The sequence below is a fragment of the Nostoc sp. genome, from assembly GCF_036917135.1.
GTDB lineage: Bacteria > Cyanobacteriota > Cyanobacteriia > Cyanobacteriales > Nostocaceae > Nostoc.
Window position 1 is genome coordinate 57,672 of the sequence record NZ_JBALEA010000086.1, and the last position, 41,290, is coordinate 98,961.

Annotated in this window: 48 protein-coding genes and 1 pseudogene (1 of these 49 running past the window's edge); 16 read left to right on the plus strand and 33 right to left on the minus strand. The window is 41.9% G+C overall.

Annotation, left to right across the window (positions count from 1 at the left end; translation table 11 throughout):
* Positions 1-802, minus strand: partial view of a cyanoexosortase B gene (gene crtB, locus V7K50_RS26750; RefSeq protein ID WP_334965509.1) — the 5' portion only. Its footprint begins 92 nt before the window's first position; only the first 802 of its 894 coding nucleotides appear in the window; it begins with the start codon at positions 800-802; the stop codon falls past the left edge of the window.
* Positions 803-931: 129 nt separating this feature from the next.
* Positions 932-2,125: a DegT/DnrJ/EryC1/StrS family aminotransferase gene (locus V7K50_RS26755; RefSeq protein WP_334965426.1), complete on the minus strand. Its 1,194-nt coding sequence runs from the start codon at positions 2,123-2,125 to the stop codon at positions 932-934.
* 603 nt (positions 2,126-2,728) lie between these two features.
* Between V7K50_RS26755 and V7K50_RS26760 the strand changes: the two genes are divergently transcribed.
* Both V7K50_RS26760 and V7K50_RS26765 read left to right on the plus strand, forming a co-directional pair.
* Positions 2,729-4,291, plus strand: a complete 1,563-nt coding sequence (locus V7K50_RS26760; protein WP_334965428.1) for a GAF domain-containing sensor histidine kinase — start codon at positions 2,729-2,731, stop codon at positions 4,289-4,291.
* Positions 4,292-4,774: 483 nt separating this feature from the next.
* Complete coding sequence (locus V7K50_RS26765; protein ID WP_334965430.1) at positions 4,775-6,193, plus strand: IctB family putative bicarbonate transporter; 1,419 nt, start codon at positions 4,775-4,777, stop codon at positions 6,191-6,193.
* A 49-nt stretch (positions 6,194-6,242) separates the two neighbouring features.
* Here the strand turns inward: V7K50_RS26765 and V7K50_RS26770 are convergent, their stop codons facing one another.
* On the minus strand, positions 6,243-6,527 hold the full coding sequence (locus tag V7K50_RS26770) for a WGxxGxxG family protein (protein ID WP_334965432.1): 285 nt from the start codon (positions 6,525-6,527) through the stop codon (positions 6,243-6,245).
* A 5-nt stretch (positions 6,528-6,532) separates the two neighbouring features.
* Here V7K50_RS26770 and V7K50_RS26775 point away from each other — a divergent pair, with 5 nt between their 5' ends.
* Entirely contained in the window at positions 6,533-6,691 is a 159-nt protein-coding gene (locus V7K50_RS26775; RefSeq protein ID WP_334965434.1) for a hypothetical protein, read from the plus strand.
* 17 nt (positions 6,692-6,708) lie between these two features.
* On the opposite strand, the gene smpB is transcribed toward V7K50_RS26775, so the two are convergent.
* On the minus strand, positions 6,709-7,176 hold the full coding sequence (gene smpB, locus V7K50_RS26780) for an SsrA-binding protein SmpB (RefSeq protein WP_094349892.1): 468 nt from the start codon (positions 7,174-7,176) through the stop codon (positions 6,709-6,711).
* A 585-nt stretch (positions 7,177-7,761) separates the two neighbouring features.
* Here smpB and V7K50_RS26785 point away from each other — a divergent pair.
* The gene (locus V7K50_RS26785; RefSeq protein WP_334965436.1) at positions 7,762-8,445 is read left to right on the plus strand and encodes a response regulator transcription factor; all 684 of its coding nucleotides are present in this window, start codon (positions 7,762-7,764) and stop codon (positions 8,443-8,445) included.
* A 171-nt stretch (positions 8,446-8,616) separates the two neighbouring features.
* Here the strand turns inward: V7K50_RS26785 and V7K50_RS26790 are convergent, their stop codons facing one another.
* From V7K50_RS26790 to murC, 4 genes are all read right to left on the minus strand, one after another.
* Entirely contained in the window at positions 8,617-9,096 is a 480-nt protein-coding gene (locus tag V7K50_RS26790) for a low molecular weight protein-tyrosine-phosphatase (protein WP_334965512.1), read from the minus strand.
* Positions 9,097-9,241: 145 nt separating this feature from the next.
* Complete coding sequence (locus V7K50_RS26795; protein ID WP_292762183.1) at positions 9,242-9,589, minus strand: YbaB/EbfC family nucleoid-associated protein; 348 nt, start codon at positions 9,587-9,589, stop codon at positions 9,242-9,244.
* 186 nt (positions 9,590-9,775) lie between these two features.
* Positions 9,776-10,774, minus strand: coding sequence for a UDP-N-acetylmuramate dehydrogenase (gene murB, locus V7K50_RS26800; RefSeq protein ID WP_334965438.1), 999 nt, complete (start codon positions 10,772-10,774; stop codon positions 9,776-9,778).
* A 96-nt stretch (positions 10,775-10,870) separates the two neighbouring features.
* A complete protein-coding gene (gene murC, locus V7K50_RS26805; protein ID WP_334965440.1) occupies positions 10,871-12,334 on the minus strand; it encodes a UDP-N-acetylmuramate--L-alanine ligase in 1,464 nt (487 codons plus the stop codon).
* Positions 12,335-12,737: 403 nt separating this feature from the next.
* Here murC and nadD point away from each other — a divergent pair, with 403 nt between their 5' ends.
* A complete protein-coding gene (nadD, locus tag V7K50_RS26810) occupies positions 12,738-13,364 on the plus strand; it encodes a nicotinate (nicotinamide) nucleotide adenylyltransferase (protein ID WP_334965442.1) in 627 nt (208 codons plus the stop codon).
* A 116-nt stretch (positions 13,365-13,480) separates the two neighbouring features.
* Positions 13,481-14,494: a type I glyceraldehyde-3-phosphate dehydrogenase gene (locus tag V7K50_RS26815; RefSeq protein ID WP_334965444.1), complete on the plus strand. Its 1,014-nt coding sequence runs from the start codon at positions 13,481-13,483 to the stop codon at positions 14,492-14,494.
* A gap of 54 nt (positions 14,495-14,548) precedes the next feature.
* Here the strand turns inward: V7K50_RS26815 and thiL are convergent, their stop codons facing one another.
* Positions 14,549-15,592, minus strand: a complete 1,044-nt coding sequence (gene thiL / locus V7K50_RS26820) for a thiamine-phosphate kinase (RefSeq protein WP_334965446.1) — start codon at positions 15,590-15,592, stop codon at positions 14,549-14,551.
* Between the two features lie 141 nt (positions 15,593-15,733).
* A complete protein-coding gene (locus V7K50_RS26825) occupies positions 15,734-16,840 on the minus strand; it encodes a peptidylprolyl isomerase (protein ID WP_334965448.1) in 1,107 nt (368 codons plus the stop codon).
* Positions 16,841-17,072: 232 nt separating this feature from the next.
* On the opposite strand from V7K50_RS26825, the gene efp reads away from it, so the two are divergent.
* From efp to V7K50_RS26840, 3 genes are all read left to right on the plus strand, one after another.
* Positions 17,073-17,630: an elongation factor P gene (efp, locus tag V7K50_RS26830; RefSeq protein ID WP_334804241.1), complete on the plus strand. Its 558-nt coding sequence runs from the start codon at positions 17,073-17,075 to the stop codon at positions 17,628-17,630.
* A gap of 107 nt (positions 17,631-17,737) precedes the next feature.
* Complete coding sequence (gene accB / locus V7K50_RS26835; protein ID WP_334965450.1) at positions 17,738-18,295, plus strand: acetyl-CoA carboxylase biotin carboxyl carrier protein; 558 nt, start codon at positions 17,738-17,740, stop codon at positions 18,293-18,295.
* A 59-nt stretch (positions 18,296-18,354) separates the two neighbouring features.
* On the plus strand, positions 18,355-18,702 hold the full coding sequence (locus tag V7K50_RS26840; RefSeq protein ID WP_104909018.1) for an ArsR/SmtB family transcription factor: 348 nt from the start codon (positions 18,355-18,357) through the stop codon (positions 18,700-18,702).
* A gap of 80 nt (positions 18,703-18,782) precedes the next feature.
* Here the strand turns inward: V7K50_RS26840 and V7K50_RS26845 are convergent, their stop codons facing one another.
* Both V7K50_RS26845 and V7K50_RS26850 read right to left on the minus strand, forming a co-directional pair.
* Positions 18,783-19,394 carry a GerMN domain-containing protein gene (locus V7K50_RS26845; protein ID WP_334965452.1) on the minus strand — a complete coding sequence of 204 codons (612 nt, stop codon included), beginning with the start codon at positions 19,392-19,394 and terminating at the stop codon, positions 18,783-18,785.
* Positions 19,395-19,779: 385 nt separating this feature from the next.
* Positions 19,780-21,597 carry a proline--tRNA ligase gene (locus V7K50_RS26850; RefSeq protein ID WP_334965454.1) on the minus strand — a complete coding sequence of 606 codons (1,818 nt, stop codon included), beginning with the start codon at positions 21,595-21,597 and terminating at the stop codon, positions 19,780-19,782.
* A 228-nt stretch (positions 21,598-21,825) separates the two neighbouring features.
* Between V7K50_RS26850 and V7K50_RS26855 the strand changes: the two genes are divergently transcribed.
* The 5 genes and pseudogenes from V7K50_RS26855 (at position 21,826) to V7K50_RS26875 (ending at position 25,831) form a co-directional block, all read left to right on the plus strand.
* Positions 21,826-22,395 carry a Uma2 family endonuclease gene (locus tag V7K50_RS26855; protein WP_334965456.1) on the plus strand — a complete coding sequence of 190 codons (570 nt, stop codon included), beginning with the start codon at positions 21,826-21,828 and terminating at the stop codon, positions 22,393-22,395.
* 404 nt (positions 22,396-22,799) lie between these two features.
* Positions 22,800-24,185, plus strand: a complete 1,386-nt coding sequence (locus tag V7K50_RS26860; RefSeq protein ID WP_334965458.1) for a 1-acyl-sn-glycerol-3-phosphate acyltransferase — start codon at positions 22,800-22,802, stop codon at positions 24,183-24,185.
* A gap of 161 nt (positions 24,186-24,346) precedes the next feature.
* Positions 24,347-25,252 carry a beta-1,6-N-acetylglucosaminyltransferase gene (locus V7K50_RS26865; RefSeq protein ID WP_334965460.1) on the plus strand — a complete coding sequence of 302 codons (906 nt, stop codon included), beginning with the start codon at positions 24,347-24,349 and terminating at the stop codon, positions 25,250-25,252.
* Positions 25,253-25,367: 115 nt separating this feature from the next.
* Positions 25,368-25,571: a hypothetical protein gene (locus V7K50_RS26870; RefSeq protein WP_334965462.1), complete on the plus strand. Its 204-nt coding sequence runs from the start codon at positions 25,368-25,370 to the stop codon at positions 25,569-25,571.
* Positions 25,568-25,831, plus strand: a pseudogene (locus V7K50_RS26875) (type II toxin-antitoxin system RelE family toxin). The gene V7K50_RS26870 and the pseudogene V7K50_RS26875 overlap by 4 nt, the downstream one beginning before the upstream one ends.
* A 116-nt stretch (positions 25,832-25,947) precedes the next feature.
* Here V7K50_RS26875 and V7K50_RS26880 read toward each other — a convergent pair.
* The 9 genes from V7K50_RS26880 to cysE all read right to left on the minus strand — a co-directional run bounded on the left by V7K50_RS26880 (position 25,948) and on the right by cysE (position 32,353).
* Positions 25,948-26,523 (minus strand): Uma2 family endonuclease, encoded by a 576-nt coding sequence (locus V7K50_RS26880; protein WP_334965464.1) that lies wholly within the window; start codon positions 26,521-26,523, stop codon positions 25,948-25,950.
* A 51-nt stretch (positions 26,524-26,574) separates the two neighbouring features.
* Positions 26,575-27,738 (minus strand): PD-(D/E)XK nuclease family protein, encoded by a 1,164-nt coding sequence (locus V7K50_RS26885; protein WP_334965466.1) that lies wholly within the window; start codon positions 27,736-27,738, stop codon positions 26,575-26,577.
* 329 nt (positions 27,739-28,067) lie between these two features.
* The gene (locus V7K50_RS26890) at positions 28,068-28,610 is read right to left on the minus strand and encodes a (2Fe-2S) ferredoxin domain-containing protein (protein WP_334965468.1); all 543 of its coding nucleotides are present in this window, start codon (positions 28,608-28,610) and stop codon (positions 28,068-28,070) included.
* A 110-nt stretch (positions 28,611-28,720) separates the two neighbouring features.
* Positions 28,721-28,924, minus strand: a complete 204-nt coding sequence (gene nifT / locus V7K50_RS26895; RefSeq protein WP_265270074.1) for a putative nitrogen fixation protein NifT — start codon at positions 28,922-28,924, stop codon at positions 28,721-28,723.
* Positions 28,899-29,186, minus strand: a complete 288-nt coding sequence (locus V7K50_RS26900; protein ID WP_094349913.1) for a nitrogen fixation protein NifZ — start codon at positions 29,184-29,186, stop codon at positions 28,899-28,901. The genes nifT and V7K50_RS26900 overlap by 26 nt, the downstream gene beginning before the upstream one ends.
* Positions 29,173-30,306 (minus strand): homocitrate synthase, encoded by a 1,134-nt coding sequence (nifV, locus tag V7K50_RS26905; protein ID WP_334965471.1) that lies wholly within the window; start codon positions 30,304-30,306, stop codon positions 29,173-29,175. Before nifV ends, V7K50_RS26900 begins: the two co-directional genes overlap by 14 nt.
* Positions 30,307-30,788: 482 nt before the next feature.
* Entirely contained in the window at positions 30,789-30,986 is a 198-nt protein-coding gene (locus V7K50_RS26910; protein WP_196528215.1) for a DUF2949 domain-containing protein, read from the minus strand.
* A 310-nt stretch (positions 30,987-31,296) separates the two neighbouring features.
* Entirely contained in the window at positions 31,297-31,539 is a 243-nt protein-coding gene (locus tag V7K50_RS26915; protein ID WP_334965474.1) for an Asr1405/Asl0597 family protein, read from the minus strand.
* A gap of 73 nt (positions 31,540-31,612) precedes the next feature.
* Positions 31,613-32,353, minus strand: coding sequence for a serine O-acetyltransferase (gene cysE, locus V7K50_RS26920; protein ID WP_334965476.1), 741 nt, complete (start codon positions 32,351-32,353; stop codon positions 31,613-31,615).
* 682 nt (positions 32,354-33,035) lie between these two features.
* On the opposite strand from cysE, the gene V7K50_RS26925 reads away from it, so the two are divergent.
* Positions 33,036-34,382 carry an NAD(P)/FAD-dependent oxidoreductase gene (locus V7K50_RS26925; protein ID WP_334965479.1) on the plus strand — a complete coding sequence of 449 codons (1,347 nt, stop codon included), beginning with the start codon at positions 33,036-33,038 and terminating at the stop codon, positions 34,380-34,382.
* Positions 34,383-34,977: 595 nt separating this feature from the next.
* On the opposite strand, the gene V7K50_RS26930 is transcribed toward V7K50_RS26925, so the two are convergent.
* From V7K50_RS26930 to V7K50_RS26980, 12 genes are all read right to left on the minus strand, one after another.
* The gene (locus V7K50_RS26930) at positions 34,978-35,454 is read right to left on the minus strand and encodes a hypothetical protein (RefSeq protein ID WP_334965481.1); all 477 of its coding nucleotides are present in this window, start codon (positions 35,452-35,454) and stop codon (positions 34,978-34,980) included.
* 304 nt (positions 35,455-35,758) lie between these two features.
* On the minus strand, positions 35,759-36,031 hold the full coding sequence (locus tag V7K50_RS26935; RefSeq protein ID WP_334965483.1) for an HNH endonuclease: 273 nt from the start codon (positions 36,029-36,031) through the stop codon (positions 35,759-35,761).
* A 9-nt stretch (positions 36,032-36,040) separates the two neighbouring features.
* Positions 36,041-36,295, minus strand: a complete 255-nt coding sequence (locus V7K50_RS26940; protein ID WP_334965485.1) for a hypothetical protein — start codon at positions 36,293-36,295, stop codon at positions 36,041-36,043.
* 32 nt (positions 36,296-36,327) lie between these two features.
* Complete coding sequence (locus V7K50_RS26945; RefSeq protein WP_334965487.1) at positions 36,328-36,555, minus strand: type II toxin-antitoxin system HicB family antitoxin; 228 nt, start codon at positions 36,553-36,555, stop codon at positions 36,328-36,330.
* Positions 36,552-36,779: a type II toxin-antitoxin system HicA family toxin gene (locus V7K50_RS26950; RefSeq protein ID WP_334965489.1), complete on the minus strand. Its 228-nt coding sequence runs from the start codon at positions 36,777-36,779 to the stop codon at positions 36,552-36,554. Before V7K50_RS26950 ends, V7K50_RS26945 begins: the two co-directional genes overlap by 4 nt.
* A 122-nt stretch (positions 36,780-36,901) precedes the next feature.
* Complete coding sequence (locus tag V7K50_RS26955; RefSeq protein WP_334965491.1) at positions 36,902-37,141, minus strand: DUF6887 family protein; 240 nt, start codon at positions 37,139-37,141, stop codon at positions 36,902-36,904.
* Positions 37,125-37,346 carry a DUF6888 family protein gene (locus V7K50_RS30845; protein ID WP_442944672.1) on the minus strand — a complete coding sequence of 74 codons (222 nt, stop codon included), beginning with the start codon at positions 37,344-37,346 and terminating at the stop codon, positions 37,125-37,127. Before V7K50_RS30845 ends, V7K50_RS26955 begins: the two co-directional genes overlap by 17 nt.
* Positions 37,347-37,397: 51 nt before the next feature.
* Positions 37,398-38,921 (minus strand): HEAT repeat domain-containing protein, encoded by a 1,524-nt coding sequence (locus tag V7K50_RS26960; protein ID WP_334965493.1) that lies wholly within the window; start codon positions 38,919-38,921, stop codon positions 37,398-37,400.
* A gap of 20 nt (positions 38,922-38,941) precedes the next feature.
* A complete protein-coding gene (locus tag V7K50_RS26965) occupies positions 38,942-39,151 on the minus strand; it encodes a hypothetical protein (RefSeq protein ID WP_334965495.1) in 210 nt (69 codons plus the stop codon).
* A gap of 246 nt (positions 39,152-39,397) precedes the next feature.
* Positions 39,398-39,610 (minus strand): DUF6887 family protein, encoded by a 213-nt coding sequence (locus V7K50_RS26970; RefSeq protein ID WP_334965497.1) that lies wholly within the window; start codon positions 39,608-39,610, stop codon positions 39,398-39,400.
* Positions 39,600-39,734: a DUF6888 family protein gene (locus tag V7K50_RS26975; RefSeq protein WP_334965499.1), complete on the minus strand. Its 135-nt coding sequence runs from the start codon at positions 39,732-39,734 to the stop codon at positions 39,600-39,602. Before V7K50_RS26975 ends, V7K50_RS26970 begins: the two co-directional genes overlap by 11 nt.
* A gap of 137 nt (positions 39,735-39,871) precedes the next feature.
* The gene (locus V7K50_RS26980; RefSeq protein ID WP_334965501.1) at positions 39,872-40,831 is read right to left on the minus strand and encodes an NAD(P)-dependent alcohol dehydrogenase; all 960 of its coding nucleotides are present in this window, start codon (positions 40,829-40,831) and stop codon (positions 39,872-39,874) included.
* 114 nt (positions 40,832-40,945) lie between these two features.
* Here V7K50_RS26980 and V7K50_RS26985 point away from each other — a divergent pair, with 114 nt between their 5' ends.
* The gene (locus V7K50_RS26985; RefSeq protein ID WP_334965503.1) at positions 40,946-41,230 is read left to right on the plus strand and encodes an element excision factor XisH family protein; all 285 of its coding nucleotides are present in this window, start codon (positions 40,946-40,948) and stop codon (positions 41,228-41,230) included.
* Positions 41,231-41,290 lie beyond the last annotated feature (60 nt).

Consider the following 41,290-nt stretch of genomic DNA (forward strand, 5'->3'; position numbering starts at 1 on the left):
CAGAGTAGAGGTCACCACCCCAACCCTCATGTAGCCATTTAAAAGCTGCTTCTTGACCTGTGCCGTGAAAGAAAGTCAGTAAAGTATTACGAATGATATTGGCAGTAGTACTAACGATCGCAGCAATACACAAAAAGGATATAGTTGTGCGGCGTGAAGACAATGCATCTGTCCAATAAAGCAGCATCAAGCCGACGTAGAGAGTCGTGAACAACATTTTCAGCCCTGCACAATAGGGGGCAACTTCTACAATCCGTCCTCCGACGTAGAGATTCATTTCAGACACGGTTACTTCCATACCAAATTGATTCAGGATGAAGCCGGCTGTGCCAGCGATAAAGTTTTGGAGAGGGGAGGTATAGGGAGAAATGAGATAGGGTACTGCTGTTGGGGTTGCAAAAAATACTAGTAGCAGGGGAAATCCCTGCGATCGCAAACCTGCTATTCCCTTAAACCACAAGCACAATCCTGCTAGTATAAGGGGCAAGGAAAGGTTAACCCACTCTGTAACACCGCCAAGATAAAAAACTGCCCCTAATAACAAGAAAACAGCGCCCAAGGGATGGCTAGTATCTGGCAAACGTTTCCACTTTTTCCGGTTTAACCAGGCTATGTAAGCAGCAAATGGTAGACCAATAATTCCGTGGCTGAAATATTCGTGTTCTGTACTGATATTTTTGTGCAGCCAACCATCCACCCAATGTAGCAATATCGGAGCATAAAGCAGCAGTAAAACGCCTAAAATGGCTAGATTTAACCAGCCCGATGCGCTTATATTTTTAACCTGTTGCCGGAGTACCATAATTTTAAGTAATTCAAAAACTTTGGTCATTTGTCATTTGTCCTTTGTCATTAGCAATGAATAAAGAACAAATGACAGTCTGAACGAAAAAATGTCTAATTTTAGAGGCACATTAGGGATGAATTCATTTCAGGCTACCACGCTGCCAAGATCAGCAGGAGATAGATTATCTACCTGATAATTCGTTGAGACTGCATTAGCGATCGCAGCTACAACTTCTTTGACTTGGCTACTGCTCAAACCAGGATACATCGGTAATGATAATATTTGCTGTGACAACTTTTCTGCTTGGGGAAAATCTCCCGGCTGATAGCCTAAGTTGGTGAATGCTGGCTGGAGATGACAAGGAATTGGGTAGTGAATGCCAGTTTGAATTCCCGCTAATGTCAGTTTTTCCTGGAGTTGCTGGCGTTCTATTGGGCAAGAATCATCAACTTTAATCACATAAAGATGATAAACATGTCCTGTATCACTTTGGTTTTCTATAGGGATAATACCAGCACTTGCTAAGGGTGCTAGTTCTTGATCATACTCCTGGGCAATAGTCAAGCGATCGCGATTCCACTGTGGTAAATATGGTAGTTTCTTGTGCAAGATGGCTGCTTGTAAAGTATCCAAGCGGCTGTTTGTACCTGGTTCGGTATGAAAATACTTTTGCGATGCACCATAATTTCGCAAACGGATCATCTTCTGGGCGACATCTGAATCTTGTGTCAGCAGCATTCCCCCATCCCCAAATGCTCCTAAATTTTTACTGGGATAGAAACTAAAAGCTGCTGCTATTCCTACTGAACCAGCGTGATATCCATCTCTTTGGGCGAGGTGTGCTTGGGCTGCATCTTCAAAAACTAGTAGTTTGTAGGTATCGGCAAGGTTCAATAACTGATGTGGTGATACCATCTGCCCATAGAGATGGACAGGGATAATTGCTTTAGTTTGAGGCGTAATTGCGTTGGCTGCGGCATCTAAGTCAATTAACGCTGTTTGGCGATCGCAATCGACTAGAATTGGCTTGGCACCAGCGCGTACCACCCCAATCAGGGTTGCTACAAAAGTATTTGCTGGTAAAATCACTTCATCGCCAGCACCAATATTACACGCTTGCAAGCCGAGAGCGATCGCATCTGTTCCTGATGCAACACCAACTCCATAAGCTGCCCCAGACACTGCCGCAAATGCTGCTTCAAAATCTGAGACTGCTTGCCCTAAAATAAAATCTCCCTTTTCCAATACAGATTGGATTGCATCTTCCAATTGCATTTGAATTGGTTCGTGTTGTAACTTCAAGTCTACAAAAGGAACTCTAATAGTCATTTTATTCATTACCAGTTGTCCTCAAAAAGATTTCCTCGTATGGAAAAAATACAAAAGCCTGCACAATTTTCGGCGTGAAATTTTAATAGATTTAATCTATTGCATAGTGATTTATCACAACTATCTAGTAAGCTATGGGTGATTCAAAATCACATCCTATTCAGTTGATTGCCCGAAGTTGTCATCAGACTTCTGAGACTGTTACCAGTAAAAGTGGCTAGAGATAATTACACTAACATAAGAGTTGTTTTAAGTAAATTTACTTTGAATATGCCAGTAGAAGTTTTCCCTTCTATATATAAAGAATCACAGCCACTTTGTATTGTCTCCTTAGCTTTAAGTTACCCTGACTGAATCAAAATCTAACGCAGTCTGATTGCAAAATCTCAAGCAATAAAGACTACACCAGTGGTCAATAAAGAACATTCAGCACCAGTAATTAGTAAGTAGGGGATACCACATCCTCGGCTTAATGGGAGGGATAAAAAAATTCTGCCCTAAATTTGTTTGTCAGAGGCAAAATTAGGGAATGCTTAAAAATAGCAATTGATAACCCAGAAATAGGGCTTATCTCAATTACAGTATCGAGAAATTATTAAGGTAGCAGTGGCAATGATAGAGCCTGAAAACAAATTATTTGCCCTAAGGGATGGTTGGGATTCTCCTGAAACAAGAGAACTACAACGCCTCAAAGCTTTGTCAGATTTAGGTTTGCGGCAACCAGAAACGATTCCAGTTTTTGAAGAAGCCACACAGACTGCTGCCCACTTTCTGGAAGCACCAATTTCCATATTGGGGTTTGTGGATCAAGAACGCCATTGGTTCAAGTCGGCGGTGGGCTTATCTAGGCTGGGACTAATGAATCATTTGGCACAGAGCCGCCAACTTTCACGCCGGGAATCCTTTTGTACTCAGGTAGTACAGAGCTTTCAAGTTTTTGTAATTAATGATACGCACAAACTGGCAGATCCAGTACTTGCTAGCAGCAAATTGGTGCAAGATTATGGTATCCGTGCTTACTTAGGAGCGCCACTAATTGATGCTGAGGGACATTGTTTAGGTGCATTGGCGGTGATGGATTTAGTACCGCGCAATTTTACAACCAGAGACATTGAGTTTTTACAAATCATCGCTCGTTGGAGTATGAGTGAATTTGAGCGTAATCGACTCCTGCAAGGGAAACTCGAATCAAGCAATCAGGCGATCGCTCCTTCAGTATTTTCACTCAATAACGAACGTAGCACTGAGATTAAAATCGCCCCAACGACTACAGATGGCGACTCTGTTTCTACCAAACAACTGAAACTGGAACTTTTGGCTCAACTAACTCAGGAGTTACGCACGCCCTTAACATCTGTACTCGGTATGGCTAGTGTTTTAGGACGTGAAATTTATGGGCCTTTGACGACTAAGCAGAGAGAATATTTGGAAATTATCCAACACAGTGGTCGGTACTTACTTTCTCTAGTAAACGAAATTACCGAACTAGGAGCGATGGATGAAAATTCAACTGTGCTAAATCTGGCTCCTGTGGATATCGAAATGCTATGCCAACAAGCTATCAATACCCTCGAAGAAGTGGCTAATCGCCGCGAGCAAGATATTCGCCTGTCTATAGAACCGGGACGCAATCGCATTTGCCCTTTAGATAAAGACAAGGTGCGGCAAATGCTGTATCACCTGGTTTTTAGTGTGATTCAACTTTCTGCTACAGGTAGCATTGTTCGCATTCATGTTTCTTACAAGGAAGATACCCTCAATATTACTATTTGGGTTTCTCATCCTTGGTTAGGGGACGGCATAACTGAGGTTGATCCTTACTTCCGTCTCAATTCTTTGTCGCTGCTGGAACTGACAGGTGAAGTCGCAACTTACAATACTCATACAGAAGGACAGGAGCAACTAGAACTAGATACTTCATCAGTAGCAGTGGACAATTCCAAAAATTTGAGTGGGAATCACTCAAATTTCCTTGCTACTAGTTCAGGTATAAATTTAGCTAAATCAAATGGAAGTCTTTCTCGTGAAAGCTTGGGTCTATTATTAAGTTGTCAACTGGCAGAATTGCATGGTGGACAAATTTTGATTCAAGGTTCACCAGAATCAGGATATCGTTATGTGCTTTCTTTACCACTGCAACTGGCGACTACCTCACAAGCAATTAGCGATGTCTAATGGTATGGGGATTGGGGATTGGGGACTTGTACTGAGCGTACCCCTTCGGGGAAGCAAGCTACGCGTAGCGTCTCGTAGAGAAGCCGAAGTATTGGGGACTTGTACTGCCCTTCGACTACGCTCAGGAACCGCGACTTGTGCCGAGCGAAGTCGAGGTAAGCCGAAGTATTGGGGATTGGGAAAGACGTATTTTCTATCTATATTTCATTAATTCGTAGCGAATTCTCCGCGTACCTCTGCGCCCCTACCCTACGGGAAGGCAAAGCGCATCTGCTTTTAAATTTCAACCCTCAATTCGCTACGATTTTACCTAAAGCTGTACTCAGTACATGAAGAACTATCTTAACTTCCTATTGGCTGATGGCTAGGAATAAGAGAGCCATTACGCAATGTGCAATCTCCGTTATTACCTTTTTATAGGGGTATGCATTATGATCAATTCCAAGTTCTGCGTCGGCAGACTAATTGATCGCAATGTTTTTTATGAATTTAGTCTGGCAACGATTTACTTTATCATCTTTACCGCTCAAAGAATATTTTGCTAGCAGTTACGTACACCGCTCTCTGGTGGGACTGTTAAGTTCTTGGCGGCAAACTAGCGTCTTGTTCCAGTGGGGAGATGCGATAGCAGCTGCTTTACTCAGCTCAATATATGCCCTTGCACCTTTTGCTTCAAGCACGTTAATAGGTTTGTTGCTGGGGGCTTGTGTAGCATTTTGGCTGTTGTTGACTTTATCTGATGAAGCAACACCAGCAAATGTTTCCTCAGTCACTCCCATTCACCTACTGGTATTGCTCTACTGGGGAGTTGCCGCAATTGCAACAGCATTATCACCGGTGAAAAAGGCGGCGCTTAACGACTTGGGAACATTGACCTTGTATTTGCTACTATTTACTCTTTGTGCCAGGGTATTAAGGTCTCCTCGTCTCCGGTCGTGGATTATCATCCTTTATCTACACGTATCGTTAATTGTTAGTGTATATGGGTTGCGACAATGGTTTTTTGGAGCCACAGCACTAGCGACTTGGGTTGATCCAGAATCTCCTCTGTCTAAGACTACAAGGGTCTACAGTTATTTAGGCAATCCCAATTTATTGGCTGGATACCTCTTACCGGCAGTAATTTTTAGCTTAGTGGCAATTTTTGCATGGCGAAGCTGGCTAAAAAAATCACTAGCATTAACAATGTTAATTGTCAATACTTCCTGTCTGATTCTAACTTTTAGTCGTGGCGGTTGGATTGGACTAGTGGTGGCAATTTTAGCTGTGATGGCATTGCTAGTTTATTGGAAAAGCGTAGAAATGCCTCGTTTTTGGCGTACTTGGTCACTACCGATTGTCTTGGGAGGTTTGATCGGCGTATTACTGCTAGCAGTGATATTTGTAGAGCCAGTGCAGATCCGGGTGTTAAGTATTTTTGCTGACCGTAAAGATAGCAGTAATAATTTTCGCCGAAATGTCTGGGATGCTGTTTTTCAGATGATTCGCGATCGCCCGATTTTCGGTATTGGCCCTGGTCACGGCTCTTTTAATAAAGTTTATCCCCTCTACCAACACCCTCGTTACACTGCTTTGAGTGCCTATTCGATTTTGTTTGAAGTAACTGTAGAAACTGGCTTTGTTGGTTTAGCCTGCTTTCTCTGGCTAATAATTGTCACATTTAATACGGCATTTTTGCAAGTGCGACGATTGCGACAATTCAGAAGTGTAGAGGGATTTTGGTTAATTGGAGCGATCGCTACTTTACTGGGTATGCTAGCTCACGGCACCGTAGATACTGTCTGGTATCGTCCTGAAGTCAATACCCTCTGGTGGCTGATCGTTGCCTTAATTGCCAGCTACTGGACACCTTTAGCTCAAAACCAGACAAATTCATCTAATTCAGAACCAGCAGTAAACTAACATCAGCAAGTTGTCAGTTGTTTTTATCCTGAACAACTGCCAACTGGTATTAGTCCTTGTAGGTAGTAGCACCTGGGGCATTAGGTTCACGATAAGCTCTCGCTTGATCCTCACGCTTTTTGCCAGCCAAACCACCTAGACCGAATAGACCAATTAATCCTAACCAACCCCAATCAGAATGGTTGCGATCTTCAGTGGTCGTTGTTGTTGTTGGAGCAGTAGTGGCTCCAGAGTCATTAGTTGTCTGAGCTTGTGCAGATAGAGTTAAGGGTAAAATTCCCATACTCAAGGTGAGAACGCCAGCGCCAATAGTTGTAATGAAATTACTTTTCATGAGTTGTGAAAATTCCTGGTGTCGTCCGAAGTTACTCACCACTGTATCGAGTTTCAACCTTAGCAAAATCAATCTACGGCTATAAACTAGGAATTTTCAAAACTCACGCTGTGGATATACAACATCCTTTTCACAGCAATCTATTTCTCACTCTGCTGTGGTAGTTTAGCAACACTGACCCTCAATAGCTTTTCATTGCCCGTTGAATATCACGCTGGTCTTGTCGTCGTTTCAGGTCTTCTCGCTTATCGTGGAGCTTTTTACCTTTGCCAAGGGCTATACTCACTTTTAGCCAGCCTCGTTTGAGATACATTTTCAAAGGGATTAAAGTTAAACCCTGCTGTTCTACTTTGCCAATTAGCTTACGAAGTTCTTGGCGATGCAACAGTAGCTTGCGTGTACGCCGTGGTTCATGATTAAAATATTGTCCACTAGCGTTGTAAGGCGAGATATGGACATTGATCAACCATGCTTCGCCATTGCGAAGTAAAGCATAGCCATCTTGGAGATTGACTTTCCCCGCACGAATTGACTTCACCTCTGTTCCTGTCAATTCAATTCCAGCTTCGTAAGTTTCTAGAATTTCATACAAATAACGGGCTTGGCGGTTGTCGCAAATAACTTTGTAACCTTCGTTCTTGTCGCTCATTGATAATTTTGTGTGCTTTAAATGTACCTAAAAAATTATTTGGATTGGCTTGTGAATTATAGGGTGTATCTTAGAGCCGCTATAAATTTTGAACTGTATATCACTAATTTAGCTTTTCTAAGTTCAAAATTAAGGTTTTCTGGCAACTTGAAGTTATCAAGTAGGGGCAATACCCTGCCCATTGGTGTCAACTTAACGTAGAAGTCAGGTAAGAGAGAGCATTCCAGAGTTGCCCTGATCCCCTAACCCCTTCTCTCAACATGGGAAAAGGGGAACTAGGAAATTTGTTTGCTCCCCTCTTGCATATTGGGCTGTACTTCATTTACCTGAAATCTGCTGTATTGGTGAGTTGTTACAAATTACAAAGCTGTCCATACCTCCCAAGAGAGGGAGTTAAAGGTAAGTTACACTTCGTTAACCCATCTAAAGATTTAAGATTTTCTTTATAAATAAACCCTGAAAGTAGTAATTAGCTGGTAATCCTGTCATAGTATGAAATATAAGAACACTATTATTATGTGTGTTCACTGATGGAGTACGTAGAAGCAAACTTCCGAGTAAAAAAATGCTAGGGGTGTATTATCCATGCCCTTGACGATCCTTGTAGTGGATGATGATTTGGGCACTCGTCTGTCTGTTAGCGACTATCTTGAACTGTCTGGCTATTCGGTGATCACGGCTAATGACGGTCAAGAGGCTTTGTTTGTGGTGGATGAGTATCATCCTGATTTGATTGTCACGGATATCGTTATGCCACGGATGAATGGCTATGAGCTGGTCCGCCGGGTGCGTCAACAACCAGTATTTCGTTTGTTGCCTGTAATTTTATTAACAGCCCGAACTAAGACCCAGGAAAGAATTTTGGGCTACCAGTCAGGGTGCGATTTATACTTACCCAAGCCTTTTGAAGTGGAAGAGTTAGCAGCAGCAATCCGCAATCTTTTGGAGCGATCGCAAATCATTCAATCGGAGTATCGCTTTTCTCATAAAGAGAGTTTGGGCATTTCCACCTCGACAAAAGCGGTAGATGCCCATAATTCTCTGTCCACTCAAGTTCAGAAATCCCATCTGCACTCATCCCTAACTGATAGAGAACAAGAAGTCTTAGAGTTATTAACTCATGGTCTTTCTAATGCCGAAATGGGTCTTCAGCTACACCTGAGTCCTCGAACAGTGGAAAAGTACGTTAGCAGTTTATTGAGAAAAACCTCAAGCAGCAACCGAGCGGAATTAGTTCGTTTTGCGATGAAGCATGGTTTGGTGGAATAAAAGTTAGGAGTTAAAAGTGAGGAGTTAGGAGTTTTAAGGGACTGAAAAATAAAAAAACATCCCAAATTTTCTTGTGGGATGGGTCTCCCCACCCGTCCCATATTCAGGGCGGGCAAGATGCCCACCCCACAAGATGGATAGTTTATTTATTGGAAATCCCTAACTCCTAACTTATAACTCTTCACTTTTAACTTTTGTCAGCAAACCTTCACAAGCATCGATCAGTAAATCAATCACCTGATTAAATCCCTCTTGACCTCCGTAATAGGGATCTGGGACTTCCTTCAGGCTGTGTCGAGAGCAAAACTCGCACATCAAACGCACTTTATGCTGATATTGTTCAGTTTGATCAAGACTGAGGATGTTCTCATAATTTTCTTGATCCATCGCCAAAATCAAATCAAAGTCTTGAAAGTCCGACTTTTGAAACTGGCGTGCTTGACCACGCAGTTTAATTCCCAACTTTGTAGCCGCCGCAGCACTCATGCGTCTGTCAGGTGGGCTACCAATGTGATAACTAGATGTACCAGCAGAGTCACAGAGGATGCCATCGCTCAAGCCAGCCTGCTCAATTAGATGATTCATGATATTTTCTGCCGATGGCGATCGGCAGATGTTACCTAAGCAGACAAACAGCAACTTGTAAGGCATAGATATTATTTGTCCTTTGTCAATAGTCATTTGTCCTTTGTCCTTTGTCCAACGACCAACGACCAATGACCCTTCGGGTTCACCAGTTGCTCATGGAGGAAACCCCCAAGACCGCACTGGCTCACCAATGACTAGTGACCAATGACTAAAATCCAGGTAACTCCAACCCACTGGTTAATTCTTCCATGCGTTCCCGCATTGTTGCTGTAGATTTGTTGTAGGCTTCTTTCATTGCCACTGTCACAAGATCGGAAAGTACTTCTGCACCTTCCCCTAAAGCATCTGGAGAAATTTCCACTCGCTTGGGTTCTTGGTTCCCACTGACAATCACCTTCACCAAACCACCGCCAGATTCTCCTTGAATCTCCATTTGCTCCAATTCTTCTTGGAGTCGCTTTGCGCCTTCTTGAACTTGCTGCGCTTTCTTAAAAGCTTCGGCCAGTTCCTTCATTTTTCCTAAGCCAAAGCCAAATCCCTGTCCTTTTCCTGTCATAATTATTTGTACGCGTGTGCGCTGAATAACAAATCAAATTCAATTATAGATGCGGTAAGTAATTTGCCTGTTTTTTTACCAATAATTAATGCATTGGGCATTGGGAATTGGGCATTGGTTACATTCCAACTTCCTGATCTCCCTCATTTCCTCAGTTCCCAATCCCCCTTACCGGAATTTAAAGTTTCAACAAGCACCTTGAAACTCTCCGAGCATTTTGACTTCTGGCTCTAAATTAATAGACCAACGTTCTTGTACTTGATGTTGGATGTGGCGAATGAGACAGAAGATGTCACTAGCTTTTGCTCCACCACGGTTAACGATGAAATTAGCATGGAGTAGCGCTACTTGCGCCCCACCAATTTGGTAGCCTTTTAAACCAGTTTGTTCAATTAACCAGCCAGCGCTATAAGGTTTGGGATTGCGGAACACACTGCCACAACTGGGGAAGTTGTATGGTTGGGTGCTTAACCGATGCTTTTTGTGTTCTTTGGTGATTGCCACAACTTTTGCTGGGTCGGCACCTGGGGCGAGTTGTAAGGTGGCTTGGGTGACTATGCGATCGCCACCTTGCAATAATGAAGTTCGGTAGCTATAACCTAACTGTTCAGGGGTAATAGTTTCCAGCGTCCCATCGGGTGAAAGTACCTGGGCACTAACTAACATATCTGCGATACAACTATTATGTGCCCCTGCATTCATCACCACGGCACCTCCTGCTGTTCCGGGGATGCCAACAGCCCATTCCAATCCTTCCCATCCTAATTCTGCTGCTGCCCATGCCAAACTGGGAATTGATTCTCCGGCTGCAACGGTTAATTGACCTGTCTGGGGATCAAAGTTGCTGAAGCGGAGATGACGAGTCGCAATGACTAAGCCTGATATACCACCATCGCTGACCAGCAAATTAGAACCTGCTCCCAGTGTTGTCACCTTTAAATCACGTTCTTTTGCGTATTTAAGACTTGCTTGCAGTGCTTCTAAGTTCCGGGGGGAAACGTACAAATCAGCAGCTCCGCCAACTCTATAGGAAGTAAACGCTGATAAGGAAGCCTGGGACTTGATCGCACAATCACTATTGGGTAAGTAAATTACCTCTCTCTCCACCGAATTAGCTGTTTGCTGTTTCTTTGTATTCAAATCAGAAACTGTGCAGACGTTTCCAGCTGCCTGGGAAATGGTCATCTTTACTTTTTTTTGGTAAAATTTTTACATTTATTTACCGCAAAGATACGGTAATAGAGTTAACTTATGGAACCGTTGCTTTCGCAAAGTCTCCACTTAGGATGTGGCTTTAGCAGGCTCACAAAGTGTTGTAATTAGTTCAGGAATCACCTGATTCAAGTTTCCAGCCCCCAAAAACAGCGCCAAGTCTCCTGGGCGTAGTGTTTGCAGCAAGTATTCATACACTGCGGGTAAAGTTGGTTGATAAACTACAGGAGAATGCTGTTTAGCAATTTCCGCCGCTAGATTTTCACCACTAATTTGCCCTAAATTTGGTTCGCCTGCACTGTAAATATCAGTCAGCACAACCAAATCAGCATAGGTAAAGGACTGGGCAAATTCTTCTAAAAAGGTCAGTGTCCGGCTATAGCGATGGGGTTGGAAGATGGCAACCACTCTTTGCCCTGGTCTTGCCTGTAAACGGGCTGCGGCGAGAGTAACGCGAATCTCGCTGGGATGATGAGCATAGTCATCAATGAAGGTAATGCCATTGACTTCACCTCGGAACTCAAAGCGTCGTCTTGCTCCTTCAAAGGTGGCGATGCCTTTGGCAATTGCTCCAAATTCTAAGCCCAAGGCGCGACCAACGGCCACTGCTGCTAAGGCATTGCTGAGATTGTGCCGACTGAGCAGCCGCAACTTCAACACACCCAAAGCTTTGCCTCTTTCCCAAACTAAAGCTGTGGTGCCATCAGCACGATAATCAATATTGGTGACGGTGTAATCAGCGTCAGTATCTGAGTGTAAGCTGTAACTGATTGTGGGTTGTAAGCGATCGCGCACTGTCGCACAGTCAATGCTACCTATTAACGTTTTACAACCCTTAGCAAATGTCTGGAAGATGTCAATAACTTCTTCTAATGTATCGTAATGGTCAGGATGATCGAGTTCAATATTGGTGATAATCCCAATTTCAGCAGCGTGTTTTACCAGAGAACCATCTGATTCATCTGCTTCGGCTACCAAATATTGGCTTTCTCCCAGTCGAGCATTACCGGACCATGCATTGACTTCGCCACCTACTAAAATCGTTGGGTCTAGACCTGCTTCCAAAAGCATATAGCCAATCATGCTACTGGTTGTAGTTTTGCCGTGTGTTCCTGCCACTGCAATACTGTAGTAATCGGCAATTAAAGCTGCCAGTAGATCCGAACGATGTAAAATTGGACAACCTAAATCCAGCGCTGCTTTGTATTCTAAATTATTCGTGTTAATTGCTGTTGAACAAATGACTTGAGGCAGTTTCGACTTAGTATCAACAGGTAATTCTTCTTGTGAATTTAATACTTCTGCATTCGCCAATACTTGGGGGCGAAAGAATTCGAGATTGCTTGCCTCTTGTTTAGCAAAAATATGAGCGCCGATAGATTCCAACTTGTGCGTAATGTGGTTGGGACGAAGATCCGAACCTGACACAGGAAATTTACGCTTGGCGAGAACGTATGCCAGAGCAGACATACCTATGCCACCGATGCCAATGAAATGAAATGGTCTACCACTAAAATCTACAGAATTAGTCATTTATTGCTCCTCTTACACCACACCACACCATAATCACAAATGACACGCGTATCATAACAGGAATTTGATTTTTACCGTAACTACTCCTGTATGATGTTTATGTTTGATGCCCAAATAATATTTCCGCTCTGGTTTTCCTTGTTCAGAATGATTTTACCTTGGTTGGAGGTTTTTGCTATTTCTGAATTGTTGTTAAGATTATTCTGAAAATTTTGGTCGCATCGGGAAAGAAATTCTTGTAATGTCAAATACATATTTTTGGCTACCTTACTGTAATTGGCTACATAATACATTGTTTAGTGAAACTGATTTGAAATTGCATCAAGTCTAGGCGGGAATTGAGTAAAATAGTACATTGTTAATGAAACTATTTTCCAATTGCATAAAACCCAGGCATAACTGGATGCAGCAACTAGCAATTTTTGGTGGCACATTTGATCCAATTCATTGGGGACACCTACTCGTAGCCGAGACAGCTTTGCATCAAGTATCCCTTGAAAAGGTAATTTGGGTGCCATCCCTAAATCCTCCTCACAAAGAAGCAGCTTTGTTTGAGCATCGTGTAGAAATGCTGCAATTGGCCATAAAAGATCACCCAGCGTTTACTGTCTCACTAGTGGAGACAAATCGCTCTGGGACATCTTATGCCATTAACACCCTGATTGACTTATCTGCTTCTTATCCAAATACTCACTGGTACTGGATTGTGGGCTTGGATACTTTCCAAACCTTACCCCGTTGGTACCGTGGACACGAACTAGCCCAAATGTGTGATTGGTTAATCGCACCCCGACTGCTAGGTGGTGAGACTATAACTCAAAGCAAATTAATCTGCAAGCAAGTGGAGCAACAAATCAAGGAGCAGTCTTTTACCATTCACTGGCAACTCTTGAGTACACCTTTAGTAGGAGTTTCGTCAAGTCTAATTCGCAAATTTTGCCGCGAAGGCCAGTCAATTCGTTATTTAGTCCCGGAATCGGTTAGATCATATATCACTAACAACAATATCTACTCTGACAAATCTGAATAAATTATGTGTTTTTTTGTTGATCTAACACTTTATGGTTAAAAGTGCCCCCCCCCTTTGCGATATGATTGGGGTCAACGATATCAACATATAAGCATAAATACAGAGGGCAAGACACTGTGATTAGAGTTGCAATCAACGGTTTCGGGCGGATTGGACGTAACTTTGCGCGTTGCTGGGTGGGTAGAGAGAATAGTAGAATCGATCTTGTCGCTATTAATGACACTTCAGACCCTAGAACCAATGCTCACCTGCTGAAGTATGACTCGATGCTAGGGAAGATCAAGGGTGCTGAGATTAGTGCCGATGATAACTCTATTATCGTTAACGGTAAGACCATTAAGTGCGTATCCGATCGCAACCCAGAAAAGTTGCCCTGGAGAGATTGGGGAATTGACCTAATTATCGAAGCAACCGGGGTATTTACTAGCAAAGAAGGAGCGCTGAAGCATGTGAATGCTGGAGCCAAGAAAGTTCTGATTACCGCTCCTGGTAAAAACGAGGATGGCACTTTTGTGGTTGGTGTGAATCATCATGATTATGACCACAACATACACAACATTATCAGTAATGCTAGCTGTACTACCAACTGCTTGGCACCAATTGCCAAGGTGTTGAACGATAAGTTCGGCATCATCAAAGGTACCATGACCACCACCCATAGCTATACAGGCGATCAGCGCTTGCTAGACGCTTCTCACCGGGATTTGCGACGGGCGAGGGCAGCAGCGATAAACATTGTACCCACCTCCACTGGTGCAGCGAAAGCAGTGGCGCTGGTTATCCCAGACCTCAGAGGCAAGCTAAATGGCGTTGCCTTGCGTGTACCAACCCCGAACGTCTCAATGGTAGATTTCGTAGTTCAGGTTGAGAAGCGTACTATTACTGAAGAAGTTAACCAAGCTCTCAAAGATGCTGCCGAAGGCCCACTTAAAGGTATTTTGGCCTACAGCGAACTAGAACTGGTATCGTCTGATTATCAAGGTCATGATGCTTCTTCGATTGTCGATGCTAACTTGACTTTAGTCTTAGGTAATGACTTAGTGAAAGTTATGGCGTGGTATGACAACGAGTGGGGTTACAGCCAACGAGTCTTGGATTTGGCAGAATTGGTAGCTGAGAAGTGGGTTTAATTAGTCATTGGTCATTAGTCATTAGAAAAATGACAAAGGACAAATGACAAAGGACTATTGACCAAAGTGTTGAAATCCCTGGCTAAGACTCAGAACTTGGTCGGGGAATTTTTTTTGTTCGTCGTGCAATAATACTGTTGATCCAGGTGTAATTTTGCCTACGATCGCAGCACCTTCACCAAGATGTTGTACTAAGGCTAATGCTGGTTCTTGTGGTAAGCACAGCACTAATTCAAAGTCTTCGCCACCGTATAGAGCATATTTTAGCGCTTGCTCTTCTGGCAACCAATGGTTAAAAGTTTTTGGTACGGGAATTTGTCTGCGTTCTAAAACAGCGCCAACGCCACTAGCACGGCAAATTTGAATAATCGCATCTGCTAAACCATCACTGCTATCCATACCAGCAATGGGGAGTCGATAGTTAGGAGTAGAGACGCGATTAATCGCGTCTCTACAGGAGTTAGGAGTTAAGATTTTCCAGATGATTGGTAAGACATCTAATCGTGGCTGTGGGCGTTGGTGTGCGTGGATTAGAGCCGTGCGTTCTGTATTTTTGAGGTCTTGTCCTAATTCGGAATGTAAGAGCAGTTCTAAGCCAGCATGGGAGGCTCCATGAACACCTGTAACGATGATCGCATCTCCGACAACAGCAGCAGAACGGCGGATAATTTGACTAGGGTTAACTTGACCAAAAGCGGTAATTGCCAGAGTAGTTATAGGCGATCGCACAATATCACCCCCAACAATTGAGGTATTATATTTTTCCAGGCATTCTGTCATTCCCTGGTACAAGCGTTCTACCCAACTCACGTTTAATTCACCAGGGAGTCCCAACCCGACAGTGATTCCTAATGGGGAAGCACCCATTGCGGCTAAATCTGATAAATTGGCAGCAGCAGCTCGCCAACCTGCATCTTCTGGGGAAGTGGTGAGGTTGCTAAAATGCACACCATCAACCAGTACATCTGTAGTAACCACCAAAGATTGTCCTGGTACAGTCTCAAGTACTGCGGCATCATCCCCAATAATTTCTGGTGGACAGAAACGCTGCAATCTTTCTAAAAGACCTTGTTCACCAATATCTTTGATTTTAGTCATTAGTCATTTGTTATTGGTTAATTCTCCCCATATCTTTCATCTCCCTCATCCCCCACTTCCCTTGTAGGGAAGGGGTTGGGGGTTAGGTCTGAGAGAAAGTTGCACACGGCGTTAATTATTCTCCCCCTGCTGCCCTCTTAATTATGCTGCTTGCGGCTCAACCAGATTTTCTATTCCCTGAACCACTTTTGCCGATTCAATTTTGTCACCAGCCTTCAGTTTATCCAAAACTTCTCTGCCTTCAGTGAGATAGCCAAAAACGGCATAACGACCATCTAATAGGTTGCGGCCGGCGGGAGTGAGTTCGGGGTCAAACAAAAAGAAGAAAAATTGTGATGAACCACCATTTACTTCACTTTCGGGACGAGCCATCACCACTGCACCAAAGGCAGAAAAAGGCAGAACTGGCATATCAAGGTAACGACCAGCTTCTTCTAGAGTAATGCCATAAGTAGGTGCTTTATCGCCTTTAACTAAAACTTCTAAAGGAATAGCACGATATTTGCTCGTTGTTGGGTCAATGAAACCCACTTCTTTGCCAGCAGGATCTCCAGTTTGGAGAAAGTAAGATTCTTCAGAACGGGAAAATTCTAAACCATTATAAAAACCCCTTTGTACCAAATCTACAAAATTACCAGAAGTTACAGGGGCGCTGTAACCATCTACAACAAAGGTTAAATCGCCTTTGTTGGTTTTGAATTCTACAGTGGCACGACCTTTAAGTTGGGGCAGGTTACTATATTCCGTAGGCACTTCAAAGGGGAATTGTTTCACCATTGACTCTTCTAGCGCAGTAACGAGATTTAGTAGTTTAGTTCTCTCTTGCAGAATTTGTTCTTTATCTTTGCTGTTCGCCAATTCTTGCAATTTACCCACCCCAGATTTCAACTCGGTAATCCAAGCTTCCGCTTGGGGTTGGCGTTCTGCGGGAACGCTTGTTAAGATTTGAGAAGGTTTATCGAGAATGCGGGATGCTTGGCTAATGTCTTTGGAAATAGCACCCCAACGTCGATTCGCCCGCAGTTGGGCAGAGATGTCCTCTAAACTGCCTTGTAGTTGCCGCACAGGTTTGTTATCTATCGGGAGTGCATACCGCAACAAAGCCTTTCCGTCGGTAATTGCATTGCCGGCTGGTAGTGCGGCGCTACTGGAGGGAGTCCACCCAGCTGTAGTTATGCCTAAAAATATTGTTACCAGCAGTATTGCCATTAGGCTGTTCTTCAGCCAGGATTTTAATAAGTTAAGCATGGGATAACTCAAATGCAGCAGTGAATTGTTGACTGGACGTAACCCATAAATAATCTTCCCACGTTAGGTGATGAGTGAAGCAGAGGGAGAAATCAATTCAAAATTCAAAATTAAAGAACTTCTGCCTCCTGCCTCCTGCCTCCTCTTTCCCAATGCCCAATGACTAAATAGCTAATTACTCCGCTAGAAGGGTACAATAAATGCCGATTGTCTTCCAAAATTTGAAAGTTTCATGATCTCCAGTAACGACTTTCGACCCGGTGTTTCAATTGTATTAGATGGGTCTGTATGGCGAGTGCTTGAATTCCTGCACGTCAAACCAGGCAAAGGTTCCGCCTTTGTAAGAACTAAGTTAAAAAATGTCCAGAGTGGGAGCGTGATGGAAAAAACGTTCCGAGCCGGAGAAACACTGCCCCAAGCCACCCTAGAAAAAAGCACGATGCAACATACCTATAAAGAGGGCGATGAGTTCGTCTTTATGGATATGGAAACCTACGAAGAAGGCAGATTAACCAAGGCACAAATTGGCGATCGCGTCAAATACCTCAAGGAAGGTATGGAAGCTGAGGTGATTAAATGGGGCGAACAGGTGCTAGGAGTAGAATTGCCTAAGTCTGTGGTGCTGGAAATTATCCAAACAGATCCAGGTTTAAAAGGTGACACCGCCACAGGTGGCTCAAAACCAGCAACTCTGGAAACTGGTGCAGTTGTGATGGTTCCTTTGTTTATTTCCCAAGGAGAACGCATCAAAGTTGATACTCAGGAAGATAAATATATCAGCAGGGAATAACTTTCATCTCTACTGTGAGATGCTCCCGATTTAAATCCCTACATAGGGATTAATTCCCTGCCACACTTAAAATGCTAATTTACGGATAGGTCGAGGTAATAAAAACTGTGCCATTGGACTTTAATGAAATCCGCCAATTATTGGCAACGATCGCACAAACAGATATTGCAGAAGTCATACTCAAAAGCGATGACTTTGAGCTAACAGTCCGTAAGGCTGTGAGCGTTAGCAATCAGATGTTGTCGGTAAGTCAAGGGGCTTTAGGCGGTGTGGTAGGTTCTGGCTCGACATCGGGTTCATCTGGGGGAAACCAGGTGAACACAAGTCAGCTAACGGAGGTGTCCACATCTCGCGTGTTTGAGAATACTGGTACTAGCACACAATTGCAACTGTCAGTAAGTCCTCCCTCAACTATTGACCAAAGATTAGTAGAAGTACCTTCCCCGATGGTAGGAACCTTTTATCGCGCTCCTGCGCCGGGGGAAGCAGCATTTGTGGAAGTGGGCGATCGCATCCGCAAGGGTCAAACAGTCTGTATCATTGAAGCCATGAAGCTGATGAATGAAATCGAAGCTGAAGTTTCTGGCCAGGTGATGGAAATTCTTCTGCAAAATGGTGACGCTGTAGAATATGGTCAACCTTTGATGCGAATTAACCCCGATTAAGTATTAATGTATATATCAAGTGAGTAGTTAAAACTTTCAGTCTTTGCGGGTTAATCCTGATGAAACAAACGTTGCCTTTACCACCAGAAGTGGTGCAACAAGTAGCTGAATACTTCAGCCTTTTAAGTGAGCCAATGCGCCTGCGGCTGCTACACTTATTACGGGATGAAGAAAAATGCGTGCAAGAGTTGGTAGAGGCAACACAGACTTCTCAGGCAAATGTGTCAAAACACCTGAAGGTAATGTGGCAAGCAGGTATTCTTAGCCGCCGCAGTGAAGGAACTTGCGCCTATTACCGGGTGGAAGATCAAATGATTTTTGATTTGTGTAATCGGGTTTGCGATCGCCTAGCCACAAGGTTAGAACAGCAAGCCCGTAATTTTCGTGTATTAAATAGCAAACGGTAAGCTTAATAAAAGTTATGAGTTATGAGTTATGAGTTAATGAATTAAAATTGCTCACTCCTAACTTCTAACTCCTAACTTTTTTAAAGTGGATAATCTTTTTGAAAGTTTTCACGAGTTAGCGGTTGTTGTAACTCTACACCCTCACCGCCTAAAACATCCAATGGTTTGCCGTTCACGTCAATGTACACCTTGGCTTTGGGATTTAAAGTTGTCGCAGTATAAACAACTTGTCCCACGCGACCCATCATTGAAGTGCTACCGCCACCACTGGTAAAATCTTCAGATAAATTAACGTGAACCTCATTATTTTCCGCCTTCAGCCCCAATAGTTTGGTTCCTTTAGGGATGGTTGTAGTATCTGTCCCTTCTGTTGGGCCTGCTAACAAACTTTGGAAAGCTGCTTCTAAAGGCTGGTTGGGTAGTATAGAAGCTACTTTAACTGGCTGGGGAACCAAAACAACATTTTTGTCCTTTGATCTGAGCCAATAAACGTTAGGCGTTTGCTCATTAGCTGGCTGCTTAGTTGATGGCTGTACTGGTTGAGCGATTTGCCCAGAGGGGTTTGACGGTATGGGAGTATTGCTGGAGTGTGAGGTAAACCAAGCCACACCGCCACCCACCGCTACAACCACTGCTGACACAGCTGCAATTACGCCTGAAGAAATCCGATTAGATCCTTGTTGGTCTTTCATGTTCAAAACCTTCCTAACTGAGGGCTGATATGGTAGTTATGTGAGGAGCAGCCTGGTTAACGACGATACTTACAAGTGGAGAGTTTCCCACAACCGAGAGGAGACTTTATGCCTCTTAATTCTGCAAGTCCCGGTTTCAATTCTAGAATTTTTACTTCTAATCCGTCACCTACCAAATTATGTAAATTTTGGGGAGTGGGGAATCTGACTTTTGTCGGTATCTGGAAAACCTCTCTCTAAATCTCTCTCCTAAAAGGAGAGAGACTTTGAATTTTCCGCCTTACCATCGGGGGAAGGGGGTTAGGTTTTTCGTGGCACTTTCTAGATGACGTGAAAAGTCAGGCGGGGAATGGGGAATTTTCTACAGACGCGATTAATCGCGTCTCTACTCCCCTTTATCCTCTATTGCTTCGGTAATCCACTTATGAAGTGTAGTTGTAACTTCATCAATGACGATTTCTTGCGATTTACGGGTGGCTCTTTCTACAACTTCAACTTTGCCATTAGCGATCGCGCGTCCGGTTACAATTCTATAAGGTATGCCAATCAAGTCAGCATCTTTAAATTTCACTCCCGCCCGTTCATCTCTATCATCTAGTAGGGTTTCAATTCCCGCTTGATTGAGTTCTGTGTAAAGTTTTTGGGCGATTTCGACTTGTTGAGCATCCTTAATGTTGGGAATTGTGACGATGGCGTGGTAGGGTGCGATCGCAACTGGCCAAATAATCCCATCTTTATCGTAAGATTGCTCTACGGCAGCTTGTGCCAATCGTGACACACCTACACCAAAACAACCCATAAATAGCGGCTTCTCTTCACCCTGTTCATTGGTATAAGTTGCTCCCATCGCTTGGGAATATTTAGTACCTAATTGGAAGATGTGACCTGCTTCAATTCCACGGGCGCTTGCAAGGGTTTGTTCTGGGTTGTGGATGGCGCGATCGCCTGGCCTCGCTTTACGTATATCTACTACTGTGTTTGGTAGTTTAAATTGCTCAACCCAATTAGCACCAACTACGTGATATCCAGCTTCATTCGCACCTGTAACAAAGTTTTTTAAATCAACGGCTGTTTGATCCACTAAGCGCAAAAATTTAGGATGGATCTGTTTATTGGCGGTAATATACTCATCTGCGATGTCTGGCGCAATGTAGCCTAAAGGTAGAGATTTAGCTCTCCATGCTTGCTGCGCTTCTATATTTGGTACATTCAAACTAATAATAGTTTTAGCACCATATTCAGAAGATAATTTGGTCAATTCATTTTGCAACTTAACTTCATTAACTTCCTGATCGCCTCGGATGCTTACCAAAACTAACACCGTTATACCATTATCATAAACTGTCTGATAAAGGACATTTTTCACTAATTGAGTCGGAGAACAGTTGAGCAGTTGACAAACCTTTTCAATCGTTTCTGTTCCAGGTGTATCCCGTTTCTCGTAGGTTGTAAACCGTGAGGTTTCGGTGTCAATTGGTAAAGAAACAGCCTTTTCTACGTTAGCGGCGTATTGACCATCTTCAGTGTAGAGAACTTCGTCTTCGCCAGCTTCCGCTAAAATCATAAATTCTGTGGAACCAGAACCACCAATTGCACCAGAATCAGCCTCTACTGCCCGAAAAGCTAAACCAGAACGCCGCAGTATATTGCTGTAGGCTTTATACATATCCTGGTAAGTTTCTTTGAGGCTGGCTTCATCGGTATGGAAAGAGTAGCCGTCCTTCATGATAAACTCTCGTCCGCGCATTAAACCAAAGCGGGGACGAATTTCATCACGAAATTTGGTTTGAATTTGGTAGAGATGTAATGGTAGCTGGCGATAAGAGCGAATCATATCACGAGCGATCGCTGTGATGACTTCTTCATGAGTTGGGCCTAATCCTAATTGTTGCTCACGGCGGTCAATTAGGGAAAACATAATCCCTTCAGCTTTCGTATAAGTGTCCCAGCGTCCCGATTCCTTCCATAAATCAGCAGGTTGTAATTGCGGTAAGAGACATTCTTGTGCGCCTGTAGCGTTCATTTCTTCCCGCACAATCTGGGAAACTTTTTGCATTACCCGCCACATTAACGGCAAATAAGCATAAAGACCACTACCGATACGACGAATGTAGCCTGCACGGAGTAATAATTTATGGCTAGGAATCTCAGCATCAGCCGGATCATCCCGCAGTGTAACAAATAACATTTGTGAAAGTCGCATCGTTTATTCCCTTTCCAGAATCTCTAATTTGTTTATAAACCACTTGGCGATTAGAAATCGCGGCCACACAAACTCTCGTCCGCCTGTGCGGACTAAAAAGGTATCCTAGTTTTTGAACTTGCGTGGTGTGCGATGGCTTTGCCCGCCGCAGGCATCGGCATCTTACAGCCATTAAGATGTGGCATGATATAATCTTTGCAACTATTTTATTTAATCTAGGTCTAGGTTATGAGTCCTTTGACATTAAAACTAGACACTGTTAATTTAAGTGACGAACAATTTTATCACTTATGTCAAAATAACCGCGAATTGAAATTTGAACGCACTGCCAAGGGAAAATTAATCATCATGTTCCCCGTTGGAGGTGAAAGCGGGAATCGGGAAGCAGATTTAATTATTGATTTGGGAATCTGGAATCGGCAAACTGGACTCGGTTACACTTTCAGTTCTTCTACTATATTCAAATTACCCAATGGTGGCGATCGCTCTCCAGATGCTGCTTGGATTCAACGAGAAGGTTGGCAAGTACTTACACCGGAACAAAGACCCAAATTTCCCCCCATTGCACCAGATTTTGTCATTGAATTAAGGTCAGCAACAGATGATTTAGAAATGTTGCGTTCCCAAATGCAAGAGTATATGAATGCAGGAGTACAATTGGGATGGTTGATAAATCCCCAACAAGAGCAAGTGCAAATTTATCGCCAAAAACAAGATGTGGAAGTGCGAAATCTGCCTACACAATTATCGGGTGAAAATGTATTACCAGGATTTGGCTTGAGTCTATCCTGTTATTAAGATTTGCAAGTGCCGCTAAACCTCCACTATCTGCCCATACTTTAGACATCTGACATCTCCAGAAAAGAAAAAGACCCCTCTCCAAACCTCTCCCCGAAACGGAGAGAGGCTTTAAAATCCCCCTTCCCTGGTAGGGAAGGGGGGAAGGGGGGTTAGGTCTGCGTATAATTGTGTGGTATCTGAATTTTTTCTGGAGATGTCTTTTCCATCGCATCAGAAAACACTCTATAAGTCTGCGTAGATGCACTTCATCTGGCTATGCAGGTTTTGTATTTCGACTGCACTCAACACAAGTCTGTGTAGGTGCGACTTCAGTCGCCAAAGCATCTTACAGCCGTTAAGATAACTTAAAAGAAATAACCACAGGGTGATTGGAAATCGCGGCATCTTTAGGAGAAACTACCTTGGCAAATGTAATTTATCAAGCACAGGCACCCTTAGAATTTATTCCTCCGGCGTTTAACCCCTTAGTTCTACGAGTTGTCCATCTGTTGCTACCCAGTTGGATAAACTGGCAAACACCTATTACCCAAATTGAAGCAGACAACGTAGAAGTTCTGGTGGATCTCTATCGCCAGTTTCAGGAGGGTAAGATCCGTTTTATGCTGGCATTTCGCCATCCTAAAACAGACGATCCGTTTTGTTTGGCCTACTTGCTGTCTCAACTTGTACCAAAGGTAGCGCGATCGCAAGGTACAGCCCTACAATTTCCGATTCACGCTCATTTTATCTACGATCGCGGCATTCCTCTATGGGCAGGTGACTACGTTGGCTGGATTGCTTCTCGTTTAGGTGGTACTCCGATTCAGCGAGGTAAGGCTGACTGGACGGGGTTACGTTCGGCGCGTGATTTGTTCGCCAATGGGAAATTTCCGATGGCGGCTGCCCCAGAGGGTGCAACCAATGGGTTATCGGAGAATATTAGCCCTCTAGAACCTGGCATTGCCCAATTAGGTTTTTGGTGTGCTGAAGATTTGCACAAAGCTGGACGCGACCAACAGGTTCTAATTGTACCAGTTGGGATTAAATATAGTTACGTTGATGCTCCTTGGGATGCGATCGCTAATCTTTTAAGTGAATTGGAAGCGGCAAGTGGTTTACCTGTGAATTCATCAGAAAATGCTTCCGTGGAGTCCCTTTATCCCCGATTGTTGACTTTGGCAGAACATTTACTTGTGCTAATGGAAGAATTTTACACTCGTTTTTATCATCAAAAACTGGCAGATGCGAAGATTGTCAATGGGCAAATTCCAGATAGAAATGAAGCGTTAGCAGTGCGTTTACAAGCTTTGTTGAATGCAGCGCTGTTAATATCAGAACAGTATTTTGATTTACAGTCAAAAGGTAATTTAAGTGACCGTTGTCGGCGAGTAGAACAAGCAGGTTGGAATTATATATTTAGAGAAGAGTTTAAGGATGTAAAAGGAGTATCTGCTGTTGAAAGAGCTTTAGGCGATCGCGTTGCGGAAGAAGCGAATGCACGGATGTGGCATATGCGTTTAGTAGAAAGTTTTGTGGCAGTTTCGGGTAATTATATTCGAGAAAATCCCACGGTAGAAAGGTTTGCTGAGACGACTTTAATTTTATGGAAGATGATTGATAAGATTAAAGGCAATAAAACTGTGCAACGTCCGCAATTGGGTAAGCAAAAAGTCAAAATTACTGTAGGTGAACCTATATCTATTTCTGAGCTTTACCCAGCATATAAAGAAAATCGTTTGAGTGCTAGACAATCTGTTGCCGATGTCACAAATGATTTACAACACGCCTTGGAAGGATTGATTAAGTAAATAAATAAAGCTAGCAAATATCTAAATTTAACTACAGCAATCCTCATGACAAAATGAACAAGTAAAAAACATATAGGATATTATCTGTGTTCACAGATTTAATCTGATTGCTGTATATTTATATAATTAGTCGAAAAGAACTTTAGCTATTAACAAATATCATGAATTTAGCATATTTAGTATTAGCACATAATACTCCAAAGCATTTGAGTAAATTGCTTAACGCCCTTAATAGTCCTAATGTTCAGTTCTTCATTCACATAGACAGCAAGAGCAATGAATCACTTTTTCAAGAAAAAATTCATCATGAAAATGTTACATTTATTCGAGATAGGGTATCTATTTATTGGGGTGAGTTTTCTATAGTAGAAGCTACTATAAATTTGATCAGAGAAGCGTTAAAAAGTCAAATAAAATTTGATTATCTAATCTTAATTAGTGGAAGTGATTATCCTTTGAAAAATGCAGTATATATAAATGACTATTTTACCCAAAGGGTTGGAACGGAGTTTATAAATTTAGTTGAAATGCCAAATCCAAAAGCAAACAAGCTTTTAGATAGACTTTATAGGTATAAACCACAGACACTTTACAATAACAGCTTTTATCGTACAGGCATCAAAATATTTTCTGTTATAACTAACAAAATTATACGTTGGAAACGTGATTACAACAAAGTTCTAAAACATCTCAAGCCTTATGCAGGAAGTCAATGGTGGGCATTGTCAGCAGATGCATGTGAATATATTTTATGTTTCATCGAAAGCAATCCTAAAACAGTAAAATTTTTTAAAAATACATGGATACCTGATGAGTTATTTTTCCAGACAATCATAGCTAATTCCAAATTCAAAACAAACGTCGCCAGAAATTTGACCTTTGCAGAATGGAAAAGCATTGAACATCCAGAATTCCTCAATCTAGAACATCTAGAGAAATTTGAAAAAATGGATAAAATTATGGTAGATAACATCTATGGAAAAGGTGAATTGCTTTTTGCAAGAAAGTTTAGAGATGAAAGCTCAGAACTTACCGATTTTATTGACAAGTGGAATCTTAAATCATAAGCACAATTACATATTCACTATGTTAATTGCCATGTGATATAGTAATCAGGTGCAGATGGAGTATCTGGGATCAAGCAGAAATTAATTAAAAGTTTTGCAGTTGCAGAGGTTAATTATGGAAACTACAACTAAAAGACAAGAGTTGTTAAAAGCAATTAATCAAAGACTAGAAAAAGCTTATGAAGACACTTTAGAAGATGTTCTAGAACTGTTAGATATTAGGAAAGTAGAAGACGAAGAAGATATTAAAGCCTTTGAAGAAGTTGAGAATCAACCTACTATTACTTGGGAGCAGTATAAACAAGAATTAGAATCGTGACTTATCAAATAGAAATTTCTAACAGGGCTGCAAAACAATTAAAAAAATTATCTACTGATATCCGAGATAGAATTAACGAGAAAATTTTAGAACTGGCTGAAAATCCCCGTCCTAGCGGCGTTGTCAAGCTATAAAATACTGACAACAAATATCGTATTCGTGTTGGCAATTATCGGATTTTGTACGAAATCTTAGATGATGTGCTGATAGTTAAGGTTGTTAGATTAGGGCATCGAAGAGATGTTTATCGAGATCAGTAGATTGTCAAGTGAATACTAAGTCGTCAATCTGCTTTTGCAGCGATTTTGAAATACGTCGGGTGCTATGAAATACTCATACTTTGATTTAATTGTGTCAATAATACGCACCTAATACATCACCCAGGAAACACTTTAGATAAATCCAGAACTAAATCAGGAAAATATGGCAGATTAACTGATTCATTTGGCAGATAAATTAACTTGCGGCGATAGCCAAATTTACCTTGCAAAGCTTGATAAGGCTCGCTATAGCACTCCAGATAATTATCTACTAAATTAAATATCCAATAATCAGAGATATTTGCTTGTGCATAAATAGGTAGCTTTTCCTCTTGGTCATATTTTAAGGATGAATCTGCAATCTCAATTAAAAGTAAAATATCAGATGGGCTGGGATGATTCGCTAGATAGTCATCATCTCTATTTTTTGCAATTACTCTATCTGGTTCAGGCTCACTGTTGTTAGACAAAGTAATTGGTTGTTGTCCTCGCAGGGTTGCGCGATCGCCTACTAGCTTATACAATTCTCTTTCTAGGCGTGTTTCGCAAACAGAATGTGGTGTACCTTTTGCTACCATCTGGATTATTTCACCCTTAATTAGCTCAACTCGGTCATTCTCCTCAAAGAAGCCGAGTTCAGCTAGACGGTGATATTCAGCTATAGTAAAGCGTTTAGCAGTGATAAGACTCATAACAACTACGAGAATGCAGAGTTATTTTTATCTTAATATAGCTGTAGCTGATTAAACTTCTGCAATGGGAGATTGTGAGGTGTCGAGGTCTTCTTCTTTATCAGTTTCTGTAACTGTTTCTATACTTACACCCTTCCAAGGAAAATCAAAATATTGTTCCTGAACCGTTTTTAATTCCTTTATTGACTCTTGGAAAAATAATTTAATAGCAGATACGTGGTTTTCTTCAGATAAAAAATCTTGTAAGCTTTTTCGATAAAATATACCTGACCATGCTGGCAAAACTTTTAAATTACTAGGAGTCCATAGATGGGGTTTATCGTTAATTATTTTTTGCATAGATTCAATAATTTTTGGGCGTTGTCCAAACCTCTGAGAAACTTGCAAAAAGATACCTAAATATGGATAATCAGTTAAATTACTTGGATTTAAATTGAAGTATCCAAGACCACACCATAAGTCCCATGTTGAGGGAGAAAAGTGGGTGTAGATAATATATCTCTCGTCCCATTTCCATTGAGTCCTACTTGCTGCACCTCTGATAACACCTCCAAAAGCTACCTTGAATTCTTGCTGTACTTCTTCACTGAGGGTTGATTCCATGAGCTTGAGAGTTTTGTTGAAATTGACCATTGTCAATAAGTCAACGGATGAAAACTGATTTGTGTGAGACATTCCATTTTTCCTCATGAAGATTAATATTTCTTGGGCTAAGATATCAGACGCGCCTTCTTTCAAGAAGCTATAAAACTGATACCACCTCAGTTGGAAGAAATTTATCTTGGGTGATAACTCAAGGCAATACTTTTTTATTTCTTCTTTTGGATCATAATCACGGGTGATGTAAATTAAAATTCGATGTCTGATATTTGGTAAATTACTCAAAATCTCAGCATATTTTTTTAAAGCATTATTTCCATCCTTCGCGCCAATTTTTGATTCAATAAATATTACATCTGTGCTTAAACAATTTGATAATTCAACAACAATATCAAGTCTACTATCCTCAGTATGGCTTGCTAGTGCTGGATGTTCTTGTTGAGTTGAAATCTTGATGTTGGAATAATTATCATCACTAATGATTGAGTGATGTTTTAGCCAATCAATTAAAATATCCTTATTCAAGGATAAAAAATAAGCAACAATCTCAGTAAAAAAATCTTCACGCGGTTTGTTTCCTGAATGCAGATTGAGTAAATTCGTGAACAAAGACATTTATTTTTAAGTATTTAAGGTAATTCCAAAAAAGCAAATATACCTGGCGATTAGAAATCGCGGCTACACAAACAAAGTCCGCCTACGCGGACTCTAAGAATTTGAAACCCACGGAGGTGGGTTTTGTCTGTATAGCCGCGAATTCCATTCGCTAGGGCAGGGAGGTTTTTAGAAGTTCTATTTGTATTCGGTATTACTAGCAGTGCAGCAGTTATAACTTAGCCGATCGCAGTTTGACAAGGGTGCTATACGATACCAACAAAAAATAGGGGTAAAATTTTTACCCCTACAAATTTATGTATTATTTTAAGAATAGCTAGAGAAGATTATTACTCTGTTAAGTGACTTTCTAGCAAAGATGCGATCGCTTCAGGGTGAATATTCTTGTATTTCTTTTTACCAAGGTGTAAAACACAGTTGGGAGCGCTGCTACAGCATTTTTGGCAACTGGTATGTTCTATGGTAACTTTGTCTAATAAACCGCGATCGCACAAAGTTTTTTCTAATTCTGATAATAACCCTTTACCACCACGTTTGAGGCAACCGCCCTTTTGACATACCATAATCCTCGCTTTAATTGGAGGTGGTAATTCTTGATTTTGACACGTATCAATTGGTGTCACCCGATAGGCTTTAATTTTTATTTTACTTGTGCGCGAGTCTACCTGTCTATGACCACAAATACGAAGTTGCTGACCAGGAACTAAGGATGAACTTAGTAAACGGCGTAACTCTTTAGGCAGTTTAATTTCCACATTTCCAGATGGAACTGCCAATTGCAAATATTTATATTTTCCTGGTTCACCACCAACAAAACCTAGTAACTGTCCCTCAAGGTTCAATTCTGATAACGTCAAATACTTGTCACCCATGATTGATAATAAGTTATTGGGGATTAGGGATTGGGGATTGGGAATTGGGAATTGGGAATTGGGAAAATATTCCTAAATATTTATTTCCTAGTACCCAGTCCCCAGTCCCCTTACGCGAGGCGTTTAGCTTCTACCGTTTGAGGTAAATTTGCTGCATCTGGCAAATCACGAAATTCTAATTCCCAACCATTTGCTAGGGTGAGAATCTTGCCATCACTTCCATCGGTTTGTTTGACGACTTCTTCTTCTAGGTCTTTTTTAGCAACGTAAACTACTAAAGTACCGGCATCATTCATCCGTAGCATTACTTTCATGAGATTCCTCAACAGATTCTAGTTCTTTTTTCATACAGCCGACGACGAAGCCTGTTTCTAAGAAATGCACAGCATATATATAGGAAGTCTGCAAATATGTTCCTATACTCGCTATGTAGCCGATATCTCCCTTGTTTACCAAAACTTGGCCAACTTCCTTACCAGGAAAAGTACCATCGTTTTTTAGGAGTTTCCGAACTCTTACTTTTTCACCAATTTCAAAAGCAGGTGGCAAGTTTAGTTCTAATTCATCGCGTTGCATGAGAGTACCTCTGTTCTCTGACCAAATTTAATAGTTCTTCTGTCGTCAAACTGCGTTTTTTCTGTACCGATTGATGGCGCACTGCATCTAAAACAGATTGGGTTTCTTGGGAGTTCAAGAAAATTCCATGCTGTTCTAGCAAGTTAGCAACTAAATGCCGTCCAGAATGTTTTCCTACTACTAAACGCCGTTCCCAACCCACTTCTTCGGGTGCAAATGGTTCGTAGGTAATGGGGTTTTGCAATACTCCGTGAGCATGGATGCCAGATTCGTGAGCAAAGGTATTTTCCCCAACGATCGCTTTCCAGGGTGGTACACTAGCTCCTGATGCGGCTGCAACTAGTTGAGACAGTTCCAGCAAACTGGGTGTGTCAATGCCCAAATCAACGCCGTAGATGCGTTTGATTGCCATCACAACTTCTTCTAAAGCTGCATTTCCCGCCCTTTCACCCAATCCGTTGACTGTGGTATTCACTGATGAGGCTCCGGCTTTGATACCCGCAAGGGCGTTGGCAGTTGCCAGACCAAAATCATTATGCGTGTGGATTTCTAAGGGAATCGTCAACGCTGATACAAGCCTTTGGACTTTTGTATAGGTTGTGAAGGGGTCGAGAACTCCTACAGTGTCGCAGAAGCGGAAGCGAGATGCACCCCACTCTTGGGCATAAAGTGCTACATCTAAGAGGAAGTTTTCATCAGCCCTAGAAGAATCTTCTCCACCGACTGCTACCCAAAGACCTTGATCGAGGGCGAAGTTGATTGAGTCTTTGAGTTTTTGTAAACTTACTCGCCACTGACCATGAAATTTAGTGGCAATGTGGATACCAGAGACGGGAATGGCAATATGCACCCGATTCAAACCGCAAGCGATGGAAGCTTTAATATCTGAGATGACGGCGCGGTTCCAGCCCAAGAGTTTTGCTTGTAAACCTAAGTCAGAAATTGCGGCGATCGCACGGGTTTCTTCGTCACCCATTGCCGGTATACCGACTTCTAATTCTGGGATACCAATGGCATCGAGAAATTTAGCGATCGCAACCTTTTCTTTTAGGGTAAATGCAACACCTGCTGCTTGTTCACCATCACGTAGTGTAGTGTCATTAATTATGATTTGATTCATTGCAAATATCCCTCTCTTGGAAGTATTCTTAATATCCTTTCTCTCTACAATCCCCAGCAATGGCAAATGCTAAAAATATCACAATTCATAATGTAGGATACATGATCCTTTATTATTGACCGATTAATAGCATCACATCTGTATGGCAGGGAACTAAAACAATGTATAATTTACTAATTGTTTTTACCGATGTCAGTGGAAATCTCTTCGAGTAGCAATGAACTAATATAACTATTAGCAAATCCTGAACAAAGTAATACACAGAAACCAGCAATTAAGGATGTAATCATCTTCGTAACCTCATATTTTCTAGTGCGTTTGGGTGTAATTTAAACCTGATCCATTTTGAAACCTGGAGTAGCCGAAAAGCCCGCTACTATCGGCAGGGAGCAAGATGCTCCCACTACTTTTAAAACTATGGTTCTCAAAATAGGTGTAATTTCGGCAGGTAATGGTACTCAAAGTTAAAGGTTACAAATCAGCTAGCTGTGTTCTGCTAGCCAATCAAAAATCTTTCCTAGCTGCTCCAAGTCAACTAAACCATACTGCCAGAGGAGCATCGGCAACGGGCCATTTTCTAATTCACGGTGTCGCAGAGCTACAGCAATATCAGCATTTGAAAGTTCAAGTTCATTGTGCAAAAAATTGAGGAGTTTTATATCTCTGTTCCGAGTCGCCATAATTGATTGAACTTTCAATTTCTTAATTTGGGAAAATAATTAAAAATCAGAAATTCCAATTTTTATTTGAGAATTTCGCCTTTTTAATTGTTGCTATATGTCAGGGAAATTTCAGATTTAGCAGATTCAATAAAATCTAAAACCTATTTGTTCCATCTCAGTCTGCAACAAATTCTGCTAGCATACAGTAGCTTCAAAGTCTAAAGCTATTTGAGCTTTGTGCATCTATGAACAAAAAGGATGAAATGCGGTGGTTTCGTCATGGATTCAACATTAATGTTGCCTTGAACAGACGCGATTAATCGCGTCTCTACCGATCGCTGTAATGCCAGCAACGCTCTAGCCACTCTAATAATTCGTGACGAGAAGCAAGAAGTTGCATAACCGTACTACGAATTAGAATCACTTCGAGTAAATTATTCACTTGCACTCGTAAAGAACCATCGGGGGGACAAGAGCAATTAATTTTTAACTCTTGCAAACGGTGACAGATTCGCCAGCGATCGCTCAAAGGAATCTGCAAAACTTGATCGCCTAAAGTGTTATTTGTCATTTGTCCTTTGTCCTTTGTCATCTGTGCTTTGTCAGTAGTCCTTTGTCATTTGCTAATGACCAATGACCAATGACTAATGACTCTTAACGCCTAAAGTTTGCAGTTGTTTTTCAAGTTGCTCAATGCGCGAGAGCAAAGAACGAATCACGGTTGCTTCCATATCGGGTAGCTTTCCATGTTCTAAAGGAGAAAGGCTGGCGCTTTGATTTTGGGAAATAATTCGACCGGGAATTCCCACCACAGTGCGATCGCTAGGGACATTCTGCAAGACAACTGAACCTGCGCCAATACGGACGCGATCGCCAATTTGCAGATTACCTAAAACTTTCGCACCCGCCCCAATCACGGCATTTTTACCCACTGTGGGATGACGCTTACCAGTTTCTTTACCAGTTCCGCCAAGGGTAACGCCCTGGTAAATCAGTGTATAGTCGCCCACGCTCGCAGTTTCGCCAATGACGACACCCATTCCGTGGTCAATAAACACGCCCTGACCAATCTCTGCACCTGGGTGAATTTCAATTCCCGTCAAAAATCGCCCCAAGTGAGAAATTAAGCGGGGGATAAAACTCACACCTCGACAATGTAACCAGTGAGCAAGACGATGCAAACAGAGTGCGTGCAATCCGGGATAGCAAAATACCACCTCTAGCCAATTACGTGCTGCGGGATCGCGCTCAAAAATAATGCGAAAATCACTCAATAATGGCTCAAAAAAACCGCCAGAGAGGAAATTTTTCAGCATAGATGTATGGGCAAAATCCTGGGTTTTGGTTGTCTGGCCATCGCTAATACTGTCTAAAGACTGTTGCATCGGTAATGTCTATCTGGTAAAAGAGCCATCTGCTATTTTTATGCTTATATCAGGTGACATCCAACTCGATATGAAATCCAATGCTGATTGGATTTATTGGATTGATTAAGGTTGTACTCAAACGCCAAAACCCCGACTCCAGATAAACTTAAAATTTCTCTTGGGTTAGGGGCGCTAGTATTTAAGGATGGGGGTACTAGTATTTGTGGGGCAGGGTTTAAGAATTTCTGTACTCACTACAAGAAACTTTACCCGTAAGCCTTTGCTAAGATTTATTCAAGATATTTTGCAATATATTAAGCTGTACTCAGACGCACTCAAACATCAGTTAAATGAGACTAAAAATCAATATTCTGTATCTCCTATTACTATTATTATCCTATTATTTGATTAGGCGAAAGATCGGTTTCTTTATTTTCTCTTAGGGTTTGCTGTCTGTATGTATCTATACGTTTCAAAATATAGTTATCGCTCATAGTGAATATCTTATTATATAGATGTGTTAAAGGAAAGCATTGCAATGAGTGTAAATATACCCGCTTGCAAAGTTGGGGGTAATAACTAACTTTGAATACTTTTAGTATTTTTTCAATTGTTCTAAATAAGCAGTAACCTCTATCATAATGCTGTTACATCTTTGTTAAGAATAGTTACAGGTTCTTAACACAAGGACATATTTATTATGCCAGTTGGAATTAATAAGAATGCACCACATCAGGTTGTAATCGTTGGTGGTGGCTTTGGTGGACTGTATGCAGCAAAGGGTCTGAATGCAGCGAATGTAAATGTTACTCTCATTGATAAACGTAACTTTCACCTATTTCAGCCGCTTTTATATCAAGTTGCCACAGGTACCCTATCACCTTCTGATATTTCTGCACCATTGCGATCTGTATTTAGCAAAAGCAAGAATACAAAGGTGTTGTTGGGAGAAGTAAATGAGATTGATCCAAAAGCGCAACAAGTTATTTTGGGCGATGAAGTAGTACCTTATGATACATTAATTGTCGCCACAGGTGCTAACCATTCCTATTTTGGTAAAGATCACTGGGAAAAAGTTGCTCCTGGTTTGAAAACTGTGGAAGATGCGATAGAAATGCGTCGTCGGATATTTGGCGCATTTGAAGCAGCAGAAAAAGAAACCGATCCTGAAAAACGCCGTGCTTGGTTGAGTTTTGTGATTGTGGGGGGTGGTCCGACTGGTGTAGAATTAGCAGGTGCGATCGCAGAATTGGCATACAAAACTCTCAAAGAAGATTTCCGCAGCATCGACACCTCAGAAACGAAAATTTTGCTATTACAAGGGGGCCCTCGCATCCTCCCACACATGGTGCCAGAGTTATCGGCATCAGCAGCAGTATCTTTGCAAACGTTGGGTGTAGAACTCCACACTCACACCAGGGTGACAAATATTGAAGGTGATATTGTTACTTTCAAGCAAGGCAATGAATTTACAGAAATTCCCTCAAAAACTATCTTGTGGGCAGCAGGTGTCCAAGGTTCGCCAATGGGGAAAGTCTTAGCAGAAACTACAGGTGTAGAGCGCGATTACTCTGGGCGTGTAATTGTAGAACCTGACTTGTCTATCGAGGGTTATGACAACATTTTCGTAATTGGAGATTTAGCCAACTTCTCCCATCAAGATGCTAAACCTTTACCTGGTGTTGCACCCGTAGCTAAACAACAAGGAGAGTATGTAGGTAAACTAATTCAACGACGGCTTCAAGGTAAGACTTTGCCACAATTTCATTACAACGATGTGGGTAGTTTGGCGATGATTGGGCAAAATTTAGCTGTTGTAGATTTAAGCTTAATCAAACTCACAGGTTTCATTGCTTGGGCATTTTGGCTATTAGTTCACATCTACTTCTTAATCGAGTTTGACACTAAATTACTAGTAGTATTTCAGTGGGCGTGGAATTATATCACTCGTAATCGTCGCTCTAGATTGATTACAGGCCGGGAAGCTTTTGTAGAACCAAAAACTGTTAACGATAGGGTGCAAGAGCCTTCTGTGACACCTCTGTAAATTCAGGCATAAAGAGTGATGAGTGGCGTGTGGTGGCAAATCTTGGGCCAAGATTAGCTGTTCCACGAAAAGAATATAGGGATGAGATACCGCCCTAAGCTATTTTGGCAATTTGGCATATCATGACTTCGAGTTGCAGTTTAAATGGAGATATCAACACAACGGGACAGCAAAGAAGTTGTACGGGGGATAAGGTAAAACTTTCCGCTTCTGATGTCCCAGCTATGCCAGTTGTCAAATGAGTGCTGTAGAATAGCTCTACATCATTGATACAGCACTCAACGGAGTTCAGTTCCCCTCCGCAACTGGCTAGAAATCAACAAAACCAAATATAGCGGTTCTCATTTTGATGCAATACACTTTGACCTCTCTCCAAACCTCTCTCCTAAAAGGAGAGAGGCTTTGAAATTTACTCCCCTTCCCTTGTAGGGAAGGGGCTGGGGGTTAGGTCTGTATTGCAAATAGAGAAACTCTATAATTGCTTCTGAGTCAATTAATGGAGTTCAAAGACTCATTAATGGAGTTCAAAGACTCATTAATGGAGTTCAAAGACTCATTAATGGAGTTCAAAGGCTCATTAATGAGTATCAAAGACTCAAGAACCAGACACAGCTTTAGCCGGTCTACCTTTGATAGCTTTAAAACGTTCACCCAACTGTTCAGCGACAGTTTTTAAGCCTGGAGTCTTTTTCGATGCTGTCTTTACGTAGTCATAAACTGTTAAACTGCTAGTCATAGCTTCACTACCGACTGCCATTAGAGTATCATCTACCTGTTCAGCGAGTTGTTGCACTGAGATTAAAAGTTCAGTAAGTGCAGTGGCTAATTGATAATCCCGGACAAGTTCTTCAACGTCAAAAGTAGCTGGAAGAATTTCGCGGTTAGACTGAGCAGCAGTGACACTATTGTTTACAAAGGCTAGGCTTTTATCGCCCATTTTTACCAACTTGCGCCGTTCTTCAGTGCTAAGAGTGACTAAAAAGGGCATCTTTTGTTGGATTGTTTGTAGCGCGGCTTTGATTTCTTGGATATCTTGTGGCGAAAGGGTAGCTGCAATATTTTGATAGGACATTGTATATTTACCTTGGGAGTTCTAATGATCAAGTAGCAATAGTTGCTAAGTATAGAATTCCCATTGGTGGGCGCGATGTCTACGACGGGCTTCGCCTACGCACATCATAACCTATTTATTTATCTGTTTTAGCGCTGATGCTGAGGGATACTGACCAGATGCAATCAAAGCTTGTCGTTCTATAATGCGTAGGCTTTAGCCCGCCGTAGGCATCGCCACTGTTAAAATCTAGGATACGTGCGGTAACTTCACCGATATCTGTTTGATGCACAATTACAGCCTCATCTAGTCGAAAATGCTCGCCCTAAAAGTCTCTGCGTGGGTTAAAAAAGCGCACAAGTTCGCCAGTTTGCCAATTAATTGACCCTAAATCCGTGCCTTTTTGCAGGTTACAGAAAATACAGGCATAGCAGAGATTATCTGCTGTTGTAGCGCCGCGGTGTTTGACACTGATTATATGGTCAACTTGACAACCCGATGATCTATCTTCTTCAGAAACGAGACAGTACTCACAAATACGCTCGGCGCGAGATGCAACTAAACGCCGCAATTCTGCATTAATATATGGACGAGACATTTTGAATACTTACTCCGCGCTGATGTATTGACGAGCTTTTACTTTTGCTAGTAGCATAATATGCTCTAGCGTGAGGAAATGATCTAACTCTCGCTCGTCACTTCCTGTAAGACCTTCAGTTTTTGCGCGGTAAACGAGATCCTCTAAACGGTCTTTGGCTGCATCCGAGAGTTTGAAATCGATAACACTTTGGGGAGTAGTGCCAGCAGCAATAAACTCTATAATTTCGTCGTAGACTTTGGTAGTATTTACAGATGTAGTCATAAGATTACCTCTTTTTATTTAATTTTACTGATTTACAACGCCACTTTTAATGACTTTCCTAATGTTTTTGGCTCTGGTAGAGGTTCACCGTCAGCCAAAGATGATTCAATCAGCATTTCTAAAACTTCTTGAGCATTTTTAAAAGCTTCATTGTAAGTCTCTCCGTGAGTGTGACAAAATTCTCCCCATTCAGGAAGACTGACAACAAAACACTCATCTTCATCAGACCATTGAATAATTATTGTGTAGTGAGAATTCATTCTTTTTCTTCCTCTTGAGTATTTTTAATTTCTTCTAACCTTTGAAGTGCATTATTAACGTCTTTCTCTTGGTAAGCTTTAGCATCACTTCCGTCTTTACCTGATATAGTAACTCTCCCAGGTAGGAGGGGATGATACCAATTAGTGTGGCTACCTTTACCAGGACGGTAGCTAAACCCTGCTTGCAGCAATAAGCTTTTGAGTTCTCTGATTTTCTTGGGCATAGCCTCTGGTTACATTTTTATTCTTACAGCTATTTTCAGATAAATAGACCATGCGGTAAGGGTTTAGCATTGCTAAACCCCTACGACAGATGTGGTTGAAATACATTAAACCTGCTGTAAATTTAAGAATCTTGCTTACTTTTATTTGCTTGCTCAATGCGTTGCCTAATTGCTTCTTCTGCAATGCGAATATTTTCTTCTATTGGTGTACCATCTTCAGCTACCATTGGGCCGTACCATGTTGCTTCTGAATCAGGAGTGCGGCGGCTATACAAAATACGCAAAGGCTCTACATCTTCTCGATGTGCAAGTGCGTAAGCTATTAGTTCTTTGTTAGTCATTGCTTCAAAGTTCGGTCGCATTTAAAAACCTCCAGTTTCCATTAGCGGGTACAATGATTTGGAGTTCTTCATTGACAAAAATAAATACAACTCTGGTTTGGTCATCAAAGCGAAATAGCTCAATACTCCGATAGCTATTAGACAACATCTGACAGACACGTAAACAGGCTATAGCTTGTGCGTATGTTGGGTAAATCGTCTGTTCCTCAATTGTGACATGGATAATAGTAAGCCTTTCTTTTGCGGTTTCTACTGTGAATAGTAAATCAGCTTATATTTACCCTTCCAACTGCTTTAACTTCTTCTGTGCAAATTCCCGCACTTGCTCATCTGGGTCATTCTTGGCTCTGTCGCGCAACAGTGGTAAAGTCTGGGAATGCTGAGGAAATTGCTTGATAATTATCTCAAGTGCAATGCGCCGAGGATTAGGTTCATCCTTTTTCTTGCGCTCAAAGGAATCATCAACAGCGCAGTTGTAGTAGATGTCAAACAATTCAGGCTGATATTTAAAGTGTTTAGCTAATTCTTGGACTGCTGCACCTCGCACATAGTAGTTATCATCCTGGGTAGCGCGTTCTTTGAGGATGGATTTGGTGTCGGGGTCATCTTTGAAGTTTTGAGCTAATTCTTGGACTGCTGCACTTCGCACATAGTAGTTATCATCTTGTGTAGCATGTTCTTTGAGGATAGATTTGGTGTCGGGGTCATCTTTGAAGTTTTGAGCTAATTGTTGGACTGCTGCACGTCGCACAAACCAGTGATCATCTTGTGTAGCATGTTCTTTGAGGATAGATTTGGTGTCGGGGTCATCTTTGAAGTTTTGAGCTAATTGTTGGACTGCTACACCTCGCACATCTTCGTGATAATCCTGGGTAGCACATTCTTTGAGCCAGGTTTTGGTGTCGGGGTCATCTTTGAAGTTCCAACCTAATCCTTCGACTGCTGCACCTCGTACAAACCAGTGATCATCTTGGGTAGCGCGTTCTTTGAGCCAGATTTTGGTGTCGTGGTCATTTTTGAAGTTCTTGGCTAATTCTTGGATTGCTACACGTCGCACATTTGAGTTTTCATCCTCCGTAGCGCGTTCTTTGAGCCAAGTTTTGGTGTCGAGATCATCTTTAAAGTGGTGAGCTAATAGTCTGACTGCTATATATCGCACATCTTCGTGATAATCCTGAGTAGCACGTTCTTTGAGCCAGGTTTTGATGTCGGAGTCATCTTTGAAGTTCCAACCTAATACTTGGACTGCTAAACGTCGCACATCTTCATGATAATCCTGAGTAGCACGCTCTTTGAGCCAGGTTTTAATGTCGGGGTCATCTTTGAAGTGCCAACCTAATTCTTCGACTGCTGCACCTCGCACATTCGGCTTTTCATCCTGGGTAGCGCGTTCTTTGAGCCAGGTTTTGATGTCGGAGTCATCTTTGAAGTTCCAACCTAATACTTGGACTGCTGTACCTCGCACATTTGAGTTTTCATGCTGGGTAGCGCATTCTTTGAGCCAGGTTTTGGTGTCGGGGTCATCTTTGAACTTCTGAGCTAATTCTTTGACTGCTGCACCTCGCACATACTCATTATCATGCTGGGTAGCGCGTTCTTTGAGCCAGGTTTTAATGTCGGGAGATTCTTGCCAGACCGTTGCAATTTCTGTGATTGCTTGAGTGCAAATTTCCTTCAATAGCTTAGTTTCTTCTTCATATTGCTGGGGGTCGTAATAATACCAGAGATCATATTTAGTTAAGGCTTTTAGCTTGTCAAGCAATTTATTAGCCATTAATGCGATCGCCGAGCGATTTCTCACCTCGACAAGACACTTAGCTGCTAAAAAAAGATTAACAAACTTTTCCTCTTCACCATCTTGCCAGGGATGCCTTTTAATAAATCTTTAGCCCAATCTTTAGCCGCATCCTTGGCTAAGTCTTCCAGAATGGGTTTAAAAATCAACCCGGCGGCCTGAGTTACACCCCAAATAGCTAACAAGTCTGGCATAATACTCGCTTCTGTTGAGAGTTTGATTACGAGTATATCCACTAGCTTGGGTAATGTTTCCAGATTTCAGGGTATCTGAAGAACCTCTCTCTAAATCTCTCTCCTAAAAGGAGAGAGACTTTGAAATTTCCCCCTTTCTGCGTCGGGAAGGGGGTAGGGGTTAGGTTTGGCATTGGTTTTTTGGATCAATTGGTAAGTGCGATCGCACAGTTAATCAGTAAAATGTACTAAACACACAGCTAATCCTGATTATGATTCTCTTGCTGAACTCTCTGAGCGTAGACGCTCTTAGCGGCTTGTCGTAGACATCGCTTCTGCAATTATCCGATTATTCTCTTCTATAGGTTTACCATCTTCAGTAAACATCGATGGATATATAATTGCTTCTGAGTCAGGAGTACGACGACTAAATAGGATTTCCAGCGCTTCTATATCTTCCCGATTAGCAAGCACATACGCCCTCAACTCTTTTATGGACATTTGGGCAAAATTAGGTTTCATTGACAAATCTCCAAGTTCCATCACGAAATATAAGGATTTGCAGTTCATCACCTGCCAAAATAAACACATTGCCAGTTGTGTCACTAAAACGGAGTAGCTGAATTTCCCGGTAGAAATTAGACAAGTACTGGCAAATAATTACACCATAAGTGCTTGCCGGATCGTTGGATATATATTATTTTGCTCAATTGTGACACAAATAATATTAAGCCTTAGAGGTTGAAAAATCTCAGTTACCCTAAATGGCGATGTCTACGATGGTCACTGAGCTTGTCGAAGTGCGGGTTGCACCAACGCAATTTTTCCCACAGCCCGCCCACTTTCACTATAACTATGAGCCGCCGCTAGTTCTTGTAAGGGATATGTGCGATCAATCACCACACGAATCTTACCAGCTTCAATCAATTCTTTCAGAAAAAGCAAGTCTTTAGCGTTAGGTTTCTCAAAGAGAAATTTCGCTTTTTGACCAGGAAAGAACGCTGTTAAGACGCTCTCTAACAAGATTTTGGGGCTGGGTACGGTGGTGATGTAAACTCCGTTGGGTTTGAGGACTCTTTTGGTTTGTGAGAGCGATCGCTTACCCACTGCATCAAAGATAATGTCATACTGCGCTGTATCTTCGGTAAAATCTTGCTGCGTATAATCAATCACGCGGTCTGCTCCCAAACATTTCACCAAATCCAAATTTTTAGTACTGCTAACTCCCGTCACCACTGCCCCTAAAGCCTTAGCAATTTGCACTGCAAAAATCCCTACACCGCCCGCAGCACCATTAATTAAGAGATTTTGTCCTGTTTGAATATTTCCTTGATCTCGCAGCGCTTGCAGAGCGGTGAGCGCTGCTAAAGGCACAGCCGCAGCTTCTTCATAAGATAAGTTCGTTGGTTTGAGAGCCGCCACATTTTCTGGAACAGCTGCAAATTCGGCATAACCTCCTCCAGGAAAGCTAGTACTGCCGTAAATAGCATCTCCTGGTTTAAAGCGCGTGACATCAGAGCCAACGGCTACCACATCTCCCGCCACATCAAACCCCAGAATCTTTGGAAAATTGCTGCCAGTAATCAAACTCAACATCCCTTGGCGAATTTTCCAATCAATGGGATTAACGCTACTAGCACGAACTTTCACAAGTAACTGCGTTGGCTCAATTTTCGCCAGTTCTACATCTTCATACTGCAACACCTCAGCACCGCCATACCTACGGATAACCACTGCTTTCATCACATTCCTCCTGCTACCATATTTTGCTGAATGAACTCAGACAGCCTGTTTTTCCTGATAAATCTAGTGTAGCGATTCCCTAAAATAGAAATATTAGTCTAAGACTACACCTGTATGCCAGCTAGAGTCATCTATCACAATAATGTTAAAAATGCTTTGATTAAAGACAAATGGACAATTACTCATGATCCACTGACTCTTAAATTTGGTAAAAAAGATTTGTATGTTGATTTAGGTGCTATACAACTGTTGGCGGCGCAAAAAGCAGAATCCAAAATTGCAGTTGTGATTAAAAGTTTTAGCGGCAGATCGGATGTTGATGATTCAGAAAAAGCGTTGGGTCAGTATATTTTATATCAGGATATAAGTAAGTCGTGGAGAAAATTTATAAGTATGTAACAAAGAGTTAAGCAGAGGAATTAGAGTTAAATCTTACACGTTGCGTACTGTAATTTCCTT

Excerpts from the sequence above, each read along its gene's own strand:
- V7K50_RS26795 (WP_292762183.1), bottom strand. The coding sequence starts at position 9,589 with ATGACAGGAAAAGGACAGGGATTTGGCTTTGGCTTAGGAAAAATGAAG.
- V7K50_RS26925 (WP_334965479.1), top strand. The coding sequence starts at position 33,036 with ATGCCAGTTGGAATTAATAAGAATGCACCACATCAGGTTGTAATCGTT.
- V7K50_RS26985 (WP_334965503.1), top strand. The coding sequence starts at position 40,946 with ATGCCAGCTAGAGTCATCTATCACAATAATGTTAAAAATGCTTTGATT.
- thiL (WP_334965446.1), bottom strand. The coding sequence starts at position 15,592 with ATGACTAAAATCAAAGATATTGGTGAACAAGGTCTTTTAGAAAGATTG.
- V7K50_RS26865 (WP_334965460.1), top strand. The coding sequence starts at position 24,347 with ATGAATTTAGCATATTTAGTATTAGCACATAATACTCCAAAGCATTTG.
- V7K50_RS26825 (WP_334965448.1), bottom strand. The coding sequence starts at position 16,840 with ATGCTTAACTTATTAAAATCCTGGCTGAAGAACAGCCTAATGGCAATA.
- V7K50_RS26930 (WP_334965481.1), bottom strand. The coding sequence starts at position 35,454 with ATGTCCTATCAAAATATTGCAGCTACCCTTTCGCCACAAGATATCCAA.
- V7K50_RS26880 (WP_334965464.1), bottom strand. The coding sequence starts at position 26,523 with ATGAGTCTTATCACTGCTAAACGCTTTACTATAGCTGAATATCACCGT.
- V7K50_RS26980 (WP_334965501.1), bottom strand. The coding sequence starts at position 40,831 with ATGAAAGCAGTGGTTATCCGTAGGTATGGCGGTGCTGAGGTGTTGCAG.
- V7K50_RS26945 (WP_334965487.1), bottom strand. The coding sequence starts at position 36,555 with ATGAATTCTCACTACACAATAATTATTCAATGGTCTGATGAAGATGAG.
- V7K50_RS26785 (WP_334965436.1), top strand. The coding sequence starts at position 7,762 with ATGCCCTTGACGATCCTTGTAGTGGATGATGATTTGGGCACTCGTCTG.
- V7K50_RS26790 (WP_334965512.1), bottom strand. The coding sequence starts at position 9,096 with ATGCCTTACAAGTTGCTGTTTGTCTGCTTAGGTAACATCTGCCGATCG.
- nadD (WP_334965442.1), top strand. The coding sequence starts at position 12,738 with ATGCAGCAACTAGCAATTTTTGGTGGCACATTTGATCCAATTCATTGG.
- V7K50_RS26855 (WP_334965456.1), top strand. The coding sequence starts at position 21,826 with ATGAGTCCTTTGACATTAAAACTAGACACTGTTAATTTAAGTGACGAA.
- murB (WP_334965438.1), bottom strand. The coding sequence starts at position 10,774 with ATGACCATTTCCCAGGCAGCTGGAAACGTCTGCACAGTTTCTGATTTG.
- V7K50_RS26765 (WP_334965430.1), top strand. The coding sequence starts at position 4,775 with ATGAATTTAGTCTGGCAACGATTTACTTTATCATCTTTACCGCTCAAA.
- V7K50_RS26900 (WP_094349913.1), bottom strand. The coding sequence starts at position 29,186 with ATGCAACGCGATGAATTAGAACTAAACTTGCCACCTGCTTTTGAAATT.
- V7K50_RS26935 (WP_334965483.1), bottom strand. The coding sequence starts at position 36,031 with ATGTCTCGTCCATATATTAATGCAGAATTGCGGCGTTTAGTTGCATCT.
- nifV (WP_334965471.1), bottom strand. The coding sequence starts at position 30,306 with ATGAATCAAATCATAATTAATGACACTACACTACGTGATGGTGAACAA.
- V7K50_RS26845 (WP_334965452.1), bottom strand. The coding sequence starts at position 19,394 with ATGAAAGACCAACAAGGATCTAATCGGATTTCTTCAGGCGTAATTGCA.
- V7K50_RS26850 (WP_334965454.1), bottom strand. The coding sequence starts at position 21,597 with ATGCGACTTTCACAAATGTTATTTGTTACACTGCGGGATGATCCGGCT.
- V7K50_RS26755 (WP_334965426.1), bottom strand. The coding sequence starts at position 2,125 with ATGAATAAAATGACTATTAGAGTTCCTTTTGTAGACTTGAAGTTACAA.
- V7K50_RS26870 (WP_334965462.1), top strand. The coding sequence starts at position 25,368 with ATGGAAACTACAACTAAAAGACAAGAGTTGTTAAAAGCAATTAATCAA.
- murC (WP_334965440.1), bottom strand. The coding sequence starts at position 12,334 with ATGACTAATTCTGTAGATTTTAGTGGTAGACCATTTCATTTCATTGGC.
- V7K50_RS26885 (WP_334965466.1), bottom strand. The coding sequence starts at position 27,738 with ATGTCTTTGTTCACGAATTTACTCAATCTGCATTCAGGAAACAAACCG.
- smpB (WP_094349892.1), bottom strand. The coding sequence starts at position 7,176 with ATGAGCGACAAGAACGAAGGTTACAAAGTTATTTGCGACAACCGCCAA.
- efp (WP_334804241.1), top strand. The coding sequence starts at position 17,073 with ATGATCTCCAGTAACGACTTTCGACCCGGTGTTTCAATTGTATTAGAT.
- cysE (WP_334965476.1), bottom strand. The coding sequence starts at position 32,353 with ATGCAACAGTCTTTAGACAGTATTAGCGATGGCCAGACAACCAAAACC.
- V7K50_RS26770 (WP_334965432.1), bottom strand. The coding sequence starts at position 6,527 with ATGAAAAGTAATTTCATTACAACTATTGGCGCTGGCGTTCTCACCTTG.
- nifT (WP_265270074.1), bottom strand. The coding sequence starts at position 28,924 with ATGAAAGTAATGCTACGGATGAATGATGCCGGTACTTTAGTAGTTTAC.
- V7K50_RS26840 (WP_104909018.1), top strand. The coding sequence starts at position 18,355 with ATGAAACAAACGTTGCCTTTACCACCAGAAGTGGTGCAACAAGTAGCT.
- V7K50_RS26970 (WP_334965497.1), bottom strand. The coding sequence starts at position 39,610 with ATGAAACCTAATTTTGCCCAAATGTCCATAAAAGAGTTGAGGGCGTAT.
- V7K50_RS26940 (WP_334965485.1), bottom strand. The coding sequence starts at position 36,295 with ATGACTACATCTGTAAATACTACCAAAGTCTACGACGAAATTATAGAG.
- V7K50_RS26760 (WP_334965428.1), top strand. The coding sequence starts at position 2,729 with ATGATAGAGCCTGAAAACAAATTATTTGCCCTAAGGGATGGTTGGGAT.
- V7K50_RS26890 (WP_334965468.1), bottom strand. The coding sequence starts at position 28,610 with ATGGGTGACAAGTATTTGACGTTATCAGAATTGAACCTTGAGGGACAG.
- V7K50_RS26955 (WP_334965491.1), bottom strand. The coding sequence starts at position 37,141 with ATGCGACCGAACTTTGAAGCAATGACTAACAAAGAACTAATAGCTTAC.
- V7K50_RS26915 (WP_334965474.1), bottom strand. The coding sequence starts at position 31,539 with ATGACAAATAACACTTTAGGCGATCAAGTTTTGCAGATTCCTTTGAGC.
- V7K50_RS26910 (WP_196528215.1), bottom strand. The coding sequence starts at position 30,986 with ATGGCGACTCGGAACAGAGATATAAAACTCCTCAATTTTTTGCACAAT.
- V7K50_RS26950 (WP_334965489.1), bottom strand. The coding sequence starts at position 36,779 with ATGCCCAAGAAAATCAGAGAACTCAAAAGCTTATTGCTGCAAGCAGGG.